Annotated in this window: 55 protein-coding genes (1 of these 55 only partly in view); 30 read left to right on the plus strand and 25 right to left on the minus strand. The window is 63.9% G+C overall.

The genetic code is table 11. The features are described 5' to 3' along the window. The 7 genes from ABDW57_RS01280 to ABDW57_RS01310 all read right to left on the minus strand — a co-directional run. A protein-coding gene (locus tag ABDW57_RS01280) for a prolyl oligopeptidase family serine peptidase (RefSeq protein ID WP_343728398.1) crosses the window boundary here: on the minus strand, window positions 1–242 show its 5' end (the start). Its footprint begins 1741 nt before the window's first position; the window shows 242 of its 1983 coding nt (coding positions 1–242); its start codon is at window positions 240–242; its stop codon lies beyond the left edge, outside the window. Continuing rightward, on the minus strand, window positions 239–2260 hold the full coding sequence (locus ABDW57_RS01285; protein WP_343728399.1) for a prolyl oligopeptidase family serine peptidase: 2022 nt from the start codon (window positions 2258–2260) through the stop codon (window positions 239–241). Before ABDW57_RS01285 ends, ABDW57_RS01280 begins: the two co-directional genes overlap by 4 nt. Then, window positions 2257–4272 (minus strand): prolyl oligopeptidase family serine peptidase, encoded by a 2016-nt coding sequence (locus tag ABDW57_RS01290; RefSeq protein ID WP_343728400.1) that lies wholly within the window; start codon window positions 4270–4272, stop codon window positions 2257–2259. Before ABDW57_RS01290 ends, ABDW57_RS01285 begins: the two co-directional genes overlap by 4 nt. Before the next feature lie 84 nt (window positions 4273–4356). Next, window positions 4357–6414: a sodium:solute symporter family protein gene (locus ABDW57_RS01295; RefSeq protein ID WP_343728401.1), complete on the minus strand. Its 2058-nt coding sequence runs from the start codon at window positions 6412–6414 to the stop codon at window positions 4357–4359. After that, window positions 6411–6743 (minus strand): sodium/substrate symporter small subunit, encoded by a 333-nt coding sequence (locus tag ABDW57_RS01300; RefSeq protein WP_343728402.1) that lies wholly within the window; start codon window positions 6741–6743, stop codon window positions 6411–6413. The genes ABDW57_RS01295 and ABDW57_RS01300 overlap by 4 nt, the downstream gene beginning before the upstream one ends. After that, window positions 6736–8256, minus strand: a complete 1521-nt coding sequence (locus ABDW57_RS01305) for a sensor histidine kinase N-terminal domain-containing protein (RefSeq protein WP_343728403.1) — start codon at window positions 8254–8256, stop codon at window positions 6736–6738. Before ABDW57_RS01305 ends, ABDW57_RS01300 begins: the two co-directional genes overlap by 8 nt. After that, the gene (locus ABDW57_RS01310) at window positions 8253–8966 is read right to left on the minus strand and encodes a response regulator transcription factor (protein WP_343728404.1); all 714 of its coding nucleotides are present in this window, start codon (window positions 8964–8966) and stop codon (window positions 8253–8255) included. The genes ABDW57_RS01305 and ABDW57_RS01310 overlap by 4 nt, the downstream gene beginning before the upstream one ends. Before the next feature lie 144 nt (window positions 8967–9110). On the opposite strand from ABDW57_RS01310, the gene recA reads away from it, so the two are divergent. The 6 genes from recA (at window position 9111) to ABDW57_RS01340 (ending at window position 14519) form a co-directional block, all read left to right on the plus strand. Then, window positions 9111–10199, plus strand: a complete 1089-nt coding sequence (recA, locus tag ABDW57_RS01315; RefSeq protein WP_176647983.1) for a recombinase RecA — start codon at window positions 9111–9113, stop codon at window positions 10197–10199. A gap of 103 nt (window positions 10200–10302) precedes the next feature. After that, window positions 10303–10755, plus strand: a complete 453-nt coding sequence (recX, locus tag ABDW57_RS01320; RefSeq protein ID WP_343728405.1) for a recombination regulator RecX — start codon at window positions 10303–10305, stop codon at window positions 10753–10755. 420 nt (window positions 10756–11175) lie between these two features. After that, complete coding sequence (gene sucC, locus ABDW57_RS01325) at window positions 11176–12342, plus strand: ADP-forming succinate--CoA ligase subunit beta (RefSeq protein WP_176647981.1); 1167 nt, start codon at window positions 11176–11178, stop codon at window positions 12340–12342. Between the two features lie 13 nt (window positions 12343–12355). After that, on the plus strand, window positions 12356–13237 hold the full coding sequence (gene sucD, locus ABDW57_RS01330; RefSeq protein ID WP_343728406.1) for a succinate--CoA ligase subunit alpha: 882 nt from the start codon (window positions 12356–12358) through the stop codon (window positions 13235–13237). Window positions 13238–13302: 65 nt separating this feature from the next. After that, window positions 13303–13881, plus strand: coding sequence for an FHA domain-containing protein (locus ABDW57_RS01335; RefSeq protein WP_343728407.1), 579 nt, complete (start codon window positions 13303–13305; stop codon window positions 13879–13881). Window positions 13882–14051: 170 nt separating this feature from the next. After that, window positions 14052–14519, plus strand: coding sequence for a pilin (locus tag ABDW57_RS01340; protein ID WP_343728408.1), 468 nt, complete (start codon window positions 14052–14054; stop codon window positions 14517–14519). A 52-nt stretch (window positions 14520–14571) separates the two neighbouring features. Here the strand turns inward: ABDW57_RS01340 and ABDW57_RS01345 are convergent, their stop codons facing one another. Continuing rightward, window positions 14572–15285, minus strand: coding sequence for a flagellar brake protein (locus ABDW57_RS01345; protein ID WP_343728409.1), 714 nt, complete (start codon window positions 15283–15285; stop codon window positions 14572–14574). 182 nt (window positions 15286–15467) lie between these two features. On the opposite strand from ABDW57_RS01345, the gene ABDW57_RS01350 reads away from it, so the two are divergent. After that, the gene (locus tag ABDW57_RS01350) at window positions 15468–15866 is read left to right on the plus strand and encodes a hypothetical protein (protein WP_343728410.1); all 399 of its coding nucleotides are present in this window, start codon (window positions 15468–15470) and stop codon (window positions 15864–15866) included. A 12-nt stretch (window positions 15867–15878) separates the two neighbouring features. Then, entirely contained in the window at window positions 15879–16238 is a 360-nt protein-coding gene (locus tag ABDW57_RS01355) for a hypothetical protein (RefSeq protein WP_343728411.1), read from the plus strand. Here the strand turns inward: ABDW57_RS01355 and moaC are convergent. Beyond that, window positions 16235–16720: a cyclic pyranopterin monophosphate synthase MoaC gene (gene moaC / locus ABDW57_RS01360; protein WP_343728412.1), complete on the minus strand. Its 486-nt coding sequence runs from the start codon at window positions 16718–16720 to the stop codon at window positions 16235–16237. The two genes, ABDW57_RS01355 and moaC, sit on opposite strands and share 4 nt — an antisense overlap. A 106-nt stretch (window positions 16721–16826) precedes the next feature. Here moaC and ABDW57_RS01365 point away from each other — a divergent pair, with 106 nt between their 5' ends. Further along, a complete protein-coding gene (locus tag ABDW57_RS01365; protein WP_343729099.1) occupies window positions 16827–18518 on the plus strand; it encodes a M48 family metalloprotease in 1692 nt (563 codons plus the stop codon). Here ABDW57_RS01365 and ABDW57_RS01370 read toward each other — a convergent pair. Genes ABDW57_RS01370 through ABDW57_RS01385 form a run of 4 tightly spaced genes read right to left on the minus strand, consistent with a single transcriptional unit; the run spans window position 18490 to window position 20662 of the window. Continuing rightward, on the minus strand, window positions 18490–19077 hold the full coding sequence (locus ABDW57_RS01370; RefSeq protein ID WP_343728413.1) for a DUF2946 family protein: 588 nt from the start codon (window positions 19075–19077) through the stop codon (window positions 18490–18492). The genes ABDW57_RS01365 and ABDW57_RS01370 overlap by 29 nt on opposite strands. Beyond that, window positions 19070–20020 (minus strand): alpha/beta fold hydrolase, encoded by a 951-nt coding sequence (locus ABDW57_RS01375; protein WP_343728414.1) that lies wholly within the window; start codon window positions 20018–20020, stop codon window positions 19070–19072. Before ABDW57_RS01375 ends, ABDW57_RS01370 begins: the two co-directional genes overlap by 8 nt. An 8-nt stretch (window positions 20021–20028) precedes the next feature. Further along, a complete protein-coding gene (locus ABDW57_RS01380; protein ID WP_343728415.1) occupies window positions 20029–20451 on the minus strand; it encodes a nuclear transport factor 2 family protein in 423 nt (140 codons plus the stop codon). 16 nt (window positions 20452–20467) lie between these two features. Continuing rightward, window positions 20468–20662, minus strand: a complete 195-nt coding sequence (locus ABDW57_RS01385; RefSeq protein WP_155462899.1) for a zinc-finger domain-containing protein — start codon at window positions 20660–20662, stop codon at window positions 20468–20470. A gap of 135 nt (window positions 20663–20797) precedes the next feature. Between ABDW57_RS01385 and ABDW57_RS01390 the strand changes: the two genes are divergently transcribed. The 13 genes from ABDW57_RS01390 (at window position 20798) to ABDW57_RS01450 (ending at window position 35415) form a co-directional block, all read left to right on the plus strand. Then, window positions 20798–21544, plus strand: a complete 747-nt coding sequence (locus ABDW57_RS01390) for an AzlC family ABC transporter permease (RefSeq protein WP_343728416.1) — start codon at window positions 20798–20800, stop codon at window positions 21542–21544. Next, on the plus strand, window positions 21537–21869 hold the full coding sequence (locus tag ABDW57_RS01395; protein WP_343728417.1) for an AzlD domain-containing protein: 333 nt from the start codon (window positions 21537–21539) through the stop codon (window positions 21867–21869). Before ABDW57_RS01390 ends, ABDW57_RS01395 begins: the two co-directional genes overlap by 8 nt. A 67-nt stretch (window positions 21870–21936) precedes the next feature. Beyond that, window positions 21937–23154: a phosphoglycerate kinase gene (locus ABDW57_RS01400; protein ID WP_343728418.1), complete on the plus strand. Its 1218-nt coding sequence runs from the start codon at window positions 21937–21939 to the stop codon at window positions 23152–23154. A gap of 182 nt (window positions 23155–23336) precedes the next feature. Continuing rightward, window positions 23337–24785, plus strand: a complete 1449-nt coding sequence (gene pyk, locus ABDW57_RS01405; protein WP_343728419.1) for a pyruvate kinase — start codon at window positions 23337–23339, stop codon at window positions 24783–24785. 124 nt (window positions 24786–24909) lie between these two features. Beyond that, window positions 24910–25974, plus strand: coding sequence for a class II fructose-bisphosphate aldolase (gene fba / locus ABDW57_RS01410; RefSeq protein ID WP_343728420.1), 1065 nt, complete (start codon window positions 24910–24912; stop codon window positions 25972–25974). A 95-nt stretch (window positions 25975–26069) separates the two neighbouring features. Continuing rightward, entirely contained in the window at window positions 26070–26963 is an 894-nt protein-coding gene (locus tag ABDW57_RS01415; RefSeq protein ID WP_343728421.1) for a phosphoribosylaminoimidazolesuccinocarboxamide synthase, read from the plus strand. A 3-nt stretch (window positions 26964–26966) separates the two neighbouring features. Next, window positions 26967–27464 carry a 5-(carboxyamino)imidazole ribonucleotide mutase gene (gene purE / locus ABDW57_RS01420; protein WP_343728422.1) on the plus strand — a complete coding sequence of 166 codons (498 nt, stop codon included), beginning with the start codon at window positions 26967–26969 and terminating at the stop codon, window positions 27462–27464. Window positions 27465–27467: 3 nt separating this feature from the next. After that, on the plus strand, window positions 27468–28664 hold the full coding sequence (locus ABDW57_RS01425) for a 5-(carboxyamino)imidazole ribonucleotide synthase (protein WP_343728423.1): 1197 nt from the start codon (window positions 27468–27470) through the stop codon (window positions 28662–28664). Next, window positions 28661–29734, plus strand: coding sequence for an L-threonylcarbamoyladenylate synthase (locus ABDW57_RS01430; RefSeq protein ID WP_343728424.1), 1074 nt, complete (start codon window positions 28661–28663; stop codon window positions 29732–29734). The genes ABDW57_RS01425 and ABDW57_RS01430 overlap by 4 nt, the downstream gene beginning before the upstream one ends. Before the next feature lie 105 nt (window positions 29735–29839). Continuing rightward, complete coding sequence (locus ABDW57_RS01435) at window positions 29840–31381, plus strand: lipase family protein (protein ID WP_343728425.1); 1542 nt, start codon at window positions 29840–29842, stop codon at window positions 31379–31381. 172 nt (window positions 31382–31553) lie between these two features. Further along, entirely contained in the window at window positions 31554–32933 is a 1380-nt protein-coding gene (locus tag ABDW57_RS01440; RefSeq protein WP_343728426.1) for an esterase, read from the plus strand. 25 nt (window positions 32934–32958) lie between these two features. Then, window positions 32959–33639: an OmpW family outer membrane protein gene (locus ABDW57_RS01445; RefSeq protein WP_343728427.1), complete on the plus strand. Its 681-nt coding sequence runs from the start codon at window positions 32959–32961 to the stop codon at window positions 33637–33639. A gap of 192 nt (window positions 33640–33831) precedes the next feature. Further along, window positions 33832–35415: a methyl-accepting chemotaxis protein gene (locus ABDW57_RS01450; protein ID WP_343728428.1), complete on the plus strand. Its 1584-nt coding sequence runs from the start codon at window positions 33832–33834 to the stop codon at window positions 35413–35415. A gap of 12 nt (window positions 35416–35427) precedes the next feature. On the opposite strand, the gene ABDW57_RS01455 is transcribed toward ABDW57_RS01450, so the two are convergent. Beyond that, window positions 35428–36612, minus strand: coding sequence for an acyl-CoA dehydrogenase (locus tag ABDW57_RS01455; protein ID WP_343728429.1), 1185 nt, complete (start codon window positions 36610–36612; stop codon window positions 35428–35430). An 89-nt stretch (window positions 36613–36701) separates the two neighbouring features. Then, window positions 36702–37205, minus strand: a complete 504-nt coding sequence (locus ABDW57_RS01460) for a flavin reductase family protein (protein ID WP_343728430.1) — start codon at window positions 37203–37205, stop codon at window positions 36702–36704. Window positions 37206–37376: 171 nt separating this feature from the next. On the opposite strand from ABDW57_RS01460, the gene msrA reads away from it, so the two are divergent. Beyond that, window positions 37377–37901 carry a peptide-methionine (S)-S-oxide reductase MsrA gene (msrA, locus tag ABDW57_RS01465; RefSeq protein WP_343728431.1) on the plus strand — a complete coding sequence of 175 codons (525 nt, stop codon included), beginning with the start codon at window positions 37377–37379 and terminating at the stop codon, window positions 37899–37901. On the opposite strand, the gene ABDW57_RS01470 is transcribed toward msrA, so the two are convergent. Beyond that, the gene (locus tag ABDW57_RS01470; RefSeq protein WP_343728432.1) at window positions 37894–39105 is read right to left on the minus strand and encodes a cyclopropane-fatty-acyl-phospholipid synthase family protein; all 1212 of its coding nucleotides are present in this window, start codon (window positions 39103–39105) and stop codon (window positions 37894–37896) included. The genes msrA and ABDW57_RS01470 overlap by 8 nt on opposite strands. 33 nt (window positions 39106–39138) lie before the next feature. Further along, window positions 39139–40374: a pyridoxamine 5'-phosphate oxidase gene (gene pdxH / locus ABDW57_RS01475; protein WP_343728433.1), complete on the minus strand. Its 1236-nt coding sequence runs from the start codon at window positions 40372–40374 to the stop codon at window positions 39139–39141. Window positions 40375–40559: 185 nt separating this feature from the next. Here pdxH and ABDW57_RS01480 point away from each other — a divergent pair, with 185 nt between their 5' ends. The 3 genes from ABDW57_RS01480 to cysK are packed head-to-tail and all read left to right on the plus strand — an operon-like array spanning window position 40560 to window position 42919. Beyond that, window positions 40560–41399, plus strand: coding sequence for a tRNA threonylcarbamoyladenosine dehydratase (locus ABDW57_RS01480; RefSeq protein ID WP_343728434.1), 840 nt, complete (start codon window positions 40560–40562; stop codon window positions 41397–41399). A gap of 48 nt (window positions 41400–41447) precedes the next feature. Further along, entirely contained in the window at window positions 41448–41945 is a 498-nt protein-coding gene (locus ABDW57_RS01485) for an FKBP-type peptidyl-prolyl cis-trans isomerase (RefSeq protein WP_343728435.1), read from the plus strand. Window positions 41946–41986: 41 nt separating this feature from the next. After that, on the plus strand, window positions 41987–42919 hold the full coding sequence (cysK, locus tag ABDW57_RS01490; RefSeq protein ID WP_343728436.1) for a cysteine synthase A: 933 nt from the start codon (window positions 41987–41989) through the stop codon (window positions 42917–42919). On the opposite strand, the gene ABDW57_RS01495 is transcribed toward cysK, so the two are convergent. Both ABDW57_RS01495 and ABDW57_RS01500 read right to left on the minus strand, forming a co-directional pair. Beyond that, complete coding sequence (locus ABDW57_RS01495; RefSeq protein ID WP_343728437.1) at window positions 42916–43905, minus strand: cation diffusion facilitator family transporter; 990 nt, start codon at window positions 43903–43905, stop codon at window positions 42916–42918. The genes cysK and ABDW57_RS01495 overlap by 4 nt on opposite strands. After that, complete coding sequence (locus ABDW57_RS01500; protein WP_161016449.1) at window positions 43902–44228, minus strand: metalloregulator ArsR/SmtB family transcription factor; 327 nt, start codon at window positions 44226–44228, stop codon at window positions 43902–43904. Before ABDW57_RS01500 ends, ABDW57_RS01495 begins: the two co-directional genes overlap by 4 nt. A gap of 146 nt (window positions 44229–44374) precedes the next feature. Here ABDW57_RS01500 and ABDW57_RS01505 point away from each other — a divergent pair, with 146 nt between their 5' ends. Continuing rightward, the gene (locus ABDW57_RS01505; protein ID WP_343728438.1) at window positions 44375–44953 is read left to right on the plus strand and encodes a diguanylate cyclase; all 579 of its coding nucleotides are present in this window, start codon (window positions 44375–44377) and stop codon (window positions 44951–44953) included. Here the strand turns inward: ABDW57_RS01505 and ABDW57_RS01510 are convergent. Then, entirely contained in the window at window positions 44950–46005 is a 1056-nt protein-coding gene (locus tag ABDW57_RS01510; RefSeq protein ID WP_343728439.1) for an aldo/keto reductase, read from the minus strand. The genes ABDW57_RS01505 and ABDW57_RS01510 overlap by 4 nt on opposite strands. Window positions 46006–46107: 102 nt before the next feature. On the opposite strand from ABDW57_RS01510, the gene ABDW57_RS01515 reads away from it, so the two are divergent. Continuing rightward, window positions 46108–46977, plus strand: coding sequence for a LysR family transcriptional regulator (locus ABDW57_RS01515; protein ID WP_343728440.1), 870 nt, complete (start codon window positions 46108–46110; stop codon window positions 46975–46977). Here ABDW57_RS01515 and ABDW57_RS01520 read toward each other — a convergent pair whose 3' ends face one another. The 3 genes from ABDW57_RS01520 to ABDW57_RS01530 form a co-directional block, all read right to left on the minus strand. Further along, complete coding sequence (locus ABDW57_RS01520) at window positions 46978–47529, minus strand: hypothetical protein (protein ID WP_343728441.1); 552 nt, start codon at window positions 47527–47529, stop codon at window positions 46978–46980. 6 nt (window positions 47530–47535) lie between these two features. Then, window positions 47536–48276, minus strand: a complete 741-nt coding sequence (locus ABDW57_RS01525; protein WP_343728442.1) for a hypothetical protein — start codon at window positions 48274–48276, stop codon at window positions 47536–47538. Window positions 48277–48341: 65 nt separating this feature from the next. After that, on the minus strand, window positions 48342–48830 hold the full coding sequence (locus ABDW57_RS01530) for a CinA family protein (protein ID WP_343728443.1): 489 nt from the start codon (window positions 48828–48830) through the stop codon (window positions 48342–48344). 179 nt (window positions 48831–49009) lie between these two features. Here ABDW57_RS01530 and ABDW57_RS01535 point away from each other — a divergent pair, with 179 nt between their 5' ends. After that, complete coding sequence (locus ABDW57_RS01535; protein WP_343728444.1) at window positions 49010–51628, plus strand: EAL domain-containing protein; 2619 nt, start codon at window positions 49010–49012, stop codon at window positions 51626–51628. On the opposite strand, the gene thiL is transcribed toward ABDW57_RS01535, so the two are convergent. Both thiL and ABDW57_RS01545 read right to left on the minus strand, forming a co-directional pair. After that, window positions 51613–52581, minus strand: a complete 969-nt coding sequence (gene thiL / locus ABDW57_RS01540; RefSeq protein WP_343728445.1) for a thiamine-phosphate kinase — start codon at window positions 52579–52581, stop codon at window positions 51613–51615. The two genes, ABDW57_RS01535 and thiL, sit on opposite strands and share 16 nt — an antisense overlap. Window positions 52582–52599: 18 nt before the next feature. Then, complete coding sequence (locus ABDW57_RS01545) at window positions 52600–52998, minus strand: hypothetical protein (RefSeq protein ID WP_343728446.1); 399 nt, start codon at window positions 52996–52998, stop codon at window positions 52600–52602. 311 nt (window positions 52999–53309) lie between these two features. Between ABDW57_RS01545 and ABDW57_RS01550 the strand changes: the two genes are divergently transcribed. After that, on the plus strand, window positions 53310–55628 hold the full coding sequence (locus ABDW57_RS01550; protein ID WP_343728447.1) for an NADP-dependent malic enzyme: 2319 nt from the start codon (window positions 53310–53312) through the stop codon (window positions 55626–55628). Window positions 55629–55675: the final 47 nt, after the last annotated feature.

Below are 55675 nucleotides of genomic sequence, written 5' to 3' on the forward strand. Positions count from 1 at the left end.
ATGTCGGTGTCGGAAAACTGCGCCACCATGGTGGCTTTCAGGGTGTCCAGCTCGACCACGGCCAGGCCGTCGCGTTTGTCGTTGGCGCCAATGAAGGCGGCCAGGTAGCGCCCGTCCGGCGACAGCATGGCGCCGTTGAAGGCGGAGTTATTGAAGAAGGCGGCAATCGGCGGCGGCGCGGCCTGGACTTGCGCTGCCGTCGCCAGCAGCAGGGCTGCCAGCAGGGTGCGGGAAATGATCAACGTGCTGCTCCAATCTGCTTGTCCAGGAATTTCTCAACACGGGTCCAGAAATCGATGCGGTTTTCCGGCAGGCGCCAGCCGTGGCCTTCTTTTTCGTACACGATCCACTCCACATTCGGGTTGACCGCCTTGACTGCGGCCAGGAATTTCTCGCCGTGGTAGAGCGGCACGCGGCGGTCGTCGCCGCCGTAGGCCATCAGCAGCGGTTGCCTGATGCGGGCCGCCTGCACCAGGGGCGAGGTGGCGTCCAGCTGGGCGGCGTCTTTTTGCAGGTCGCCCACCAGCAAGGGCATGCCCAGCGCTTTCCAGCGGTCGCTGAGGTCGGAGACGGCGCTCCAGGCGCCGGTGTACATCAGCTTGATGTCGGTGACGCCGGCCCAGTTGACGCCGCATTTGTACAGCTCGGGATCGTTCACCAGCCCCATCAGGGTGGCGTAGCCGCCATAGCTGGCGCCGGCGATGCAGACACGCTTGCCGTCGGCCAGCCCCTGGGCGATGGCCCAGCGCGCGCCGTCGGCAATGTCATCCTGCATCTTCAAGCCCCATTGCTTCCAGCCGCTGTGGAAATGCCGCCAGCCATAGCCGGTGCTGCCGCGGTAGGCCGGCTCCATCACCATGTAGCCGCGCGAGGCCAGGAACTGGGCGTCGGCGTTCCAGCCCCAGTCGCTGCCGTGTACATATGGGCCGCCGTGCACCAGCAGCACCAGCGGCAGATTCTTTTTGGCTGCGCCGCGCGGGTAGGTGATCAGCGTCGGGATGTTGAGGCCGTCGCGTGCCTTGTAGCGTACCAGCTCCTGCCGTCCCATCTGCTCGGGACGGATCGCCTGGTGGTTGCCGCCGATCTTGGCCAGCTTGCCGGTGTCGGTGTTGTAGATCAGGTAGACCAGCGGCTGCACGTCGGAATAGCTGGTCACCAGCACCCACGGCACTTCCGGCCGGCGCGGCAGGGTGATCAGGTTGACCAGGCCGGGCAGCAATTGGTCGACCTTGTCCTGCAAGGCCTTGCCCTTGGCGTCCAGCCAGGCCACGCCCTGCACGTCGGCGCTGTAGCGCACCCCGACCAGTTTGTTGTCGCGCACCACCAGGCTGTCCTCGTCGGCGCCGCCCATGTCCGGCAGGAAGTCGTAATCGTCCATGCCGACCAGCGGCTCGGCGGCGGTCTGCTGCCGAGCCAGGTCGTAGCGGTACAGCGCGGTCTTGTCGCTGTTGCGGCGGGCCGCCACGTACAACGTACCGTCCGGGCCGAAGCCGACCGGGTGGAAGCTGCTGCTGCCGTAAGCCTCGCTGTCCAGCAGTTTGTTCCAGGTGTCGCCGTTGCGCAGGTAGACTTCGTGGCGCTTGCCGAGGTCGTTGATGGCCAGACGCGGCTCGCCCTGCTGGTCCAGCAGCCAGCTGCTGGCACGGCCGGGACTGTTGGCGGTCACCGTGCGGCCGGTCACCGTGTTCAGGCGCAGCAGCACGTGGTTGGTGATCTCGGTGTAGCTGGCGTTGTACTGATCGCGGACGATGTAGACCTCGTCGCTGTCCTGCCGTCCCGGCTGGCCCAGCAGGAAGTGATTCCAGTCCAGCATGCGGTCTTTGAGCAGGCTGCCGGTGTCGGCCTGATCGCCTTCGCGGTAGCTGGTGCGGGTCAGCTGGCGGAAGCCGCTGCCGTCGCGGTTGACGGCAAACAGACCGGGCGCCAGCCGATCGTCGCTGTAGCTGATGCGGCGGTCGGTGCTGTTGAACACCAGCCGGTTATCGTTGACCCATTCGAAATACGCAATGTCGGCGTCGCCAAAGCTAGCTGCCACCTTCACGCTCATGTCGGCCAGGTTGATCACCGACAGGCGATCGCGTTCGCCCGGCATGGAAACCCGCGTGGCCAGATAGCGGCCGCTGGGTGACAGCTGGGGATCGCCGAAGCGGCTGTTTTCAAAGAAGGCGCTGGCCGGCGGCGGCTCGGCGGCGCGCGCCGCCAGCGACGTCAGGCTGGCCGCCAGCAGCAGGCCGGCAGCCCGGGAAAGGGACAATCTCATTGCGCGTTTGCTCCGATGTTCTTATCAAGGAATTTCTCCACCCGGCCCCAGAAGTCGATGCGGTTTTTCGGCAGCTTCCAGCCGTGGCCTTCTTCCTCGTATTCAATCCATTCCACGTTGGGATTGGTTTGCTTGATGGCTTTGTAGAACCTGGTGCCGTGCGGCAGCGGCACGCGCATGTCGGCGGTGCCGTAGGCCATCAGCAGCGGCTGCTTGATGCGGGCCGCCTGCAGCAGCGGCGAGGTGGCTTTCAGCTGCTCGGCGTCCTTGACCTGGTCGCCCACCAGCTGCGGCATGCCGTATTGCTTGTAGCCTTCCGGCAGATCGGAGCTGAAGTTCCAGGTGCCGTCATACATCAGGTTGATGTCGGTGACGCCGGCCCATTCCACGCCGCATTTGTACAGATCAGGATCATTGATCAGGCCCATCAGCGTGGCATAGCCGCCGTAGCTGGCGCCGGCAATGCAGATGCGCCTGGGGTCGGCATAGCCCTGGGCGATGGCCCAGCGCGTGCCGTCCGCCACATCGTCCTGCATCTTCAGGCCCCATTGCTTCCAGCCGGCCATGAAGTGCTTGGCGCCAAAGCCGGTGCTGCCGCGGAACTCCGGCTGCAGCACCACGTAGCCGCGCGAAGCCAGGAATTGCGCCTCGGCCGACCAGCCCCAGCTGTCGCCGCGCACGAACGGGCCGCCGTGCACCAGCACCACCATCGGCAGGTTTTTGCCGCCGCCCTGCGGCACGGTCAGCCAGGCCGGGATGGACAGGCCATCGCGCGCCTGGTAGCGCACCAGGGTCTGGCGCGCCATCTGGTTGGGATCGATGGCCGGGTGCGAGGCGCCCACCATGGTCAGCTTGCCGGTCTCGCTGTTGTACAGCATCACGCGGCGCGGCCAGATGTCGGCGTAAGCCGTCACCAGCACCCATGGCGACGCCGGCCGCTTCGGCAGGGTCAGCAGGTTCATGGTGTTGGGCAGCATGGCATCGACTTTTTCCTGCATGGCCTTCATGGCCGGGTCGAGCCAGGTGGTGCTCCAGGCATCGGTCAGGTGGCGCACGCCGACCAGCTTGTCCTTGCTCATGATCAGCTGGCCGCGGAAGTCGTAGCCGTCCAGCTTGACCAGGGGCTGGTCCGACAGCTGGCCGCTGGCCAGGTTATAGGTGTAGACCGCCGACACATCGCTCTTGTAGGCCGCGGTCACGTACAGCGTGCCGTCCGGGCCGAAAGCCAGCGGGCGGAAGCGCGCGCCCTTGCCGGTATAGCTGTCGTAGTCGCCCAGCTTGCGCCAATCCTTGCTGGCCGGGTCGAGGTAGTACATGCTGCTGGTGCCCTTTTCGGCGGTGATGGTCAGGCGCGGTTCGCCGTCGTAGTCCAGCAGCCAGTACTGGCTGTCGCCGGGACGCTTGACGGTGGCGGCGGTGCGCCCGGTCACCGTGTTCAGGCGCAGCAGGTCGACGTGGTTGAGCTGGCCGGGATAGCTGATGTCGCGGTCCTGCACGTAGATGTAGTCGGAATCCTGGGCGCCATCGTCGTTCAGCAGATAGGTGTGCCAGGGCAGCAGCTCGCGGCTGGACATGCTGCTGCCATTGGTGATGAAGGGTTTGCCGTTGCGCATGGCCAGCTGGCGGAAGCCGCTGCCGTCGCGGTTGATGGCGTACAGGCCGGGGGCGTAGCGCATGTCGCCCTGGGCCAGATCCTTGTCGGTGGCGGTGAACACCAGCCGGTTGTCGTTGACCCAGGCATAGCGGCCGATGTCGGCGTCGGAGAAATTGCCGACCACCTTGACGGTGTTGCTGTCCAGGTCTACCACGCCCAGCATGTCGCGCTTGCTCTTGCCGCCCAGCCGCACGGCCAGGTATTTGCCGCTGGGCGAGAGCTCGGCGTCGCTGAAGTCGGGATTATTGAAGAAGTCGGCAATCGCTGGCAGCGGCCTGGCGGCGTCGGCGGCCGGCGCCTGGCCGCTCAGGACCGCGCCGGCCAGGAGGGCGGCGCGCAGGAAGGAGGGAAAGCGCATAAGTCTTGCTTGCGAAATTGGTAACTTAGGCACAATAGCACCAAGTTATCAAATCCGCCACTTGGTGTTTGTATCCTTTGTATTCTAGTGTTGCTCCGGCGCGCGGATGTAATCGACCAGCGCGGCCGCCTGGCGCTCCGGCGCACGGGTCAGCAAACTGACGCCAATAATCGTCAGCAAGCCGGCAGGGACGCCAAAGATGCCGGCCGAGATAGGGGCGATGTGGAACCACTGGTTGGCCGCGCTGCCGCCCAGCACCGGGTTGGTGTGCAGCATGTAGTAGATGCAGACTAAAAAACCGACCGTCATGCCGGCAATCGCGCCCTGGTGGTTGGCCCGCTTCCAGAACACGCCCAATGCCAGCGCCGGGAACAGGGTCGAACCGGCCAGCGAGAAGGCCGCTCCCACCAGCGACAAAATGTCGCCCGGCTTGGTCGAGGCGGCGTAGGCGGCAATGAAGGCCACCGCCAGCAATAGCAGCTTGGAAATGGTGACCCGCTTCTGGGTCGAGGCGCCGCGGTCGACCAGCTTGTAATACACGTCGTGCGACAGCGCATTGGAGATGGCCAGCAGCAGGCCGTCAGCGGTGGACAGCGCGGCCGCCAGTCCGCCGGCCGCCACCAGCCCGGATATTACATACGGCAGCCCGGCGATTTCCGGCGTGGCCAGTACCAGCACGTCGGCGTCGATGCTGATTTCGGCCAGCTGCACCACGCCATCGCGGTTGACGTCGCTGATGCTGAACAGCGGGTTGAGCTTGTCGACATTGGTCCAGTACGACACCCAGTTGGGCAGGTGGGCATAGTCGATGCCGACCAGCGAGTTGTAGATATCGTATTTCACCAGCACCGCCAGCGCCGGGATGGTGAGGTAGATCAGCAGGATGAAGAACAGGGTCCAGAACACCGACACCCGCGTCTCGTGCACCGAGGGCGTGGTGTAGGAGCGCATCAGGATGTGCGGCAGCGCGGCCGTGCCCAGCATCAGGCAAAACACCAGCGCCAGGAAGTTGTTGCGCTTGATGTCGGAGGTGGCCTGGTCGCCGGGATAGGGCGTGGCGTGCGGCGTGATGGGCTCGGCGTGCAGCAGGTTTTGCTCGCGCGCCTCGGTCCACATGCGTTCGGCTTCGTCGGCGTTTTTCGGATAAGCCACCAGCTCGCGCTCGGCGCTGCGGATTTCCAGCAGCGAGGCGTTGCGCGCCTTGACGCTGTCCAGCTTGCGCTGGACTTCGATGCGGCCGGCTTCCCACGAGGCCGGCAGGGCCGCGAGGCGGGCGGCGTAATCGGCGGCGCGCTGGCGGTAGATGGCGCGCACCTCGGCTTCCTTTGGATCTTCCTGCAGCACGTGTTCGCGCGCGCTCAGCTTGGGCAGCAGTTTGCCGTAGGCCACCTGCGGGATCGGGTTGTCGGAATGCTTGGCCGACAGCCACATGGCCGGGATCAGGAAAGCCACCAGGATGATGATGTACTGCGCCACCTGGGTCCAGGTGATGGCGCGCATGCCGCCCAGGAAGGAGCACACCAGGATGCTGGCCAGGCCGAGGAAGATGCCGACCGAAAAATCGACGCCGGTGAAACGCGAGGCAATCAGGCCCACCGCGTAGATCTGCGCCACCACGTAGGTGAACGAGACCATGATGGTGGCGATCACGGCCAGGATGCGCACCGCGCGGCTGCCCCGTTCGGCCTGCTCGGCGCCGCCGTAGCGCTCGGCCAGGAAGTCGGGGATGGTGTACTGGGCGAACTTGCGCAGATAGGGCGCGATCAGCAGCGCCACCAGGCAGTAGCCGCCGGTCCAGCCCATGATGTAGGCCAGGCCGTCGAAGCCGTGCAGATACAGCCCGCCGGCCAGGCTGATGAAGCTGGCGGCCGAGATCCAGTCGGCGGCGGTGGCCATGCCGTTGAACATGGCCGGCACGCGCCGCCCGGCCACGTAGTATTCCAGCACATTGGAGGTGCGGCTGATGACGCCGATCAGGGCGTACAGCACGATGGTGGCAAACATGAACAGGTAGCCGATCCACACGCGCGGCATGCCTTCCTGCTCCAGCGCGGCCAGCGCGATCAGGAAGCAGCCAAAGCCGAGGGTGAACAGGCTGTAGTAATAACGCAGGCGCTGGAAAAAGGTGCGGGCCGGTTTCACGAGGCATCCTTGTCGAGCTTGCGCATGCGCCAGGCGTAGCCGCCGAGGATGGCCAGGTAGACCAGCGAGGCGCCCTGGGCCGCCAGGTAGAACGACAGCGGCCAGCCAAATACGCTCAGGCCGGCCAGCTCACGGGCGAAGAAAGCGGCGCAAAAGCCGGTGAGCAGCCACAGCGAGAGCAGCAACACGGTCAGGCGGCGCGCGCGTTGCCAGTGCTCGATGCGCGACAGGCGTGGCGGGCGCGGCGAGCCGGTGGCCGCCGGTTCGGCAGCGGGCGGCGTTGGCGCGGCAGGCGTGCTGGCGCTGGCGGACGGGGTAGGTTTATCCATAGTGCGGTGGTTCTTCCTCCGCTGCTGGCGGCGCCGGCGGCAGCGGGAAGGTCAGGCGGAACAGCGCGCCGGGCAGCCGGGGCTGGGTGGCGCGCGGGTTGCTGAAGATGTCGACCTCGGCGCCGTGCTGTTGCGCAATCTCGCGCACGATGGCCAGCCCCAGGCCGCTGCCCTCGGCGGTATTGCCGAGGATGCGGTAAAACCGCTCGAACACGCGCTCGCGCTCGGCCGGCGCAATGCCGGGGCCGGTGTCTTCCACCTCCAGGTAGGCGTGTTCCAGCTCGTCGTTGCGCACGCGCACGGTGACGCTGCCGCCGGCCGGCGTGTAGCGCAGCGCATTGTCGATCAGGTTGGACAGCAGCTCGCGCAGCATGGTGGGATTGCCGGTGATGGTCAGCGCTTCAAGCGGCGCCTCAAAGCCGAGGTCGATACGATGCGAGAACGAGGCCTGCACCCAGTCCTGCACCACATTGCGTGCCAGTTCGCCCAGATCCACCGGCTGCATGGCGCTGCCGGCCGGCTGCTGGTTCTCGGCGCGCGCCAGGGCCAGCAGCTGGTTGACCAGGCGCGTGGCCGCCTCCGAACTTTTGGCCAGCTGTTCCAGCGAGCGGTGGATTTCACCCTTGTCGGTCTGGCGCAGCGCCAGTTCGGACTGCATGCGCATGCCGGCCAGCGGGGTGCGCATCTGGTGCGCGGCATCGGCAATGAAGCGCTTTTGCATGTCGATGGTTTGCGACAGCCGCGACAGCATCTCGTTGAGCGAGCGCACCAGCGGCGTGATTTCTTCCGGCACCTGGTTGGAGGCGATCGGACTCAGGTCTTCCGAACTGCGCGCGCGGATGCGTTCCTGCAGTTGCGCCAGCGGCGACAGCCCGCGCGCCAGCGCAAACCACACCAGGGCCAGCACCACCGGCAGCACGATGAACTGCGGCAGGATCACGCCCTTGATGATGGCGTTGGCCAGCTGGGCGCGCTTTTCCAGGGTTTCCGCCACCTGCACCAGCGCCAGCTGCGGCGCGTGGCCGTCGTTGCGCTCCAGCTGCACGTAGGCAAAGGCGATGCGCACCGGCGTGCCATGCATATTGTCGTTGCGGAAGCGCACGCCGCCGGCGCTGGTCTTGTCTTCATCGTCCAGCACCGGTTGCGGCATGTCGCGGTCGCCGTCGATGTGCTCGCCGCGCGGGCCCTGGATCTGGAAATAGACGTTGTCGATATCGTCGGCGCGCAGGATGTCGCGCGCCGAGCCGGACAGGCTCTTGATGATCTTGCCGTCCACCGAGCGCACCTGTTGCGCCAGCACGGTCACGCTGTCTTCCAGCGCATGGTCGAACGGCTGGTTGGCGATCGACTTGGCCACCAGGTAGGTGATGGCGATGCTCATCGGCCACAGCAGCAGCAGCGGGGCCAGCATCCAGTCCAGGATTTCACCGAACAGCGAGTGTTGGATATCTTCGTCCGCCTCGGGCGGCGGCGGTTGATACTCCAGTTCGGCGGCTTCCTGCGTGGGGTTCACTTGTGGCTGTCTCCGGCCTCGGCACTGGCGCGCGCGGCAGCCTCATTGAATTTTTCCAGGCAGTAGCCGAGGCCGCGCACGGTGGCGATGCGCACCCCGCCCACCTCGATCTTCTTGCGCAGGCGGTGCACATAGACTTCGATGGCGTTGTTGCTGACTTCCTCGCCCCATTCGCACAGGTGGTCGACCAGCTGCTCCTTGGACACCAGGCGGCCGGTGCGGGCCAGCAGGATTTCCAGCAGGCCCAGCTCGCGCGCCGACAGGTCCAGCATCTGCTCGTTGATGTAGGCGCTGCGGCCGACCTGATCGTAGCTCAGCGGGCCGTGCCTGATGACGGTGGCGCCGCCGCCGGCGCCGCGCCGGGTCAGGGCGCGCACGCGCGCCTCCAGCTCGGACAGGGCGAAGGGCTTGGCCATGTAATCGTCGGCGCCCAGGTCGAGGCCGTTGACGCGCTGCTCGATCGAGTCGGCGGCGGTCAGGATCAGCACCGGCAGCAGCGAGCCGCGCGAGCGCAGGCGGCGCAGCACTTCCAGCCCGGACAGCTTGGGCAGGCCGAGATCAAGGATCAGCAGGTCAAACTCCTGGGTCGACAGGGCGGTATCGGCCTCCTGCCCGTTTCTGACGCAGTCGATGGCATAGCCCGACTGGCGCAGGGAGCGGGTCAGCCCGTCGGCCAGGACGCTATCGTCTTCGGCAAGTAAAATACGCATTGAAAAACACTCCGGCTACATGAGCCCCTATTTTGGCGAGTTTTTGTGCAATCTCAAAGAAATACAAAAACCCGCTTGCATTAAGCACTGTTTTTTTATACAGTGCTACCTGTATCGAACAACCCCACTGGCGGAAAGCACATTATGGACGAGAAAAAAGGCGTAGTACCTGCATCTGAAAAAGCCAAGGCGCTGGCTGCGGCGCTGGCCCAGATCGAAAAGCAATTCGGCAAAGGTTCCGTCATGCGCATGGACGCCAGTGCCCCGATTGAAGAAGTGCAAGTGGTGTCGACCGGCTCGCTGGGCCTGGACGTGGCGCTGGGCGTCGGCGGCCTGCCGCGCGGCCGCGTGGTGGAAATCTACGGCCCGGAATCGTCGGGTAAAACCACGCTGACCCTGCAAACCATCGCGGAAATGCAAAAGCTGGGCGGCACCTGCGCCTTTATCGACGCTGAACACGCGCTGGACGTGGGGTATGCGCAAAAGCTGGGCGTCAACCTGCACGAGCTGCTGATCTCGCAGCCGGACACCGGCGAACAGGCACTGGAAATCTGCGACGCGCTGGTGCGCTCCGGCTCGGTGGACCTGGTGGTGGTCGACTCGGTGGCTGCCCTGACCCCGCGCGCGGAAATCGAAGGCGACATGGGCGACGCCCTGCCAGGCCTGCAGGCTCGCCTGATGTCGCAAGCGCTGCGCAAGCTGACCGGCTCGATCAACCGCACCAACACCCTGGTCATCTTCATCAACCAGATCCGTATGAAGATCGGCGTGATGTTCGGTTCGCCGGAAACCACCACCGGCGGCAACGCGTTGAAGTTCTACGCCTCCGTGCGTCTGGACATCCGCCGCACCGGCTCGATCAAATCGGGCGACGAGGTGATCGGTAACGAAACCAAGGTCAAGGTGGTGAAGAACAAGATCGCGCCACCGTTCAAGGAAGCGCACTTCGACATCCTGTACGGCGCCGGCACCTCGCGTGAAGGCGAGATCCTGGATCTGGGCGTGGAAGCCAAGATCGTCGAGAAGTCGGGTTCGTGGTACAGCTACAACGGCGAGCGCGTCGGCCAGGGCAAGGACAATGCCCGTCTGTTCCTGCAAGAGCGTCCGGAGCTGGCGTGGGAAATTGAAAACAAGGTGCGCGAATCGCTGGGCGTGCGTGCGCTGCCTCCGCTGGCCACCGACAACACCGTGGTCAAGCTCAAGCCGGCCAAGCCGGAAGCCGACGCCGCCTGATTGTCGTTCCGGCGCAAGCCGGAACCCATGCTGAGCAAGCGTTCTATGGGCCGCTACGGCGGACCGCCCGGCCTGCGCCGGGGTGACGCGCTGCGGAGGATTTATGCCTGCACCACAACTCAGCCTGAAAGCCCGCGCCCTGCGCTTTCTGTCCCTGCGTGAGCACAGCCGTCTGGAACTGGCCCGCAAGCTGGCCAAATATGCCGAGGAGGGCGACGACGTCGACGCCCTGCTCGACCTGCTGGAACAAAACAACTGGCTGTCGCAAGACCGCTTTTCCGAATCCCTCATCCACCGCCGTGCCTCGCGCTACGGCAACAGCCGCATCGTCGCCGAGCTGCAAAGCCACGGCGTCCACGGTGACGCGCTGCAGGAACTCAAATCCCATCTGGCCGATACCGAACTGGCGCGCGCGCACGAGATCTGGCAGCGCAAGTTCGGCGCGGTCGCCAACGACCCGCAGGAGCGCAACAAACAGATCCGCTTCCTGCTGCAGCGTGGCTTTTCGCAACGTGTTGTGCAGAAAGTCATCAAAGGCGCTGAGCTCGACGAGTAATTTCCCTAAGCTTGCGGGTGTGCTACACTCTACGAGTTTTTGCAGCACCGCGGGTGCGGTGGTTGTCCGTAGAAGCTGCGGCAACGTGCGTTTTTAATAAGAGAAATGCGCCAGGCTGCTAACTAATATAAATGCCGCGAGAGCGGTATCGATCTTATGTCTTTGTTAACTCCAGTTATCCGACGTGCGCTGCGGCCCACGCGCGCAAGTGCTATCCCCAGCAAGGATGGCGCGCGGGATAATGGCGGCCCCCTCTGCATCAAGCACCCCAGATTCCATCGCTCTGTGCCCGCTCGCGGCGCAGCGGCTCAGTTTTACCCGCGCTGGGTGGACAAAGCAGCACCGGGTAGCGCGTAGCAACATCATCTGCTTAATCATTCAACCGATTTACTACACATCAGCATCAGAAGGGAAGCCAGCATGAAAATCCATGAGTATCAAGGCAAAGAAATCCTCCGAAAATTCGGAGTGACGGTACCGCGCGGTATTCCGTGCATGACCGTAGAAGAGGCAGTCAAAGCTGCTGAAACCTTGGGCGGCCCAGTCTGGGTTGTGAAAGCACAAATCCACGCCGGTGGCCGTGGTAAAGGCGGTGGCGTGAAAGTCGCCAAGTCGCTGGAGCAAGTCAAAGAATACGCTGACCAGATCATGGGCATGCAGCTGGTGACCCACCAGACCGGCCCGGAAGGCCAGAAAGTACGCCGCCTGCTGATCGAAGAAGGCGCGGACATCAAGAAAGAACTGTACGTATCGCTGGTGACCGACCGCGTGACCCAGCGCGTTGTGCTGATGGCCTCGTCGGAAGGCGGCATGGACATCGAAGAAGTTGCTGAGTCCCACCCAGAAAAAATCCACTCGATCGCTATCGACCCAGCTGTTGGCCTGACCGACGCGGAAGCCGCCGGCATCGCCGCCAAGATCGGCGTACCGGAAGGCTCGATCGCTGACGCCGTCACCAACCTGAAAGGCCTGTACCAGGCTTACTGGGAAACCGACGCCTCGCTGGCCGAAATCAACCCACTGATCCTGACCGGTTCGGGCAAAGTCATCGCCCTGGACGCCAAGTTCAACTTCGACGCCAACGCCCTGTTCCGTCACCCAGAAATCGTGGCTTACCGCGACCTGGACGAAGAAGATCCAGCCGAAGTGGAAGCGTCCAAATTCGACCTGGCGTACATCTCGCTGGACGGCAACATCGGCTGCCTGGTGAACGGCGCCGGCCTGGCCATGGCAACCATGGACACCATCAAACTGTTCGGCGGCGAGCCAGCCAACTTCCTGGACGTGGGCGGTGGCGCCACGGCTGAGAAAGTGACCGAAGCGTTCAAGATCATGCTGAAAAACCCAGGCCTGAAAGCCATCCTGGTGAACATCTTCGGCGGCATCATGCGTTGCGACGTGATCGCGGAAGGCGTGATCACCGCCTCGAAAGCGGTGTCGCTGCAGGTACCGCTGGTGGTCCGCATGAAGGGCACCAACGAAGATCTGGGCAAGAAAATGCTGGCTGACTCCGGCCTGCCGATCATCTCCGCCGACACGATGGAAGACGCAGCGAAGAGCGTTGTTGCCGCTGCTGCTGGTAAATAATTAAGGAACCGATATGTCTATTCTGATCAACAAAGACACCAAAGTCATCACCCAGGGTATCACCGGTAAAACCGGTCAGTTCCACACCCGCATGTGCCGCGAATACGCGAACGGCAAAAACGCCTTCGTCGCTGGCGTGAACCCGAAGAAAGCCGGCGAAGACTTCGAAGGCATTCCAATTTTCGGTTCGGTGAAAGAAGCCGCCTCGAACACCGGCGCCACCGTGTCGGTGATCTACGTGCCGCCAGCAGGCGCGGCCGCCGCGATCTGGGAAGCTGTGGAAGCTGAACTGGAACTGGCGATTTGCATCACCGAAGGCATCCCGGTCCGCGACATGATGGAAATCAAGGATCGCATGGCCAAAGCCGGTTCGAAGACCCTGCTGCTGGGTCCTAACTGCCCAGGCCTGATCACCCCGGACGAAATCAAGATCGGCATCATGCCTGGCCACATCCACAAGAAAGGCCGTATCGGCGTGGTGTCGCGTTCGGGCACCCTGACCTACGAAGCGGTGGGGCAGCTGACCGCCCTGGGTCTGGGCCAATCGTCGGCAGTCGGCATCGGCGGCGACCCGATCAACGGTCTGAAGCACATCGACGTGATGAAGATGTTCAACGACGATCCAGATACCGACGCGGTCATCATGATCGGTGAGATCGGCGGTCCGGACGAAGCCAATGCGGCACGTTGGGTCAAGGACAACATGAAGAAACCGGTGGTTGGCTTCATCGCCGGCGTGACCGCTCCTCCAGGCAAGCGCATGGGCCACGCCGGCGCGCTGATCTCGGGCGGCGCTGACACCGCGCAAGCCAAGCTGGACATCATGGAAGAGTGCGGCATCAAAGCCACCAAGAACCCATCGGAAATGGCACGCCTGCTGAAAGCCATGCTGTAATTTCGGTTGTGGAATAATAAAGGGGAGCCTGCGGGCTCCCCTTTTTATTTTCCGGAGACAGCAGGTTGGCCAAGCTCATCATCTCGCGCCATGGACAGGTCGAGCAGCAGATTCAACTGAGCAAGGAGCGCATGACGCTGGGCCGTCATCCGCGCAACGACATTGTCCTGCCGCACCCGGCGGTGAGCGGCGAGCACGCGGCCATCGTCACCATTCTCGACGATTCCTTTCTGGAAGACCTGCACAGCACCAATGGCACGTTTGTGAATGGCCACCGCATCGGCAAGCATTTCCTGCAGCATCAGGATGTGATCAAGATGGCCAGGTTCGAGCTGGCCTTTGTGGCCGACGGCATCCGGCCGCTGGCGGCGGCGCAGCCGGTGCTGGCTGAAATATCTATCCTGAATGGCAATAACGCCGGTAAGCATGTGGCGCTGACCAAGCCGCAGACCACGCTGGGCAGGGCTGGCGTTCAGGTCGTGGTGATTCATCGCCACCCGGACTTCTACACCATCACCCACACCGAGGGCGCGGTGGCGCCGCTGCTCAATGGCGTCGCGCTGGATCTGGGCGCCACCAAGCGCCTCAGCCACGGCGATGCCATCGATCTCAGCGGCACGACGCTGGCCTTCCGCATCGCCTGACAATAATTGTCAGTCGGGCTGGCCATGACAAATTGTGGCGGTGGCGACTGACAAAAAATGGCACTTTACCGCGTGTTTTGCTGAAATTCTGGGCAAAAATCGCCTGGCACACCAATTGCACTAAGGGAGGTGTACCACCCAACAACGTGTTTAACTGAAGGAGTCGCAAAATGAAATCGATGAAAATGATGAAGCAACAAGCCCAGGCCGGCTTTACCCTGATCGAACTGATGATCGTGGTGGCGATTATCGGCATCCTGGCCGCGGTGGCGATTCCTGCCTACAGCAACTACACCGTCAAGGCCAAGGTCGCCAACGCGCAAGGTGCGGTGGATTCGCTGAAAACCGCCGTGGCCCTGTGCGCCCAGGAAGCGGGTGGCACGCTGACCGATTGCAATATGGGTTCCAACGGCATCCCGGCTGCGTTCACCGCTACCAAGGAAGTGGCCTCGGCCAACGTCGCGGCAGGTGTGATCACCATGACCTTTGCCGCCAGCGGTGTGGGCAACGGCGTGGATGGCACCGTTGTCACCATCACCCCGACTGTGGCGGCAGGTGCGACCAACGTTCGCTGGACGGTTAATGCTGACGCGGTTACCAACACGGCCGCCAAGGAAGCCCTGGTCAAGAACAACTGATGACCTGAGCTAATGTGAAAGCCCGCCGGTCCGGCGGGCTTTTTGCGTTTACTCAGACGATCTTCTGGCGATCGGCAATCAGCGCTTCGTAGGTCAGGTTTTGCAGCATGGTGTAATGCACCGGATCGAGGTCGATGAACTGCACGCCGTAGGTGAACACCTCCGGCTTGTCGCCGGCGGCGGGCTTGACCACATTGATATTACGGATAGTGGCATTCGGATTGACGCGCACCTGGCGGTTGCCGGGCTGGGCGATCAGATAAAACGACAGCGCCACTTGCGCGTCGCCGTCGGACAACGGCTTGGGCGACTCGATCAGCGCGCCCGACACGCTCAGGTTGACCAGGAACACGGACGTGCTGGCGCCGGCAGCCGTGGTCACTTGCGCCGGAATATCGACCTTGACCCGCATTGCCGCGCGCAGACTGGTGCCCTGAATCGACACGGGGAAAGTCAGATGGGCGTAAAACAGCGGCCGCGGAAACACGCGCTGCACCACGCAGGAAAACGAACACACATTCACGCCGGAAAACACCCGGATGGTCAGCTTGTCGCCCTCGTTGAGCGCGATCGGGGCGCCGTTCTCGAACGGCACCTTGACGATCATATACTCATCCTTCACCCAGCCGATCAGGGTTGAGAAGTGCTGGATGGGCTTGATGGTGCGATGGGTAATGAACTGAATCCTGCCGCCCACCTGCAGGTTCATTTGCTCGAACTCATATTCCTGAGTCTTGGCTTCGCTCGGCGGAGGGTTGCTACTCATTCAGCTCTTTCTCGGTGAAAAAATTGTCCCTGCGCATTAATTATATACCCGCCAAGTTTGGGTAACAATCAGACAATACAACACCTTGCCGATCGGTCATGTACCAATGTTTGCGTCCTTCGTTTGACAAGCATTGATAGCGGGAATAGGCTGGTTTTGGCTGATTGCCATGGGAGGCCAAAATGAATCTGGAACCGATAAAGCAAAAGTTGATTGAAGACGGATTCCGTGTGCAGACTCGGGAGAATGGCAGTCTGGTATTTAAATTTGAAGGCATGACCTATTACATCGACACTGATATCAAGGATGAGAACTACATCCGGATCGGGCTGCCGGACTTTTGGACGTTGTCTGGTACGGATGACCGCCTGCGTGCTTTGCAAATGGCAAATGACGTCACGGAATCAATGAAAGGCGTGAAGGTTTTTTTGATCGGGGACGAGGTCTCTTGCACGATCGAGCAGTTCGTGCCCGATGCGAATGCCGTGTTGGCAGTTCTGCCGCGCTATTTAGGCGCAATCCAGAGCGCCGCCCGTACTTATGCGGAGAAATTCACCAACGTCAGCGTCATAGCCGCGTGAGGGATGCGCAGCATGGTGACCAAAAGCGAACATCGCGCGTTAGCGGTTGCCCCGCCTGTCATCGGCGGCCTCGTTGGAGTTCTCATTAGTGTGTGGGCGGCTGCGTTCCCAAATGAACCTTACACCAAAGCGCTGGTCACCGGCATCGCCCCTATCGCGATTGCGTGCGATCGGGCCTCCTCCTCGGTGATGCGTTACTACCTGGAGAAACGGGCTGATCGTCGGCTTGCTCTCGCGATAGCAGTAGCGAAAAAGTACAAGAGCGAAACCAACAACCAGGCCTACAAAAAAGGCTTTGACGCGAAGATTAACCGAATGCAGAACGAACGCCTCGATCTGCTGGCCAATCGCAATCCACCCAAGGACACCTAGCTGGTTGCACTCCAGTCGCCGGACTTGCCGCCGTGCTTTTCGGTGACACGGATGTTGGACATGACCATGCCGCGGTCGACCGCCTTGCACATGTCGTAAATGGTCAGCAGGCCGATCTGGACCGCGGTGAGGGCCTCCATTTCGACGCCGGTCTTGCCATAGGTTTCGACTTGCGCCTTGCAGTGGACGCTGGCATTGGCTTCGTCAGTCTCAAACTCGACCGCCACGCGCGTCAGGGCCAGCGGGTGGCACAGCGGGATCAGGTCGCTGGTGCGCTTGGACGCCATGATGGCGGCAATGCGGGCAATCCCCAGCACGTCGCCTTTCTTGGCGGTGCCGCTCAGGATCAGCGCCAGGGTCTCCGGTTTCATGCGGATCGAGCCGGTTGCCAGCGCGATGCGGTGGGTTTCCGCCTTGGCGCCGACGTCCACCATGTGGGCTTGTCCGGTGGCGTCAAAGTGGGTCAGGTGTTCGGTGGTCATGGTGGCAGCAGCGTAAAATGAGTCATAATCTGGCGCTAAGCTTTAGCAACCCAGTTGCGGGTATCATATCACCGTGAAAGCAAAACGCTCCTCTTACTCCGGCCGCATGCGCGCCGTTGCCGCCGCCCTGTTGCTGACCATGCCGATGGCCATGGCACAGAACCCGCTCGCCCCCGCCAAGATCCCGAACCTGCCCGCGCTCGGCGGTACGGAAAACCAGGATTTGTCGCCGCTGATGGAGCGCAAGCTGGGCGAGGAAATCATGCGCGATATCCGCCGCGACCGCGACTATCTCGATGACGGCCCCATCCTTGAATACATGAACAACTTCGGCAATGCGCTGGTGGACGCCCGTCCCGACGCGCGCGGCGAAGCCAAGTACGATTACTTTTTCTTCGTGGTGCGCGATCCGCAGTTGAACGCGTTCGCGCTGCCGGGCGGTTTCATCGCCGTGCACTCGGCGCTGCTGCTGCAGGCGCAGAATGAGTCCGAGCTGGCCTCGGTGCTGGGCCACGAGATCGGCCATGTGGTGCAGCGTCACATTGCCCGTTCGATCGGCCAGCAAAAGCAGGACGCGCTGATCCCGCTGGCGGCCATGATCCTGGCCGCGCTGGCATCGCGCCAGGGCGGCGACGCGGCCATGGGCGTGTTCCTCGGCGGCCAGGGCCTGGCCATTCAGCGCCAGTTGAACTTCGGCCGCGAAGCCGAACGCGAGGCCGACCGCATCGGTTTCCAGATCATGGGCGAGGCCGGCTTCGATACCTCGGGCATGGTGGCCTTCTTCCAGCAGATGCAGAACTCGACCCGCAATTACAGCGACCTGGTGCCGGCCTGGCTGCTGACCCACCCGCTGACCACCGAGCGCATAGCCGACATCCAGGCGCGCATCCGCGAGCAGCCGTACAAGCAGCGCGTGGACAGCCTGGACTTTTACCTGGTGCGTTCGCGCGCCCGCGTGCTGCAGGACCAGACCTCCAGCGGCTATGCCGAAAGCAGACAATTCTTCCAGGCGCAAATCCTGCAGGAGAGCTGGCAGCAGAAGGCCGCCGGCCAGTACGGCATGGCCTTCCTGAGCATGAAGCAGGGCGACACCAGCGCCGCGCAAAACTGGCTGGAGCAGGCGCAAGCCACCGTCAACCGGCCGCCGCCGGCCGGGGTGTTTGGCGCGTCGCCGCGCAGCAAGGCGGAAGCGATTTTTGCCGCCACCTCGATCGAGATCAAGCTGGCGCAGCCGGACAACAAGGCCGTGCTGGCCAAGGCCGTGGTGGAGGCGGACGCGGCACACCAGAAGTTCCCGCTGTCGCGCGGCATTGCGCATCAATACGGCGAGGCGCTGCTGGCGGCCGACAAACTGGAAGAGGCCGCCGTATATCTGCGCGATCAGGCGCAGCTGTACCGCGACGATATCGAGATTTACGACATCCTGGCGCGCGTATATTCCAGGCAGGGCAAGCTGGCGCTGCAGCACATTGCGCTGGCGGAATCGTATGCCTTGCAGGGCGGCACCTTGTCGGCGCTGGATCAGCTGGCGCTGGCGCGCAAGGCGCCGGACGCCTCGTTCTACGACCAGTCGCTGATCGATGCGCGTGAGCGCGAGTGGCAAGCCCGCCGCCGCGAAGAGATGGGCGACAAGGGCAAGAAGGATATGGCGGAATCGCGGCCCGCCTTCAAGGCCGAGTTCAAGTCGGCCACCGACAATAAAGACCGTCAGGACAACAGCTTCAATCCTTACGCCAGTCCGCTCGACCGCCTGCGCAAGCTGACCGACCCTATGCAGTCGGCGCCGACGGTACGCTGACGTAGCCGTAGCGCGCCGCCAGCCGGTCGGCGGCAATGCGCTCGACCAGCACGCCGTCCAGGCTGAGCGCGCTTTCGTCGCGGCCTTCCATCCATCCCAGCAAGACTTCATCCGCCACCGGCGCGCCGTTGATCCGCAGGCGCGGCAGCACCTGGGCGAAATCGCGGTCGTCCAGTTGCGCGACGATGTCGCCGCTGCGCAGCACCAAGGCGCCTGCCTCGGTCAGCAGCACCGCATCGACCGGACCCAGCGGGGTACCGGTATGCAGCAGCCAGCCCGCCGCCGGATCGGTGCGTACGATGTAGGGCGTCGCCTCCAGCTGCACGTACACCCGTTGCGGACCGTTCTGGAAATACCAGCAGCCGCGTTCATCCACTGCATAGTTGCGCGTGATGAAGCCGACCAGGGCGGCATTGGTCAGCTTGTCGCCCGGCAAGTCGAAGTGCTGGGCACGTTCGTCGCGCATGCGCCAGTTGCCGCGCGCGTCCAGCGCCAGCCAGCCGTAGCAGTGCGGCACATTGGGCCATTTGGCCAATGCCTGTTTGACGATGTCATCCATGTTGTTCGAGGAAGTGGATCAGCTTGTTGGGCAGCCAGTTGATGCGGCCCGGCGGCCCGCCGACGGCAAAGCCGACATGGCCGCCATGCTCAGGATAGTCCAATACCACGCGCGATGACGCACGTTGCGGCAGATGGCGGCCCGGCAGGAAGGGATCGTTCCTGGCGTTCAGCACCAGCGTCGGCACGGTGATGTCGGTCAGCACATGCTTGGCGCTGGCGCGGTGCCAGTAGTCATCGGTGTCGCGGTAGCCGTGCAGCGGGGCGGTGACGACGTTGTCGAAGGCATACAGGTCGCGCGCGGCGTGCAGGGCGTCCAGGTTGAACAGGCCGGGGAATTGCTGTAGTTTGGCTACGCATTTCGGTTTCAGCGTTTGCAGGAACATGCGCGTGTACAGCATATTGAAGCCGCTCGACAGCGAGACTCCGCCTTGCGCCAGATCCAGCGGCGCCGACACCGCGCAGGCGGCATCGACGAAATCGGCCTGGTGTTGCGATTCGCCCAGCCAGCGCAGCAGGGCGTTGCCGCCCAGCGAGACGCCGGTGGCGTAGAACTGGCCGCCGTGCGCGCCGCGCCGGGCGTGCAGGCGGCGGATGATCCAGTCGATCTCGGCGGCGTCGCCCGAGTGGTAAAAGCGCGGCGCGCGATTGGCCTCGCCCGAGCAGCCGCGAAAGTGCGGCACGGCGCCGGACCAGCCGCGTGCCTGCAGGGTCGCCATCAGCGCGCGCGCGTAATGGCTGTCGGACGAGCCTTCCAGGCCATGAAACAGCACCACGAACGGTTGGCCCGGCTGGCCATCGACAAAATCCACATCAATGAAATCGCCGTCCGGCGTATCCCAGCGTTCGCGGCGGAAGGCGACGGCCGGCTTGGCGATCGCAATTGCCGGATAAATGGTTTGCAGATGGCCGCTGGGCAGCCAGAATGGTGCGGTGTACTTCACGACAGCAATCAGTGCAGGATCTGCGCGGGCGTATCGACCGGTGCCGGGCCGGGAGCAATCGACACATGGTGCAGCACGATGCGCCAGCCGCGCGGCGTTTTCGCGTACACATTGGTGGCCAGCAGGTGCGCCGGCTCGCCGCTGGCCGCGGTGCTGCCTTCCACCACCGTGTGAACCGAGCTCATCAAGGTATGCGTTTCGTGCAGCTGCGACGGCTGGATGTGCAGCCCGCCATGCTCAAGGATGGCGGCCCACGAATTGCGGATTGCCGCGTGCCCGATCAGGCGCGGCCCGCCCGGATGCACGCAGACGATCTCGTCGTCCTCGGCCCACAGCGCCATCAGCGCCTCCAGGTCAGCACGGTTGAGGGCATCGTAGAAGGCCGCTTCGGTTTCGGCGGCGCTGCCGTTGTGCGTTTTCTTGGTGGGCATGAGGGGCGCCGGAGGATTAGTGGTGGCCGACCACGGTGCCTGGCTTCAGGCGGTAGGCGGTGCCGCAGTAAGGGCACTTGGCTTCGCCGTGGATGAATTCCAGGAACACGCGCGGGTGCGACGACCACAGCGGCATGGCTGGGTTAGGGCAGTGGGCCGGCAGATCCTTGCCATCGAGTTCTACGGCGTTGGCGGCGTTTGGGGTGGTCATTTCTTGTGGCTCCAGATGGCTGAGAGAAAAGCACGATTTTAACGGATTCGCGCAGGGAGCAAAAATCGTCGGTAAAATAGCGCCTCTACAACACCGGTCCGGCCCGCCATGTGGCAGGAATGCCACAACTCATCCATGACTGAATCGAGCAGTACAGTCGACGTCTCCCGCGTCGCCGCCCACCACGAACCCTCCTGGCGCGAGGGCGTCAAGACCGGCATGCCATCGCTGTTTGGCATCGGCGCCTGGGGGCTGGTGGTGGGCATTGCCATGGTCAAGTCCGGCCTGACCATCCCGCAGGCGCTGGGCATGACGCTGGTGGTGTTCGCCGGCTCGGCGCAGCTGGCGGCCTTGCCCCTGATCGCGGCAGATGCGCCGATTTGGGTGATTTTCGCTACCGCTTTGGTGGTGAACCTGCGCTTTGTGATCTTTTCCGCCCTGCTGGCGCCGCATTTTTCCCACCTGCCGTGGCGCCAGCGCCTGACGCTGGGCTACGTGGCCGGCGACATGACGGTGGCGCTGTTTCTGCAGAAATTCCCGTCCGAGGCGCCGCAAGTCGGCAAGTTGTCGTATCTGAAGGGATTGCTGTACCCGAACTGGGCCTCGTGGCAGGTCGGTTCGATTGCCGGCATCTTCCTCGGCAGCGCCGTGCCGCCCGAGTGGGGCCTGAGTTTTGCCGGCACCCTGGCCATCATTTGCGTGATGATCCCGCTGATGGTGGGCCGTCCGGCGCTGTGCGGCGTGCTGGTGGCGGGCGCGGTCTCGGTGCTGGCGGCTGGGCTGCCGTACAAGCTGGGTTTGCTGCTGGCAGTGCTGCTCGGCATGCTGACCGCCATGCTGATAGAAGAAACCGCTGAAAAATGGAGAAGCAAGCGTGGCTGACTGGGAAATCTGGCTGGTGATCTTGGTGCTGGCGCTGGCGACCGCCTGCACGCGCAGCTCATTCTGGCTGGTCGGCCATCACATCACCATCCCCAAACGGGTGCAGGAAATGCTGCGCTACGCGCCGGCCTGCGCCCTGGCCGCCATCGTCGCGCCGGATCTGATTCTGGCCGCCAATGGCCAGCCGGTGCTGGACGCCAGCAACCTGAAACTGGTGGCCGGGATTGTCGCCACGATCTATTATTTGCTGCGGCGCAATATGCTGGAAACCATCATCTTTGGCATGGCTTTCTTCACGGCATTACGGTTGTTTGATGTAACTTAATAACAGAAAAATCACAGCGGGCTTGCGGTAAAATAGCGTTCTTTCTACAACTCGACCTTGGGTAGCCATGTCCGCTGTTCTGAACTTCATCCGTCTGCAAGACCTTATCGATCAAAACGCCCTGCAAGGCAAGCGCGTTTTCATCCGCGCCGACCTGAACGTGCCGCAGGATGATGCCGGCAATATCACCGAAGATACCCGCATCCGCGCGTCTGTTCCCGCCATTAAGGCAGCAGTTGCCGCTGGCGCCAAGGTCATGGTCACGTCCCACCTGGGCCGTCCGACCGAAGGTGAGTTCAAACCGGAAGACAGCCTGGCGCCGGTCGCCAAGCGCCTGTCGGAACTGCTGGGCCAGCCGGTTGAGCTGAAGCAGAACTGGGTCGACGGCGCTGGCCTGGAAGGCCTGCAAGCCGGCCAGGTGGTGCTGCTGGAAAATGTCCGCGTGAACAAGGGCGAAAAGAAGAACAGCGACGAACTGGCGCAGAAAATGGCCGCTTTGTGCGACATCTACGTCAATGACGCGTTCGGCACCGCGCACCGCGCGGAAGCTTCCACGCACGGCATCGCCAAGTTCGCCGCGGTCGCCGCCGCCGGCCCGCTGCTGGCCGCCGAGCTGGACGCACTGGGCAAGGCGCTGGGCGCTCCGGCCCGTCCGCTGCTGGCCATCGTGGCCGGCTCCAAGGTCTCGACCAAGCTGTCGATCCTGGAGTCGCTGGCTGACAAGGTCGACAACCTGATCGTCGGCGGCGGCATCGCCAACACCTTCATGCTGGCTGCCGGCCTGAAGATCGGCAAATCGCTGGCCGAGCCGGATCTGGTGGGCGCTGCACAAACCATCATCGACAAGATGGCCAAGCGCGGCGCGCAAGTGCCGATTCCAGTCGACGTGGTGTGCGCCAAGGAATTCTCGCCCACCGCTGCCGCCACCGTCAAAGACGTCAAAGACGTGGCAGATGACGACATGATCCTGGATATCGGTCCTGAAACCGCCGCCCAGCTGGCGCAGCAGATCGGCGCCGCCGGCACCATCGTGTGGAACGGCCCGGTCGGCGTGTTCGAGTTCGACCAGTTCGCGGAAGGCACCAAGACCCTGGCGCTGGCCATCGCCCAGTCGAAGGCGTTCTCGATCGCCGGCGGCGGCGACACCCTGGCCGCCATCGCCAAGTACAACATCAGCGAGCAAGTCGGCTATATCTCCACCGGCGGCGGCGCCTTCCTGGAATTCCTGGAAGGCAAAACCCTGCCCGCGGTCGAGATCCTGACCCAGCGCGCGGCAGCGAAGTAAAGGGTAGTAAATAGCACGGTCGTGCTTTGTAGCAAATTAACAGTAGAATCCAGGTAATGCCTGGGAAGGGCATCAAATTTGTAGCAAATCTACAGATTTAATGCCTCAACCACAACAAAAGCAGCTTCCTGGTTTCCGCGCCGTGCGGGAACTGTTCGCATGACCTACCGCTAAGGAATACTATGTCTCGTAGCACCAAAATTGTCGCCACGATCGGCCCAGCTTCTACCGACTTCAACGTACTGGTCAAAATGATCCGTGCCGGGGTGGACGTCGTACGCCTGAACTTCTCGCACGGCAAGGCGCAGGACCACATCGACCGCGCCCGTCTGGTGCGCGAGGCGGCGGCCGAGTGCGGCCGCGAGGTGGCCATCATGGCGGACATGCAGGGCCCGAAAATCCGCGTCGGCAAATTCGAGAATGGTAAGATCGAACTGGCCAAGGGCGACAAGTTCATCCTCGACGCCAAGTGGGGCGAGAACGGCGAACTGGGCAATCAGGAACGCGTGGGCCTGGACTACAAGGCCCTGCCGCAGGACGTGCGTCCGGACGACCAGCTGCTGCTGAATGACGGCCTGATCGTGCTGGTGGTGGAAAAGGTGATCGGCCACGAGATTTACACCGTCGTCAAAATCGGCGGCGAGCTGTCCAATAACAAGGGCATCAACCGTCTGGGCGGCGGCCTGACCGCGCCGGCGCTGACCGCCAAGGACATGGAAGACATCAAGACGGCAATGAGTTTCCAGTGCGATTACCTGGCCATCTCGTTCCCGAAAAGCGCCACCGATATGGAAATGGCGCGCCAGCTGGCCAACATCGCCGGCGAGCCGTTCGGCCACAAGCCGATGATGATCGCCAAGATCGAGCGTGCCGAAGCGATCCCGCTGCTGCAGGAGATCCTCGACGCCTCCGACGGCATCATGGTCGCGCGTGGCGATCTGGCCGTGGAAGTGGGCAATGCCGCCGTGCCGGCGCTGCAGAAGCGCATGATCCGCATGGCGCGCGAGTCGAACAAGCTGGCGATCACCGCGACCCAGATGATGGAGTCGATGATCTTCAACGCCGTGCCGACCCGCGCCGAAGTATCGGACGTGGCCAACGCCGTGCTGGACGGCACCGACGCCGTGATGACGTCGGCCGAAACCGCATCGGGCCGCTACCCGATTGAAACGGTTGAAATGATGGCCGCCATTTGCGTGGAAGCCGAGCAGTCCGAGTACAACAAGCTCGACGCCGACTTCGTGAATGCGACCTTCACCCGTATCGACCAGTCGATCGCCTACGCGGCGCTGTTCACCGCGCACCACCTGGACGTGAAGGCGATTGTGGCGTTGACCGAGTCCGGCTCGACCGCGCTCTGGATGAGCCGCCACAACATCGATACGCCGATTTTCGCGCTGACGCCGTCGACCACGACGCTGCGCAAGGTGGCGCTGTACCGCAACGTCAAGGCCTACAATCTGGCGCAGGAAGGCGGCAGCGCCGCCGTGCTGCAGAAGGCCGAGGAATTGCTGGTGGCGCATGGCATCGTCAAGAAGGGCGACACCATCGTGGTCACCTGGGGCTCGCCGATGGGCCAGGTGGGCGGCACCAACGCGCTGCGGATCGTCAAGGTCGGCGAATTTAGTTAATACCGCTGTCGTTCCGGCGCAGGCCGGAACCCATGCTGCGCCTGAATGGCAGCTGAAGTATGGGCCCTGGCGTGCGCCGGGGCGGCGGTGTGACAGGTTTTTTTATTGTTATTGGAGTATCACCATGTCCCTCGTATCCATGCGTCAACTGCTGGACCATGCTGCTGAAAACGGCTATGGCATCCCTGCGTTCAACGTCAACAATCTGGAACAAGTGCAGGCCATCATGGCTGCCGCCGACGCGCTGAACGCGCCGGTCATCATGCAGGCGTCGGCCGGCGCCCGCAAATACGCCGGTGAAGCGTTCCTGCGTCACCTGATCGACGCCGCCATCGAAGCTTACCCGCACATCCCGGTCGTCATGCACCAGGACCACGGCCAGTCGCCGGCGGTCTGCATGGCCGCCATCCGCTCGGGCTTCAGCTCGGTGATGATGGATGGCTCGCTGGAAGCCGACGGCAAGTCGGTGGCGTCCTACGAGTACAACGTGGACGTGTCGCGCGAAGTGGTGAAATTCTCGCACGCCATCGGCGTGACCGTGGAGGCGGAACTGGGCGTGCTCGGTTCGCTGGAAACCATGAAGGGCGACAAGGAAGACGGCCACGGCGCCGACGGCACCATGACCCGCGAGCAGCTGCTGACCGACGTCGCGCAAGCCGCCGACTTCGTGCAGAAGACCCAGTGCGACGCGCTGGCGATCGCCATCGGCACCTCGCACGGCGCCTACAAGTTCACCCGCAAGCCCACCGGCGACATCCTGGCCATCGACCGCATCAAGGAAATCCACGCCCGCATCCCGAACACCCACCTGGTGATGCACGGCTCGTCGTCGGTGCCGCAGGAACTGCTGGCCATCATCCGCGAATTCGGCGGCGACATGAAGGAAACCTATGGCGTGCCGGTGGAAGAAATCCAGGAAGGCATCCGTCACGGCGTGCGCAAGATCAACATCGACACCGACATCCGTCTGGCCATGACCGCCGCCGTGCGTCAATTCATGTTCCAGAACCCGTCGAAATTCGACCCGCGCGACTTCCTCAAGCCAGCCCGTGCCGCTGCCGAGCAAGTGGTGCGCGCGCGCTTCCAGGCCTTCGGCTGCGAAGGCCAGGCGTCGAAAATCAAGCCAATTCCGCTGGAAAAAATGGCGGAACGCTACAAGGCCGGCGAGCTGGCCCAGATTGTGAAGTAAAATAACGGGTTAGTCCCTTTGGATTAACCTCTTTCAACCGGCGATCGAGGGCTTCCTCTTTTGCCGGTTTTTGCTTTTTCATTACATTCCTTGCTATGAACAGCCTCTACCAGTCCTCCATCAAGTCCCTGCCTCTCCTCGGCCACGGCAAAGTCCGCGACAACTACGCAGTTGGCGATGACAAGATCCTGATCGTCACCACCGACCGCCTGTCGGCTTTCGATGTTGTCATGAATGAACCGATTCCCGGCAAGGGCATGGTGCTGAACCAGATGACCGATTTCTGGTTCTCGAAGCTGGGCCACATCGTCCCCAACCACCTGACCGGCGTGGCGCCGGAGTCGGTGGTGGCTGCCGACGAAGTGGATCAGGTCAAGGGCCGTGCGGTGGTGGCCAAGCGCCTGAAGCCGATCATGGTCGAGGCGGTGGTACGCGGCTACATCATCGGCTCGGGCTGGAAAGACTACCAGGACACGGGTTCGGTCTGCGGCATCCAGCTGCCGCAGGGCCTGAAGCAGGCCGAGAAGCTGCCGCAGCCGATCTTCACGCCGGCCGCCAAGGCCGACCTGGGCGAGCACGACGAGAACATCAGCTTTGAAGAAATGGAAAGCCGCATCGGCGCTGAACTGGCCGCCAAAATGCGCGACGTCGCCATCCAGCTGTACACCGAAGCCTCGGAATACGCCGCCACCCGCGGCATCATCATTGCCGACACCAAGTTTGAATTCGGCCTGGACGAAAACGGCGTCATGCACCTGATGGATGAAGTGCTGACCGCCGACTCCTCGCGCTTCTGGCCGGCCGATTCCTACGCCACCGGCATCTCGCCGCCATCGTTCGACAAGCAGTTCGTGCGCGACTACCTGGAAACCCTGGACTGGGGCAAGACCGCGCCGGCGCCAGCGCTGCCGGCCGACGTCATCAACAAGACCCAGGCCAAGTACTTCGAAGCCATCGAACGCCTGACCGGCGAAAAGCTGAAGGCCTGAGCGATGAGCGAGCAAAACAAACCTCTGGTCGGCGTCATCATGGGCTCGTCCTCGGACTGGGACGTGATGCAGAACGCGGTCAACATCCTCAAGCAATTCGGCGTGCCGTTTGAAGCGCAGGTGATCTCGGCCCACCGCATGCCGGACGAGATGTATGCCTACGCCAAGAGCGCCCGCGCGCGCGGCCTGCGCGCCATCATCGCCGGCGCCGGCGGTGCGGCGCACCTGCCGGGCATGGTGGCCGCCATGACCATTGTGCCAGTGCTGGGCGTGCCGGTGCCGTCCAGGTACCTGCGCGGCGAAGACTCCATGCTGTCCATCCTGCAGATGCCGAAAGGCGTGCCGGTATCGACTTTCGCCATCGGTGAAGCCGGCGCCGCCAATGCAGCGCTGACCGCCGTGGCCATGATCGCATCGACCGACGACGCGCTGGCCGCCAAGCTGGAAGCCTTCCGTGTTTCGCAAACCGAGGCCGCCAAGGCCATGACCCTGCCGCTGTGAACAATGAGTGATACGAAGTTGAAACCCATCCTGCCGCAAGCCAATCCGCCAGCCTGGCTGGGCGTGATGGGCGGCGGCCAGCTGGGCCGCATGTTTGCCCAGGCCGCGCAAGCCATGGGCTATCAGGTTGCCGTGCTGGAGCCGTCGGAGGATTGCCCGGCCGGCCAGGTCGCGCAACGACTGGTCAATGCCGGCTACAGCGATGCCGCCGGCCTCGATGCGCTGGCCGCGCAATGCGCCGCTGTCACCACCGAGTTTGAAAACGTCCCGGCCGACAGCCTGTCGCGCCTGGCGCAATCGGTGTTTGTGGCGCCCAATGCGCATGGCGTGTCGGTGGCGCAGGACCGCATCGCGGAGAAAAGCTTCTTTGTCAGCTGCGCGCCCACATCGGGCGTGCTGCCGGCGCCGCACAAGGTGATCGCCGCGCAGGCGGACATCGACGCCATCGATGACAATCTGCTGCCGGGCATCCTGAAAACCGTGCGCATGGGTTACGACGGCAAGGGCCAGGTGCGCGTGAAGTCGCGCGCCGACGTGCAGGCCGCGTTTGAATCCATGGGCAAGGTCAACTGCCTGCTGGAGAAAATGCTGCCGCTGGCGTATGAAGTGTCGGTGCTGACCGCGCGCGGCCACGACGGCGAATCGGTGGTCTACCCGATCGCTGAAAACGTCCACCGCGACGGTATCCTGTTCACCACCACCGTACCCGGCCCGAACGTCTCCGACGAGAGCGCCCTGAAAGCGCAGAAGGCGGCGCAAGCCATCGTGGCCGAGCTGGGCTACGTGGGCGTGCTGTGCATCGAGTTCTTCGTGCTGACCGACGGTTCGCTGGTGGTCAACGAGATGGCGCCACGTCCGCACAACAGCGGCCACTACACCATCGACGCCTGTGTCACCAGCCAGTTCGCGCAGCAGGTGCGCGCCATGGCACGCCTGCCGCTGGGTGATGTGCGCCAGCATTCGCCGGCTGTCATGCTCAACATCCTGGGCGACGTCTGGTTCGACGGCGACAGTGACACGCCGCGCGAACCGGCATGGGATGAAGTGCTGGCGCTGCCTGGCGCCAATCTGCACCTGTACGGCAAGGACGATCCGCGCCGCGCGCGCAAGATGGGCCACCTGACCTTCATCGCGCCGACGCTGGAACAAGCGCAGCAGCAGCTCAACGCCGCTTGCGCCATCCTCGGGATTGCAGCGTGAAGCAGCCTGCTGCCACCGTTGCCGACCAGGCGGCCATCGCCAACGCGGCGGCCGTGCTGGAAGAGGGCGGCCTGGTCGCCTTCCCGACCGAGACCGTCTACGGACTGGGCGCGGATGCGGAAAACCCGGCCGCCGTGGCGCGCATCTACCAAGCCAAGGGCCGGCCGCACGACCACCCGGTGATCGTGCACGTCGCGCCCGGCGCCGAGCTGGATTACTGGACCACCGAGGTGCCGGAGCAGGCGCGCCAGCTGGTGCAGGCTTTCTGGCCCGGCCCGCTGACGCTGATCCTCAAGCGCCACCCGCAGATTCCGGACGCCGTCTCGGCCGGCCAGGATTCGGTTGGCATCCGCTGCCCGTCGCATCCGGTGGCGATCGCCTTGCTGCGCGCGTTCAAGGGCGGCAAGGGCGGCGTGGCGGCGCCGTCGGCCAACAAATTCGGCAACGTCAGCCCGACCACCGCCCAGCACGTGCGCGATGAGTTCGGCCTCGACGCCCACGACGATGGCGCCCTCAACGGCGACGCCGCCTGCTCGGCCGCCGCGCTCAGCGTGGTGCTGGAAGGCGGCCCCAGCCAGGTTGGCATCGAGTCCACCATCGTCGACATGTCGCGCCTGGCCACGCACGGCCCGGTGCTGCTGCGTCCCGGCCACATCACGGCGCAGCAGATTGCCGATGTCATCGGCATGCTGCCGGCCGCGCCCGACCAGGCCGCGCCGCGCGCCTCGGGCACGCTGGAATCGCATTACGCGCCGCGCACGCCGGTGACCATGCTGGCCGCCGAGGCGCTGCGCACCGCGCTTGGCAACCTGCAGGCCAAGGGCATCAAGGTGGCGGTGATCAGCCATGCCTTGCCGTCGCTGGTCTCGGCCCAGCGCAAGCTGCCGGCCGAGCCGGCGGGCTACGCCTACGGCCTGTACGCCGCCCTGCGCGACATGGACCAGACCGGCTCCGACCTGATCCTGGTCGAAACGCCGCCGCAAGACAGCGACTGGCTCGGCGTCAACGACCGTCTGCGCCGCTCGGTGTTTGGCTCGGCCGGCGTGGTCGCGGCGCTGCTGCAAAAATAAGCTGCCATTCTTGCCCTGCGGGATGTCGTTCGCGCATTGCTTTCCTGCTAAGATGTTTTTGTTGCCGGCCGAAAAACCCGCCCGGCCTTCTTGCAAGGACACACTATGCGTAACGCGCGACTGGCACTGATTCCCCTGGCAATGTTGTTGGCTTCCTGTGGCGGCGGTGGCAGTGCCGGCAGCCAGACCGGTGGCGTGTCGGTCACGCCGCCGGCGCCGCCGGTATCGCTGCGCGGACAGGTGATCGGCAGCGCCACGGTGGCGCCGGTCACCATCAGTCCCGGCGTGTCGGTCAGCACGGTGGAGCCGGCCGCGTTGAAAGCCCTGATCGATGCCCAGACCGACTTCGGCAGTACCGTCACCGGCACGCCCACCTGTGCCATCACGGTCTACTCGTTCAAGTACCACACCATCGATTCCATGGCCGCCGACACCCCGGCTGGTGCCGCCATCTACCTGCCGTCCGGCAGCAACGCCGCCTGTCAGGGCGGCCGTCCGGTCATGCTGTATGCGCACGGCACCTCGGTGCAGAAGAGCACCGACATGGCCAACCTGTCCTCCAACGAAGCGCGCCTGATCGCCGCCATGTTTGCGGCGCAAGGCTACATCGTGGTGGCGCCCAACTATGTGGGCTATGCCGGCTCCAGCGCCGGCTATCATCCCTATCTGGACGCCGAACAGCAGGCGGCCGACATGATTGACGCCTTGCGCGCCGCCCGCAGCGTGTTTGGCAGCATCAACGCCAGCGCTTCCGCCCGCTTGATGGTGACCGGCTACTCGCAAGGCGGCTTCGTGGCGCTGGCGACCCAGCGCGCCATGCAGACCAAATATCCGGGCGAGTTCGCGGTGACGGCGGCGGCGCCGTTGTCCGGGCCTTACGCGCTGACCTTGTTTGGCGACAGCATCTTCAACGGCGCGCCGACCACCGGCTCGGCCGGGTTCCTGCCCATGCTGATCAATGCCGGCCAGCGTGCCGGCGCCAACCTGTACGCCAGCACCAGCGAGATTTACGAAGCCAAATACGCCGGCGGCATTGAGAACCTGCTGCCCGGTACGCAAAGCCTGGGCGATCTGGTGGCGGCTGGCAAGCTGCCCAACGATGTGCTGTTTGCCTCGGACTCGTTGCCGCAGGCGGCCGGCTATGGCAGCTTCTTCGGCCCGGACCACCTGATCAAGAGCAGCTACCGCGACAGCTATCTGGCCGACCTCAAAGCCCACCCCTGCAACGGCAGCAACGCCGCGCCGCTCAGCTGCACGCCGGCGCAGTCGCTGCGCAAGTGGCTGCTGAAGAATGATTTGCGCACTTATGTGCCGAATGTGCCGCTGTTCCTGTGCGGCGGCGATGCCGACCCGCTGGTGCCATACGCGAATACGACCGCGACGGCCGCCTACTTCCGCGCGCAAAACAGCACGACCCTGCAACTGAGCGTGCTGAACGTGGACGATACCGCGCTGACCGGCCCCTACCTGACCACCCGCGCCGGCTTTGCCGCCGCCAAGGCGCTGTTGCGGCGCGCCGCGCTGGACCAGGGCGCCACACCGGCTGCCGCTGACCAGATCGTCAAGGACAGCTATCACGCCGGCCTGGTAGCGCCGTTTTGCCTGCGCGAGGCGCGCGCCTTCTTTGATTCTGCACCATCGCGGTGAGTCGCGATTTGAGGTAGATTAACAAACGCCGAGCAAGCGTTCTTTTTTGCTCACAAACCCTGGTTTTTAGTGCAATGGCTCTATACAGAAGCAGTCCAGACTGGCATATTAGTTGGGATGCGAATAGCACGGCCGTTCGTATCACAAGCTAAAAATATCTAGAGGAGACAAAATGCGTCACACCAAATTTGCACTTGCTGCAATGGCCCTGGCCGTCCTTGCGGGTTGCGGCGGCACCGATCCAGCACCGGGCAACCAGTCCGTTAAAATCAAATACAGCGCGCAGGTAACGTTTGGCGACAGCCTGTCCGACGTTGGCTCCTACGCCGTGGGTACCGTTGCCGCACTGAAGGGCGGCAAGTTCACCATCAACGGCGACAACACGTCGATCAACGCCTCCTTCACCGGTAAAAACTGGACCGAGCTGCTGGCCGCCCAACTCGGCCTGCCGGCGCCATGCGCTGCTGTGACCGGCCTGGATGGCGACGCTACCAAGGGCTTCTCGGTGCCGGCCACGGCGCACGCCGGTTGCTATGGCTACGCCATGGGTGGTTCGCGCATCACCAACCCGGTTGGCTCCGGCAACAAAGCCACCGGCAGCCCGGTCGGCGCGCTGACCTATCCGCTGGTGACCCAGGTGGCCAACCACCTGAAAGCGGTCGGCGGCAAGTTCAAGGGGGACGAGCTGGTGATCGTGTTCGGCGGCGGCGGCGAAATCCTGGCCCAGCTGGCCGAGCTGAGCACCGCTGCCACGACGGCTGGCACGACCGCCGCCGGCAAGGCTTATTTTGCCAGCCTGATCGCGCAACTGGCGGCCAAGGCCACCGACCCGGCCACTGCGGCAAGCGCCATTACCGCCGCGGTGGGGGCGGAAAGCGTGCGTGCCGGCGCCACCCAGGAAAGCATCACCCTGGCCGCGATCGGCGCCGCCGCCGTGCAGCCGGGCGCGTCCAGCGTTGCCGACCCAGCCGTCTCCGGCCCGATGACGGTCAAGGCCAAGGCTGACGCGACTGCCGCCGGCGCCAAGGCCGGCGCCGACTACGCCGCGGCCAACGGCCCGGCACTGGTGGCCAACATGGGCAAGGCCGCCGGCGAACTGGTGGCGCTGGTGAAAACCCAGATCATCGCCAACGGCGCCAACTACGTGGTGGTGAATAATCTGCCCGACGTGGCTACCACCCCGGCCGGCCGCGCCAAGGATGCCGCTACCCAGGGACTGATCAATGCCGCCGTTTCCGCCTTCAACACCGCCCTGACCTCCGGCCTGTCCGGCGAAGCGAAAGTGGTATTGGTGGACGTGTTTGCGGTCAGCCACGACCAGGCCACCAATCCGGCGCCCTACGGTCTGACCAATGTGTCTCAACCAGCCTGCATCATCACCGACACCACCAAGAATCCGCTGAGCAGCTCGCTGGTTTGCAACGGCAGCAATCTGACCTCGGGCGATGTCAGCCATTGGTCGTTCGCCGACGATGTGCACCCAACCCCGTACAACAACCTGCTGCTGGCACGCTACGTGTCGATGGCATTGGTGACCAAGGGCTGGCTGTAATCACACATCACTATTCGGAGACACTATGAAAAACTCGGTAAAACTGCTGGCGCTGGCCGCCGCAATGACGGTCTGCTCGGCGGCATCGGCACAACAAGGGGCTGGCACCTGGATCGGTACGCTGGGCGTCAACAAGATCACCCCGAAAGTGGAGTCGGGCAACGTCTCGGCGCCGGCGCTGCCGGACACCAAGACCGACGTCGGCTCGGACACCAAGCCGCGCTTCACGATTGCCTACATGCTGACCGATAACATCTCGGCCGAGCTGGACCTGGGCCTGCCCTACAAGCACGACCTGTACGGCGCCGGCTCGATCAACGGCACCGGCAAGCTGGCCACTTCGGAAGTGCTGCCGCCGACCGCCTTCATCCAGTACCGCTTCCTGAAGCCGGACGCGATGGTGCGGCCGTACCTGGGCCTGGGCATTACCTACGCCATGTTCCAGAAGGAGCGTGGTTCGGGCCAGCTGACCGCGGTGCTGAACACGGGCGGCCCGGGCGCGACCTTCAAGCTGGACGACAAAGTGGCGGCCAGCTTCCAGCTCGGCGGCACGGTGAAGATCAACGAGAAGTGGTTCCTGGACGCCTCGGTCATCAAGACCAAGCTGAAGACCACGGCCCATTACTCGACCGGCCAGGTGCAGGACGTGCGCCTGGACCCGCTGGCGGTCAACATCAGCGTGGGCTACAACTTCAAGGGCTTCTAAACCCCGCGCAAGCCGCCGCCGCAGGCGGTGTGCGTAGCGGAACCCGCCTTGCCGAAGGCGGGTTTTTTTTTGTCCCGGGCGTACGCAAAATCAAGGATTTCCCTACACGCTTATCAGAAAATGCTGGTAGGGATTCTTGCGCAAATCGGCTACGGTGATCGTTTGACGAACAAAAACGATAATCGGGACAGCATGAACAACATCAAAATCGGGGGACGTTTAGGGTTGGGGTTTGCGGTGGTGCTGGCGCTGATGCTGGCGCTGGCGGCGGCCGGCTTGTCGAGCATGGCCAAAATCGAGGACCAGTTCGAGGACATCGTGGGCGCCAACATGGTCAAGATCGCCTTGCTCACCGACATGGAGGATGCGGTGCAAACCAACTCCATCGCGGTGCGCAATGTGATCCTGTTTTCCGACGACCTCCAGCGCGCGCCGGAAGTCAGGCGGATTGCCGAGCAGCGCGAGCGGTATGAACAAGGCTATCAAAAGCTGAAACCGCTGGTGACGCGCGCCCAAGGCAAGGACATGCTGGCCAATATCGACGCCATGCGCGCTGAAACCACGGTCCTGATGGACCGGGCCATCGTGCTGGCCCAGGCCGACAAGGACGCCGAGGCCACCAGCCTGCTGCTGGCGCAAGTGCGTCCAGCGCAAGACCGCTGGTACGCGGCGCTGGATGCGCTGACGCAGTTTCAGAACGACAATACCGCCGCATCGGTGGCGGAGGCCCGCGCGATTTACCGCCGCACCCGTCTGCAGGTGGGCGTGTTTGCCTTGTCGGCAGTGGTGCTGGGCGCGCTGATCGCGTGGCTGATCACCCGCTCGATCGTGCGGCCGGTGGGCGCGGCCGTCAGGGTGGCGCAGACGGTGGCGGCCGGCGACCTGACCAGCCAGATTGAAGTCACCAGCCGCGACGAGACCGGCCAGCTGCTGCAAGCGCTGAAGGACATGAATGCCGGCCTGGTGGTGATGGTGGGCGAGGTGCGCGGCGGCACCGACCTGATCGCCTCGGCGTCGCAGCAGATCGCGGTGGGCGCGGCCGACCTGTCGGCGCGCACCGAGGAGCAGGCCAGTTCACTGGAGGAAACCGCCTCGTCGATGGAACAGCTGACGGCAACCGTGCGGCAGAACGCCGACCATGCGCGACAGGCCAACCAGCTGGCGCTGGCGGCCGCCGAGGTGGCGGTCAAGGGCGGCAGCGTGGTGGCGGAAGTGGTGGGAACAATGGGCTCGATCAACGAGTCGGCCAGGCAGATTGTCGACATCATCAGCGTGATCGATGGCATCGCGTTCCAGACCAATATCCTGGCCTTGAACGCGGCGGTGGAAGCCGCGCGGGCCGGCGAGCAGGGGCGCGGTTTCGCGGTGGTGGCGTCGGAAGTGCGCACCCTGGCGCAGCGCAGCGCGGCCGCGGCCAGGCAAATCAAGGCCCTGATCGACAACTCGGTGCAGCAGGCCGATGCCGGCAGCCGGCTGGTGGAGCAGGCCGGCAGCACCATGCGCGAGGTGGTGGCCAGCATCCGCCAGGTGACCGACATGATGGAGGAGATCACCAACGCCAGCCGGGAGCAGAGCGCCGGCATCGAACAGATCAACCAGGCGGTGACCGAGATGGATCAGGTGACGCAGCAGAATGCGGCGCTGGTGGAAGAATCCGCCGCCGCCTCGGAAGCGATGAAACAGCAGGCCGGCAGGCTGGCGCAAATGGTCTCGGTGTTCAAGCTCAGCGGCATGCCCGGCGCGCTGGCCTACCCCAGCGCGATCGCCCTGCGCTAAGCTGACTGAAACTTACTGAAACGCCTGGATGCCGGTCTGCGCGCGTCCCAGGATCAGGGCGTGGATGTCGTGCGTGCCTTCATAGGTGTTCACGACTTCCAGGTTCACCATGTGGCGGATGATGCCAAACTCGTCCGAAATGCCATTGCCGCCCAACATGTCGCGCGCCATGCGCGCCACGTCCAGCGACTTGCCGCATGAATTGCGCTTCATCATCGAGGTGATTTCCACTGCGGCCGTGCCCTCATCCTTCATGCGGCCCAAACGCAGGCAGCCCTGCAGGCCCATGGTGATCTCGGTCTGCATGTCGGCCAGCTTCTTCTGGATCAGCTGATTGGCCGCCAGCGGACGGCCGAACTGCACCCGGTCCATCACATACTGGCGCGCGGTGTGCCAGCACGACTCGGCCGCGCCCAGCGCGCCCCAGGCGATGCCGTAGCGTGCCGAGTTCAGGCAGGTGAACGGCCCCTTCAGGCCGCGCACCTCGGGGAAGGCATTCTCTTCCGGCACGAACACATTATCCATGACGATTTCGCCGGTGATCGAGGCGCGCAGGCCGAACTTGCCGTGGATGGCAGGCGCGCTCAGGCCGGCCATGCCTTTTTCCAGCACGAAGCCGCGGATCGCGCCCTCATCATCCTTGGCCCACACCACGAACACATCGGCCACCGGCGAATTGGTGATCCACATCTTGGACCCGCTCAGCGCGTAGCCGCCCGCCACCTTTTTGGCGCGGGTGATCATCGAACCCGGATCGGAACCGTGGTTCGGCTCGGTCAGGCCGAAGCAGCCGATCCACTCGCCGGTGGCCAGCTTGGGCAGGTATTTCTGTTTTTGCGCCTCGGTGCCGAACTCGTAGATCGGCACCATCACCAGCGACGATTGCACGCTCATCATCGAGCGGTAGCCGGAATCGACGCGCTCGACTTCGCGCGCGATCAGGCCGTAGGCCACGTAATTCAGGCCGGGACCGCCGTATTGCTCGGGAATGGTCGGGCCCAGCAGGCCCAGCTCGCCCATCTCGCGGAAGATGGCGGTGTCCATCTGCTCGTGGCGGAAGGCTTCCAGAATGCGCGGCTGCAGCTTGTCCTGGCAGTAGGCGGCAGCGGCGTCGCGCACCATGCGCTCGTCGTCGGTCAGTTGCTGGTCCAGCAGCAGGGGATCATCCCAGTGGAATTGGGCGCGGGCTTGGCTCATAGATAGTCTCTCATTATGATGAATGCTGCCAGCATTCTATGCCGCCGCCCCGGTGCCGGCTTTTCAAAGAGCGACACCAATTTCCGTTTTTAGCCCAGGCCGGCGAACTGGCCGCTATGGAAAATCAGGGGCGGGGACGGCGAAAACTCGCAGAATTCCACTTCGCCAACGAAAATCACATGGTCGCCCTCGGGGTAGCGGCTACGGTTATGACACTCAAACCAGGCCGACACGCCCTTGATGATGGGCTGGCCGGTGCGCGACAGCTCGTATTCCAGCCCCTGCCACGGATCGATGCCGCGGGTGGCGAATTGCTTGGCCAGATGGGCCTGCTCGGCGTTGAGCACATTGATCACATAATGCGAGTTGCCGGTAAAGATAGGCATGCTGTTGGCGCCATTGGACAGGCTCCACAACACCAGCGGCGGCTCCAGCGACACCGAATTGAAGGAACTCGCGGTCAGGCCGCGGAAGGTGCCGTCGGCCAGGCGGGTGGTGATAATCGTCACGCCCGTGGCGAACTGGCCCAGCGCCTGGCGGAAGTGGGCGGTGTCGAAGCTGCGCGCGTCGGCGCGTGGTGAAGTGGTGTTCATGGTCTGTCATTATGCCAAAGTTTGCGCTGCCATAGCGAATTGCCCACGTTTGCGTTACAGTGACAGCATGGTTCGTCATGCCGGCGCAGGCCGGAATCCATGGAACCTGAGCGGCAAAGCACATTCAGTGTGGATTCCGGCGTGCGCCGGAATCACGGGAAGGAGTGGATCATGACGGAAACGGCAATACTGGGCGGCGGCTGCTTCTGGTGCACCGAGGCGGTGTACATGGAGGTGAAAGGCGTCACGGCGGTCGTTTCCGGCTATACGGGCGGTCACGTCGAGCACCCGACCTACGAGCAGGTGTGCGCCGGCGACACCGGCCACGCCGAAGTGGTGCGGCTGGAGTTCGACCCGGCGGTGATCAGCTACCGTGACCTGCTGGAAATCTTTTTCACCATCCACGACCCCACCACCCTCAACCGCCAGGGCAATGACGTCGGCACCCAGTACCGTTCCGTCATCTACTACCTGACGCCGCAGCAGGAAGCCATGGCGCGCCAGGTGGTGGCCGAGATGGCCCACGTGTGGGATGCGCCGATCGTCACCGAACTGGCGCCGGCCCAGACCTTCTACCAGGCCGAGGACTACCACCAGGACTACTTCCGCCAGCATCCGCTGCAGGGCTACTGCGCCTTCGTGGTGGCGCCCAAGCTGGAGAAATTCCGCAAGACCTACGCCAGCCGCATCAGGTAGCAGCCGGATACATATGCTTGCGTGACCACGGCAGCGCCGCCGAGCGCTGGCCGGCCTTGCGGCCGACGATCTGGTACAGGCTGATCCAGTCCTGCTCAAACGCATAGGCGCAGCCGGCCAGATACACATGCCAGATGCGGTAGCGCTTGTCGCCGGCCAGCGCGCGCACCTGATCGGTGTGCGCTTCAAAATTATCGGTCCAGATGGCGCAGGTGCGGGCGTAATGGCGGCGCAGGTTTTCCACGTCGCTCACCTCCAGCGCGCCCTGCTGCATGGCGCGCAGCACATGGCCGATGTGGGCCAGCTCGCCGTGCGGGAACACATATTTCTCGATGAACTCGCCGCCGCCGTAGGGCGTTTCACCGTTGTCGGGATCGGTGGTGGTGATGCCGTGGTTCATCACCACGCCGTCCGGCGCCAGCAGGCTGTGGATGGCGGTGAAATACTCCGGCAAATGGCGCAGGCCGACGTGCTCGAACATGCCGACGCTGGTAATGCGGTCGAACTGGCCGCGCACATCGCGGTAATCCTGCAGGCGGATCTCGACCAGATGCTCCAGCCCGGCCTCGCGCACGCGCTGCTGCGCCAGCGCGTACTGGTTTTCGGACAGCGTGACGCCGACGCAGCGGGCGTTGTACTGCTGCGCCGCGCGGATCACCAGCGCGCCCCAGCCGCAGCCGATGTCGAGCAGGGTCTGGTTGGGCTGCAGCTCAATCTTGCGCAAAATGTGGTCGATCTTTTTGAGCTGGGCGGTGGCCAGATCCTCGTCGCCGTTTTCAAAGTAAGCGCAGGAATACACCATGCGCGGATCGAGGAACTGCTGATAGAACGCGTTGGACACGTCGTAGTGATAGCGGATCGCCGCGGCGTCCTTCTGCTTGCTGTGGTGGAAAGTGCGTGCCAGCCGCGCGAACTTGCCCTCGGCCTTGAGCGAAGTGCGGGCCAGCGCATTGACCACCGCAATCATATCGCGCGCCTTGCCCTTGACCTCGATGGCGCCCTCCACATAGGCGGCGCCGAGATTGGACAGCGACGGCGTGAGCAGATAGCGCGCGGCCGCCACATTGGGCAGCTTGATGGTCACGCGCGGCGCCTCGCTGGACAGGTCGACCTGCTGGCCGTTCCACAATTCAATGCGCAGCGGCAGCGTCAGCTGCGCGCGCATGCCATCGATCCAGTTGCTGAGTTGATTCCGTACGAACAAGATACACCTCCTTAAAAAAAGGAGGCGGCTTGCTTACGGCTGCAAACGCTCCTTTATCCAGTTGCCATCTGCCTGCTTGACATACACAATCCGATCATGGAAGCGCGAGCGGCGGCCCTGCCAGAACTCGATGCGTTGCGGATCGAGACGATAACCGCCCCAGTGCGCCGGCCGCACCGGCTGCGCGCCGCTGGCGGCGGCCGCCGCATCGTAATTGGCTTCCATCTGTTCCCGGCTGGCGATGGGCGCGCTCTGCTGCGAAGCGATGGCAGCGATCTGGCTCTTCACCGGCCGGCTGTAAAAATAGGTGTCGCTTTCCTCGGCGGAGGTCTGCACCACCTTACCTTCGATCCGCACCTGGCGTTCAAGTTCACTCCAAAAGAACAGCAGCGCGGCATGCGGATTGGCGCGCAGCTGCTGGCCTTTCTGGCTCTCGTAATTGGTGTACCACGTGAAGCCGCGCTGGTCATATTGCTTGATCAGGACAATGCGCGAACTGGGCTTGCCGTCGGCGTCGACGGTGGCCACGCTCATCGCGTTCGGCTCATTGACCTTGGCGTGCAGGGCTTCCTCAAACCACTTGCCGAACTGGGCGATTGGATCGTCCAGCACATCATGTTCCGTCAGGCTGGCGCGGCCGTAGTCGAGGCGCAGATCAGCCAGTACCACGCCGTCGGCCACCGTATTATTGAGCGGCACGGCTTGTTGTTCGGGCACCTGGCTGACTGGCAGGGCGGGGGGGATCCCGCGCCGCACCTGCATCGCGCTGCCCAGTTGCGCCATTTGCTCGGCGCTGAACAGGCGCTTGGCCATCGGCGCGATATGGGATTCCTCCACCACCATGTGGGCCGCGTAAGTGTCGCAGAAACGGGCGACATCGCTGGCCGAGAGGGAAGCACCGGCGCCATTGGCAATCTGCTCAAGTTGCGATTTGATTATAGACCAGTCTCTATCCATCTGCTGGTGACCGGCCAAAATGCCGGGCGTCAACTCCGCCAACAGGACGGCATCGGCGTCGCGGGCGGTGGCGTGCAGCATGGGCAGCAGGTTTTGCTCCTCATCTTCGTGGTGCAGATGGGCGGCATTGTTAAAGTATTTCAACACCGCTTGCGCGGCCTTCTGGGCCTCGGCATCGGCGCCATGCTTGGGCAGGTGGGCCAGCAGATTCTGCAGCGTGGTCAGCTGCTTGCGGATGCGGTCGTGGCAATGCTTCAGCACAGCGATCGGCTGGCTGAAATCGGGGGCGGTGTCATACAAGGAATTGCTCATGGCGTGGGGGGCTCTGGCTGGTAATCCCCCTATTCTAAAATAACTCACCCGCAAGTCGGGGTCAGCTCTGACATTCGGACACGCACGAACGGTATTTGAGAAATATCAAAACGATTTTTATTTGTCCGAATGACAGAGCTGACCCCGAATTCGTGGGGTGGGCCGCAGTCCGTTAAAATGGCGGCATGAACAGCATTTCTCCCCCTGATGTCGACGATGTCGACTTTGAGCGCCGCTTTGGCGGCATCGCCCGCCTGTATGGCGCGCATGCGCTGGAGCGTTTCCGCACCGCGCACATCTGCGTGGTCGGCGTCGGCGGCGTCGGCTCGTGGATCGTCGAGGCGCTGGCGCGCAGCGCCATCGGCCAGCTGACGCTGATCGATCTCGACAACGTGGCCGAATCGAATATCAACCGCCAGATCCAGGCCCTCAGCAGCACCGTCGGCATGGCCAAGATTACCGCCTTGGCCGAGCGCATCGCCCAGATCAACCCGTTCTGCCAGGTCAACCAGATCGAGGAATTTGTCGATCCGGACAACATCGAACAGATGATCGGCATCGGCAAGTACGATTACCTGATCGACGCCACCGATTCCGTCAAGGCCAAGGCCGCCATGCTGGCCTGGGCGCGCCGGCATGATCTGCCGGTGATCACCATCGGCAGCGCCGGCGGCAAGACCGACGCCGCGCAAATCTCGGTGCGCGACCTGGCCAAGACCGAGCAGGAACCGCTGTTGAAAAAAGTGCGCAAGATCATGCGCGCCCAGTACGGCTTCCCGCGCGGCGAGAAAACCAAGTTCCACATCGATGCCGTGTTTTCCACCGAGCCGCTGAAATTCCCGGAAACCGGCGAGGTCTGCACGGTGGATGGCGACGACCGCAGCGGCGGCGTCACCGGCCTGAATTGCGCCGGCTTCGGCTCGGCGATGGTGGTGACCGCCACCTTCGGCATGGTGTGCGCCGGCCACGCGCTGCGCAAGCTGGCCGATGGCGCCTTGCCAACATCGTCCCCGGACGCCGCCTAGTTTGCTATCATTCCAAGCTGTCTACAGAACTCATCGAAAGAACACCACATGAAGCGTAGTTCCGTTTTCGCCGCCATGCTGTTGGCTGCTGCCGTCGCCCAGGCGCAAGCGCCGCAATCCGAAGCCGCCCCGGCCGCCCCGGCTGCCGCGCCAGCCGAACCGGTCGTGGTCGGCTCCGCCACCCCCGGCCCGGCCGCCGAACAGCTGATCATCACCGACACCAAGATCGGCACCGGCAAGGAAGCCACCGTGGGCGCCACCGTGTTCATGCATTACTCCGGCTGGCTGTACCGCCCGCTGGCCAAGAATATGCACGGCAAGCTGTTCGACTCCTCCATCCCGCGCGGCGAGCCGCTGGACTTCGTGCTGGGCGCCGGCCGCGTGATCAAGGGCTGGGACCAGGGCATCCGCGGCATGAAGGTGGGCGGCAAGCGCACCCTGATCATTCCGTCCGAGCTGGCCTACGGCTCGCGTCCTTCGCCGGGCAGCAACATTCCGCCAAATTCGGCCCTGATCTTCGACGTCGAACTGGTGGACGTCAAATAAAGGCGTAGACTGGAACCTCCGTCCCCATTCGGAGGTTCTTCATGAAGATTGCCAACGATGTTACTGAGCTGATCGGCCACACCCCGCTGGTGCGGCTGAAGCGCCTGACCAAGGGCAGCAGCGCCCAGATCCTGGTCAAGCTGGAATATTACAACCCGGCCCACAGCGTGAAAGACCGCATCGGCCTGGCCATGATCGAAGCGGCCGAAGCGGCCGGGCAAATCCGTCCCGACACCATCATCCTTGAACCGACCAGCGGCAACACCGGCATCGCGCTGGCCATGGTGTGCGCGGCGCGCGGCTACCGCTGCACGCTGGTGATGCCGGACACCATGAGCCGCGAACGGCGCATGCTGCTGCGCGCTTACGGCGCCGAGCTGATCCTGACGCCCGGCAGCGAGGGCATGCTGGGCGCCATCCGCCGCGCCGACGCCCTGGCGGCGTCCGATGCGCGCTATCTGATGCCGCAGCAGTTCAACAATCCCGCCAATCCCGAGGTGCACCGCCGCACCACCGCCGAGGAAATCTGGCACGATACCGATGGCCGGGTCGACATGCTGGTGGCCGGCATCGGCACCGGCGGCACCATCACCGGCGTGGGCGAGGTGATCAAGGCGCGCAAGCCAGACTTCCGCGTGGTGGCGATGGAGCCGGAAGCCTCGCCGATCCTGTCCAGGGGCAGCAAGGGATCGCACCCGATCCAGGGCATCGGCGCCGGCTTTGTGCCGGCCGTGCTCAACACTAAAATCTACGATGAGATCGTCTGCGTGGCAAACGAGGACGCGTTTGCCACCGCGCGCCGCGCGGCCAGCGAGGAGGGACTGCTGGTGGGGATATCCTCCGGCGCCGCCTTGTGGGCGGCGTTGCAGGTGGCGCAGCGGCCGGAGAGTGCCGACAAGATCATCGTCACCGTGATCCCGTCGTATGGCGAGCGCTATCTGAGTACCGCCCTGTACGCCAATCTGGCGGATTAGTGGGCGGGCGCCACGTCCTTTAAGCAGCACTCCTGCTCGCTGGCGCTGGTGCGCACTTGCAGGGTGCTGTGCTTGATCGAGAATTCTTCGCGCAGCTCCTTGCTGATGGCATCCATCACGCTGTCGCCCGGATAGCCGGCCGGCGTGACCAGCTGCGCGGTCAAGGCGTTCTCGGTGGTGCTCATGGCCCAGATGTGCAGGTCGCACACCTTGGCCACGCCTGGCTGCTTGCGCAGGAATTGTTCAACCTCGGCGCGGTCCACATTGTCCGGCACCGCCGCCAGCATCATGCGCAGCGACTGCTTGAGCAGCGACCAGGTGCTGGCCACGATGAAGGCGACGATGATCATGCTCACCAGCGGGTCCAGCCAGTTCCAGGCCGTGTAGCGCACGATCACGCCGGCCACCAGCACGCCCAGCGAGATGGCCGCATCGGCCGCCATGTGCAGGTAGGCGCCGCGGATGTTGATGTCATCCTTGCTGCCGGCCATGAACAGCCAGGCCGAGAAGCCGTTCACCAGAATGCCGACCCCGGCCACCACCGACACCGTCAGGCCGGCCACCGGATCGGGATGCAGCAGTTGCTGCACCGCTTCAAACGCGATGCCGCCGCACGCGGCCATGAGCAGCATGGCGTTGAACAGCGCGGCCAGCATGGAAGTGCTGCGCAGGCCATAGGTATAGCGGTTGTTGGGCGCGCGTCTGGCCAGGATGGCGGCGCCCCAGGCCAGCATCAGGCCCAGCACGTCGGACAGGTTGTGGCCGGCATCGGCCATCAGCGCGGTGGAGTTGGCCAGGAAGCCGTAGAAGAATTCGATCGCCACAAATGCCGTGTTGAGCACGATGGCGATGGCGAAGGCGCGGCCCATGGTGTTGGGGTCGCCGTGATGGTGGTGATGGCCGTGGGCATGGCTGTGATCATGTCCGTGGTGATGGTCATGATGGTGGTCGTGATCATGGTGGTGGTGATCGTGGTGCTTGCTCATGCTTCGGTCCCGGTGGAAGGTTCGGCGATATGTTCCAGCATATCGTTGAGTACGCCGCTGATATGGGCGTCGGCGGCGGAATAGAAAACTTGCTTGCCCTGGCGCTCGGACTTGACGATGCGCGCCGCGCGCAGCAGGCGCAGGTGGTGGCTCACCAGCGAGCCGCTCAATTCCAGTGTAGCGGCGATCTCGCTGACGGCAATCGGCGCCGGCATGCAGGCCAGCACTATCCGCAGGCGCGTCGGGTCACCGAGCAGATGGAACAGGTCGGCCAGCTGCGCGATCTGCGGATCGCAGTTGGAATAGTCGTGTTGGCAGCTCATGATGCTAACAAATGAATAGGTGTTCATATGTTAGCAGAGATTTGCCCTGACGGCATAGTCCGACGCCGCAGCAGCCCACAGTCCTATGGCTAACTGCAACAGTGCGCCCTAGCATGGCAACAGGTCAACTTGACGGGAGAACAGTCATGCCTACCGATTTAAGTCAACTGAGCGAACAATATCTGATGTATTTCATCGTGCCGCTGTGGCTGGCGGCCGGGGTGGCGGACTGGGTGATGCACCGCCGTGCCGGCATCGAACACAACAGCGGGCCGAAGGAATCGATGATCCACCTGCTGATGCTGGCCGAGATGGGCCTGCCGGTGCTGGCCGCCCTGTTTCTGCAAGTGAATGCGCTGGTGCTGCTGTTCATGATCGCCGCCTTTTTCGTGCATGAGGCCACGGCCATGTGGGATGTCAGCTATGCCGTCACGCGGCGCGTGGTGACGCCGCTGGAGCAGCACATCCACAGCTTCCTGGAAATGCTGCCGCTGATGGCGGTGTCGATGGTGGCGCTGCTGCACTGGCCGCAGTTCACGGCGCTGCTGGGCATCGGCCCGGAGGCGGCCGACTTCAGCCTGCGCTGGAAAGAGTCGCCGCTGCCGCGCCACTATGTGGTGTGGCTGATGGTTGCCATCGTGCTGTTTGAACTGTTGCCGTACGGCGAAGAATTCCTGCGCACCTTGCGCGGCCGTTACCAGCGCAAGGTGCAACGGACTGCTTAGGCGTTGACCGCCTTGCTCCACAGGTCGACCGGGCCGAGGCGGTCGGCGCCCTGGGTGGCCAGCATCCAGCCCGGATATTCCGGCGGCAGGGCGCTGACTGCATCCAGCAGGCGCAGCTCGTCGGCGCTGAGCTTGAGCCCGGCGGCGGCCAGATTGTCCTGCAACTGGTCGACGCGCTTGGCGCCCATGATCACCGAGGTCACCACCGGCTTGGACAGCAGCCACGCCAGCGCCACGCGCGCCGGGCTGCACTGGTGCGCTGCCGCGATCGGCGCCAGCACGTCGATGATATTCCAGGCGCGTTCCTTGTCGACAATCGGGAAGTCGAAGTCCGAGCGGCGCGAGTCGCCCGGCTTCTGGTTGTGGCGCGTGAATTTGCCCGACATCAGACCGCCCGCCAGCGGACTCCATACCAGCAGGCCCATTTTTTCTGCTTCCAGCAGCGGCACGATTTCACGCTCGACATCGCGGCCGGCGATGGAGTAATAAGCCTGCACGGTTTCAAAGCGCGCCAGATCCTTCTGCGCCGACACACCCAGCGAGCGGGCGATTTTCCACGCCTGCCAGTTGGACACGCCCACATAGCGCACCTTGCCTTGGGTGACCAGATCGTCCAGCGCGCGCAGCGTTTCATCGACCGGCGTCACGGTGTCGTTGGCGTGGATCTGGTACAGGTCGATATGGTCGGTCTGCAGACGGCGCAGGCTGGCCTCGACCGCATCCATGATGTGGCCGCGCGAAGCGCCGACGTCATTGCGGCCCTGGCCCATGCGGCTGTAGACCTTGGTGGCCAGCACCACGTCCGAACGGGCGATGCCGAGATTCTTGAACGACTGGCCCAGCGTCTCCTCGCTGGCGCCGCCCGAGTACACGTCCGCGGTGTCGAAGAAATTCACGCCGGCGTCAAACGCGGCGCGCACCAGCTGGTCCGCCTCTTGCTGGCCGACATTGCCGATGTGCTTGTAGATGCCGGCGCCATTGCTGAAGGTCATGGTGCCGAGGCACAGTTGCGAAACCAGCAGGCCGGTATTGCCGAGAGTTTTGTATTGCATGATGTGCTCCTGTCGAGGTGATCAGCCTCCAATATAGGCATTGATTTTTGCTATAAAAATGCAAATAATCGGGGGATCATTTTCTAAAAATAGAAAACGCTCATGGACTGGAACGACCTCAAATTCTTCCTCGCGGTGGCGCGCACGGGCAGCCTGACGCGCGCTTCAGCCAGCTTGCGCACCAGTCAGTCGACAGTGGCGCGGCGCATCAGCGAACTGGAGACCAGCCTGCGGGCGCGGCTGTTCGAGCGGCACCAGACCGGCTATCTGCTGACCGACGAGGGACAGGAAATCCTCAAGCGGGCCGAGGCGGTGGAAGAGGGCATGCTGGCGGTGGAGCGCGGCGCCGCAGCGCTGGATGCCAATGTCAGCGGCACGGTGCGCGTGGCCACCTCGGAAAACCTGGCGTGCGATCTGGTGATTCCAGCCTTGCCAGCCTTCATGCAGCGCCATCCCAAGCTGCAGCTGGAGATCGTCACCACCACCACCACGGTCGAGCTGGGGCGGCGCGAGGCGGATCTGGCCTTGCGCGTGGTGCGGCCGACCAGCGGCAACCTCAAGGTGCGCGGCCTGGGCAGCATGAGCTACAGCGTGTACGCCAGCCGCGCTTATCTGGAACACCATCCGCAGACCGGCAGCGATCCGCTGGCCGGACGGGCGGTGATCACCTGGGATGAGGCGCGCAGCCACTTGCCGGCAGCGCGCTGGTGGGCCGCCAAGGTGGCGCCGGAGCAAGTGGTGCTGGCGACGTCCAGCCTGCCGACGCAGATTGCGGCCGTGTGCGCCGGCCTGGGCCTGGCCATCGTGCCGGATTTTCTGGCGACGGCGCCGCAGCTGGTGCGTGTGGTGCCGCCGGAGGACGTGTTCAGCAATGGTATCTGGCTGGTCACGCATGCCGACCTGAGCGCATCGGCGCGGGTGCGCGCGGTGTCCGGCTTTCTGGCCGGCATAGTCGCGCCCCGCTTCAGCTGATTATTTCTGTAGTTCGGGCGGCAGTTGGGCGCGCAGCTTGGGGTCGAGGTTTTGCAGGGCCTGTTCCAACCTGGCCGCGCGCTCCAGGGCCCGGGTTTGCTCGGCGCTGAGGCCGGATTTGTGGAACGCCGTCTGGCCGCCCAGCACGATCAGCGCGGTCAGGATGGCGATGCCGGCCGCGGCCCCCAGCAGCCGCAGTTCGCGCGGCGTCACCGACGGCGACTGGGTGGCGATCGGCCGCACCGGTCCGGAGGAAGGCGTCGGCACATAGCCCGGCGGCTGGCCGCCGGCGTGTGCTGGGTGGGCCGGCCCCTCGTGTGCGTGTTCATGCGCGCCCTCGTGCCGGCCGTGCGGCGCAGCGGCCAGGCCGCCGGCCGCGCGCGCCTGCTGCGCCAGCTCCTGCGAGGCGGCGTCGATGCGCGCCACATGGCGCTCCACCGCTTCTTCCAGCACCGCCTCGTTCAAGGCCACCAGCGCGAACACGGGATCGTCGACGTCGATCTTGACGCCGGTTTTTTCAAACACCAGGGACCGCAGCTTTTGCTGATCCATGGCCGCTTACCACTGCACTTTGTCGAGTTGCTCGAACAGGTCGCGGAACACGACCTTGATGCGCTGCTTTTCCATCACATTGAATTTATCGCTTTCCTTGACCTCGTTGGCGGTCAGGCGCGCGGTGTTCATCTTCTTGATGTCGGCGCCAAAGGTATCGGCATTGCGCGCCGACAGCACCACCCGGCCCACCACGCGCGAGGCGTTGTCGGCATAGGTCTGCGACTCGATGAATTGCTTGCCGGCCGCCGATTGCAGCAGGCCGAAGTGTTCGTTCTCCCACAGCACCAGCGGCACATTGGTGGCCTTGGCGGTGGAGACGAAACCCATGGCGGTGTCGTGCAGGGTGTCGCCGCCGCCCACGATGGTGTGGATGTAGACCTTGCGGCCGGAATCCTGCAGCAGCGCAAAGCAATCGTTCTCGATCAGGTAACCCATCAGCGGCGAGAAGGTGTTGGCGCCGTTGTCGATCACGCAGTTGCCTTCTTGTTCCAGGATATCGATCATCAGCGCGTCAAAGCGCTTGTTGTCGATGCTGCGGCTGTCGGTCATCACCGGCACATGCTTGACGTTCATCGCCTTGTAGCGCGAGAAGGTCGCATTCTCCTGGTCGGTGTCGTAGCAGCGCAGCGGCTGCTGGCCTTCGGCCACGTCCTTGCTGGCGATCCACTGCGCAAGGATGGTCGAGACCAGCGTCTTGCCGATGCCGCCTTTACCCTGGAGAATAAAATGTACCGTGTTTTGCATCAACCACTCCCGAAACGCATGTGAATGCGTCGAGAGTAATTGTTTTGCCGCACGAAGGCAACTTCCTAGTTGATGAAGCGTAGCAGCCCTTGCAACGCATGAATCACGGTCTGCTCGCGCACTGCGCGGCGGTCGCCGCTGAACACCAGGCGCTCGGTGTGCACGGTGTCCGCATTGGCCCAGCCGAAGCACACCGTGCCCACCGGCTTGCCCGGCACGGCGCCGGTGGGGCCGGCGATGCCGGTGGTGGAGACCGCGATGTGCGCATTGCTGGAACCCAGCGCGCCGGTGGCCATGGCGCCGGCCACTTCTTCCGACACGCTGCCCATCTGCGCGATCAGCGCGGCGGACACGTCCAGCATCTCGGTCTTGGAGGCGTTCGAATAGGTGATGAAGCCGCAATCGAACCAGCCGGTCGAGCCGGCGATTTCGGTGATGGCCTGGGCCACGCCGCCGCCGGTGCACGATTCCGCGGTGGCCAGTATCAGCCCTTTGTCTTGTAACGCTTTGCCGACTTGCGCGGCGAGATCGAGGATGGTGTCGCTGTTGCTCATGGCTTCTCCTTCTCTGACTGGCTGGGGCTTGCTATCACTGTACCATGCACTTCCGGCCCGATGCCAGCGCTGCACGAAAATTTGTTATAGTGGCAATGTGTTGCAAAAATGCCCAGTCGTGCGCCACCATTTGTACAGACTGTTAATCTACTGTCGAGCACGTTGCCACCGGAGGCGCCATGATCAGTCAAAACGACATTTCCCACGCTCGCATCCTGATCGTGGACGATCAGCCGGTGAATGTGGAATTGTTGGAATACCTGCTCAACGCCACGGGTTACAAGGCCGTCAGCTCCACCACCGACCCGCGCGTGGTGGCCGGCTGGCACGCCGAACACCGCTACGACCTCATCATCCTTGACCTGCAAATGCCCGGCATGAGCGGCTTCGAGGTGATGGAAGCGCTCAAGCCGCTGGAGCCGGACGGCTGGCTGCCGATCCTGGTGGTGACCGCCCAGCCCGATCACAAGATGCGCGCCTTCGAAAGCGGCGCGCGCGACTTCATCAGCAAACCATTCGATCCGATCGAGACCCTGATGCGCATCCGCAATATGCTGGAGATGCGCCTGCTGCATGCGCGCGAGCGCAGCTACAACGCCCGCCTGGAACAGACCGTGCGCGACCGGACCGCCGAACTGCAGCGCTTCCGCAGCGCCATGGATGCCACCGCGGACGCCATCTTCCTGCTGGACACCGAGAGCGCGGAAGTGGTGGACGTCAACGAGGGCGCCTGCCGCATGCTGGCCTATCCGCGCGCCGAGATGCTGGGCCAGAGCGCCAGCCGGCTCGGCCTGGGCACGCCGGACGCTCTGCGCAAGCAGGCCGAGCGCATGGCCGACTACGCCGCCGCCGTTGGCCCGGCGCGTGCCCCGGAGCTGGCCGAGCTGGAGCTGATGCGGCGCGACCTGATCGCCGTGCCGGTCGAGCTGTACTGGCAATTGCTGCAGCGCCCCGGCCAGCCGTCGGTGATGCTGGGCGTGGCGCGCGATATCAGCGAACGCCGCCAGGCCGAAGAACTGCTGCAGCGCATGGCCCACTACGACAGCCTGACCGGCCTGCCGAACCGCACGCTGTTCTTCAAGACCCTGGGCGACGTCATCGCGCTGGCGCAGGACAAGGCCTGGCGCATTGCCGTGCTGGTGGTCGGGCTGGACCGCTTCAAGAGCATCAATGACTCGCTCGGCACCGGGCGCGGCGACGATTTGCTGCGCCAGTTCAGCAACCGCCTGGTGCAGTGCGTGCGCATCCGCGACACCGCCGGCCGCCTGGGCGGCGACGAGTTCGCCCTGATCCTGACCATGAACCGCGACCAGCAGGACGCCGTCAACGCCGCCAACGAAGTGCGCGACGCGCTGCGCCAGCCGTTTGAGCTGGACGGCCAGCAGGCCGTGCTCAGCGCCAGCATCGGCATCGCCATGTACCCGGACGACGCCACCGATCCGGAAACGCTGGTCAAGTACGCCGACACCGCCATGTCGCGCGCCAAGCAGGCCGGGCGCGACGGCTACCGTTTCTTCACCGCCGGCATGAACGTGCAAGTGCTGGCGCGGCTGGACATGGAACTGGCGCTGCGGCGCGCCTTCGACAACGACGAGCTGCGCCTGCACTACCAGCCCAAGGTCAACCTGCATACCGGCGCGATTGCCGGCGTCGAATCGCTGCTGCGCTGGCAGCGGCCGGGCTTTGGCCTGATCTACCCGGCCGAGTTCGTGCCGGTGCTGGAAGATACCGGACTGGTGGTGCGGGTCGGCAACTGGATCATCGATGCCGCCTGCAAGCAGATCGCCGCCTGGCTGGGCGACGGCACCGGCCCGGTGCGGGTGGCGGTCAACGTCGCCAGCCGCCAGTTCGTGGAAGGCGATCTGGAGCAGGAGGTGCGCGACGCCCTGGCGCGCCATCAGGTGCCGCCCGAATTGCTGGAGCTGGAGCTGACCGAAACCGCGCTGATGTCGAACGCCGACCGCACCATCACGGTGCTGAAGAACCTGAAGGCGATCGGCGTCAAGGCAGCGATCGATGACTTCGGCACCGGCTACTCGTCGCTGGCGTATTTGCAGCGCTTCCCGATCGACAAGCTGAAAATCGACATCGCCTTCGTGCGCGAAATTACCACCAATCCCAACGATGCGGCGATTGCGCTGGCCATCATCAGCATGGCGCACAGCCTCAAGCTGCAAGTGATAGCCGAAGGCGTGGAGTCGCGCGCCCAGCTGGAATATTTACGGCGCAGCCGCTGCGACGAGATTCAGGGCTATTTCTTCAGCCGGCCGCTGCCGCCGGAGGAACTGGGGCAGCTGGTGCGGTCGGCGCGCAGCCTGCCGCCGGCGCCGGGCGAGGCCAGCCAGGCGGCGCAGACCCTGCTGATTGTCGATGAAGATGTGAACGTGCTGTCCTCGCTGCATCGCCTGTTCCGGCGCGACGGTTACCAGATCCTCACCGCCGCCACGCCGACCGAGGCGTTCGAGTTGCTGGCGCTGCATCCGGTGCAGGTCATCGTATGCGACCAGCGCCTGCCGGTGATGAGCGGCACCGAATTTCTCAGCAAGGTCAAGGAAATCTATCCGGAAACCATCCGCATCATCCTGTCCGGCTACACCGGGCTGGAGGCGGTGCTGGATTCGATCAACCGCGGCGCCATCTACCGCTTCTACACCAAGCCGTGGGATGACACCCAGCTGCGCGACAATATCCGCCTGGCCTTCCACCATTACTGGCTGATGCATGGCAGCGGCAAGCTGGCCGGCGAGCCCGGCGAGGATGCCACCGCGCTGCAGCCGGCGGTTCAGGAAGTGAAGTGATCGAAGCCGGCCAGCTGTAAGTCCAGCGCCGCGCCGCCGGCGTCCACCAGCCGCAAGCCGGCTTGCGCCTCGATGCTGCCGACCCGCGTGACCGGCGTGGCCACGCTGCCGGCCGCCGTCAGGATGGCCGCGCGCGCCGCCGCCGGCGCCGTGAAGCACAGCTCGTAATCATCGCCGCCAGCGGCGCTGTAGGCGCGGCGCAGGGCGGTGTCGCGCGTGGCCAGAATGTCGCCGGCCGGCAGCGCATCCAGATCCAGCGTGGCGCCCACCTGCGACAGCTTGAGAATATGGCCCAGGTCGCCAATCAGGCCGTCTGAAATATCGATCGCCGCGTGGGCGATGCCCTGTTCGGCCAGCAGCACGCCCAGTTCCACGCGCGGCACCGGCATGTGCAGGCGCACGGCCGCCGTTTCCAGCGCGGAGCGCTCCAGCGTGAGTTCCTGGCGGTATGCGGCCAGCGCCAAGCGGGCGTCGCCCAGCGTGCCGGAAATCCAGATATCGTCGCCGGGCCGGGCGGCGCTGCGGCGCAGGGCGCGGCCCGGCGCCACTTCGCCAAACACGGTGATGCAGATGTTGAGCGGGCCCTTGGTGGTGTCGCCGCCGATCAGCTCGATGTTGAAGGCGTCGGCCAGCGCAAACAGGCCTTGCGCAAACCCCTGCAGCCAGGCGCGGTCGGCGGCGGGCAGGGCCAGCGCCAGGGTAAACCCGACCGGGCGCGCACCCATCGCCGCCAGATCGGACAGGTTGACCGCCAGCGCCTTGTGGCCCAGCCGCAGCGCCTCTTCACCGGCAAAGAAATGGCGGCCTTCCACCAGCATGTCGGACGAAATGGCGGTCTGCATGCCGGGGGTGGGCGCGATCAGGGCGCAATCGTCGCCGATGCCGAGCGCGGCGCGCGTGGCATGCTGGGGACGCTGGAAGTATTCCTTGATGAGGTCGAATTCGGAGAGCATGGCGGTATTGTACCGCCGCTATTCAATCCGCTTTTGCAGGTTTTCCATGCCGATGGCCGGCAGCGACTCGTCTGACAGGAACAGCCAGTCGTGATTGGCCAGCCGCAGCGCCACGCCGTTGACATGGAAGCGGCTCAGCATATTCGGCGTGAAAAACAGCTGCGGCCCGGCTTCGTAACTGGCGCCGGCCAGCACGATGTACAGCTTGCTGGCGCCGGCCTCGATGGTGGCCGCGTCCAGCGTCAGCTGGTCCAGCTTGCCCTGGCCGGTGTGGATCAGCCCGCCCAGCGAGCGGGTATAGACAAATGCCAGCGGCTGGGCATTTTCCTGCCAGCGCAGCAATTGTTGCCAGGCGGCGCCCTGCGGCGATGCCCCGGCCGGTTCAGGAAGTCGTTTGGAAACAATCAAGGCGGACATGGGATTCTCCTGATGAACGGTTGACAGCTTTAGCTTAGCCGAATTACGCGCCAGCACGCTCCGCATGGTGAAATATCGACAATATCAATCAAATTTCATCGGTTGATAGCTAAACATAATGATTCCGGAAAATGGATTATATTGAGCTTATCCATAGTTTATTGTGGCAAAAATTCGGCTAACCGCCGCGATGTTCAGGAAAAATGCCGCCAACGCCGATGCCAGTTGGTGAAAATACCTACTTAAATGAAAGAATTGGTCTGATAAAATCATAGGCCTTCGATCGCACAAATATGGGAAGGCAGTAAAGCATGGATTCGTCACCTGAGAAAAAAGAAGCAATTCGTCAACAATTACGCGCTTCGGCGCTGGAATACCACGAGTTTCCGACCCCAGGCAAAATCAGCGTTACGCCCACCAAGCAACTGACCAACCAGCGCGACCTGGCGCTGGCCTACTCCCCGGGCGTGGCCGCGCCCTGCGAAGAAATCGTCATCGACCCGGCCAATGCTTATAAATACACCGCCCGCGGCAACCTGGTGGCGGTGATCACCAACGGCACCGCCGTGCTGGGCCTGGGCAACATCGGGCCGCTGGCCGCCAAGCCGGTGATGGAAGGCAAGGGCGTGCTGTTCAAGAAATTCGCCGGCATCGATGTGTTCGACATCGAAATCAATGAATCGGACCCGGACAAGCTGGTGGACGTGATCGCCGCGCTGGAACCGACCTTCGGCGGCATCAACCTGGAAGACATCAAGGCGCCGGAATGCTTCACCATCGAGCGCAAGCTGCGCGAGCGCATGAAGATTCCGGTGTTCCACGACGACCAGCACGGCACCGCCATCATTGTCGGCGCCGCCATCCTGAACGGCATCTCGCTGGTCGGCAAAGACATCAAGAAGTGCAAGCTGGTGGTGTCCGGCGCCGGCGCGGCCGCGCTGGCCTGCCTGGACCTGATCGTCGACCTCGGCTTCCCGATTGAAAACATCTTCGTCACCGACCTGGCTGGCGTGGTCTACCAGGGCCGTACCGAGCTGATGGACCCGGACAAGGAACGCTTCGCCCGTGACACCCCGGCCCGCACCCTGGCCGAAGTGATCCCGGACGCCGACATCTTCCTCGGCCTGTCGGCCGGCGGCGTGCTGAAGCAGGACATGGTCAAGGCCATGGCGCCGAATCCGCTGATCCTGGCGCTGGCCAATCCGAATCCGGAAATCCTGCCGGAAGACGTGAAAGCCGTGCGCGGCGACGCCGTCATGTGCACTGGCCGTTCGGACTACCCGAACCAGGTCAACAACGTGCTGTGCTTCCCGTACATCTTCCGCGGTGCGCTGGACTGCGGCGCCACCACCATCACCCGCGAAATGGAAATCGCCGTGGTGCACGCGATTGCCGAGCTGGCGCACGCCGAGCAGTCGGACATCGTTGCCACCACCTACGGCTTCAGCAACCTGTCGTTCGGGCCGGACTACCTGATCCCGATGCCGTTCGACCCGCGCCTGCTGACCAAGATCGCCCCGGCGGTGGCCAAGGCGGCCGAGGATTCGGGCGTGGCCACCCGTCCGATCAAAGACCTGCAAGCCTACGAAGAAAGCCTGCAGCAATTCGTCTACCGTTCGGGCACCTTCATGAAGCCGCTGTTCGCGGTGGCCAAGAAAGCGCCGCTGGACGCCAAGCGCATCGTCTACGCCGAAGGCGAGGAAGAGCGCGTGCTGCGTGCGGTGCAGGTGGTGGTCGATGAAAAACTGGCGCGTCCCATCCTGGTGGGCCGTCCGGCCGTGCTGGAAGCGCGCATCACCAAATTCGGCCTGCGCCTGAAGCAGGGCGTGGACTTCGACGTCATCAACCCCGACCACGACGAGCGCTACCGCGACTACTGGCAGGACTACTACGAGCTGACCGCCCGCAAAGGCGTGACGCAGGAGTACGCCAAGCTGGAAATGCGCCGCCGCCACACCCTGATCGGCGCCATGATGATCAAGAAGGGCGACGCTGACGGCATGATCTGCGGCACCTTCGGCACCACCCAGCTGCACCTGCACTACATCGACCAGGTGCTGGGCCGCCGCGAAGGCGCTTGCGTGTACGCCGCCATGAACGTGCTGGTGCTGCCGCAGCGCCAGCTGGTGATGGTCGACACCCACGTCAACGAAAATCCGGACCCGAACGAACTGGCCGCCATCACCTGCATGGCTGCGGATGAAATGCGCCGCTTTGGCCTGTCGCCGCGCGCCGCGCTGCTGTCGCACTCCAACTTTGGCTCGTCCAACAACGCCTCGGCGCAGAAAATGCGTGCGGCGCTGGAACTGGTCAAGCAGCGCGATCCGTCGCTGGAAGTGGATGGCGAAATGCACGGCGACACCGCGCTGGACTCCAAGCTGCGCAACCAGATCATGCCGGGCTCGACCCTGACCGGTGATGCCAACCTGCTGGTGATGCCGAACATCGAATCGGCCAACATCGCCTACAACCTGGTGAAAACGGCGGCTGGCAACGGCATTGCGGTCGGTCCCATCCTGCTGGGCTGTGCCAAGCCGGTGCACATCCTGACGCCATCGGCCACCGTGCGCCGCATCGTCAACATGACCGCGCTGTGCGTGGTGGACGCCGTCGCCCACCGCAACGCCTAAACAACCCCAACTCCGGGGTCAGGTCCGCCATTTCTACACGAACCCAG

It is taken from the genome of Duganella sp., from assembly GCF_039595735.1.
GTDB lineage: Bacteria > Pseudomonadota > Gammaproteobacteria > Burkholderiales > Burkholderiaceae_D > Rugamonas.

What these genes read in the sequence shown, in the direction of transcription:
- ABDW57_RS01520 (WP_343728441.1), bottom strand. Translation starts at nt 47,529, where the DNA reads ATGGATCAGCAAAAGCTGCGGTCCCTGGTGTTTGAAAAAACCGGCGTC.
- ABDW57_RS01370 (WP_343728413.1), bottom strand. Translation starts at nt 19,077, where the DNA reads ATGGATGACATCGTCAAACAGGCATTGGCCAAATGGCCCAATGTGCCG.
- ABDW57_RS01415 (WP_343728421.1), top strand. Translation starts at nt 26,070, where the DNA reads ATGAACAGCCTCTACCAGTCCTCCATCAAGTCCCTGCCTCTCCTCGGC.
- recA (WP_176647983.1), top strand. Translation starts at nt 9,111, where the DNA reads ATGGACGAGAAAAAAGGCGTAGTACCTGCATCTGAAAAAGCCAAGGCG.
- sucD (WP_343728406.1), top strand. Translation starts at nt 12,356, where the DNA reads ATGTCTATTCTGATCAACAAAGACACCAAAGTCATCACCCAGGGTATC.
- ABDW57_RS01525 (WP_343728442.1), bottom strand. Translation starts at nt 48,276, where the DNA reads ATGCAAAACACGGTACATTTTATTCTCCAGGGTAAAGGCGGCATCGGC.
- ABDW57_RS01365 (WP_343729099.1), top strand. Translation starts at nt 16,827, where the DNA reads ATGCGCGCCGTTGCCGCCGCCCTGTTGCTGACCATGCCGATGGCCATG.
- ABDW57_RS01425 (WP_343728423.1), top strand. Translation starts at nt 27,468, where the DNA reads ATGAGTGATACGAAGTTGAAACCCATCCTGCCGCAAGCCAATCCGCCA.
- ABDW57_RS01385 (WP_155462899.1), bottom strand. Translation starts at nt 20,662, where the DNA reads ATGACCACCCCAAACGCCGCCAACGCCGTAGAACTCGATGGCAAGGAT.
- ABDW57_RS01350 (WP_343728410.1), top strand. Translation starts at nt 15,468, where the DNA reads ATGAATCTGGAACCGATAAAGCAAAAGTTGATTGAAGACGGATTCCGT.
- ABDW57_RS01445 (WP_343728427.1), top strand. Translation starts at nt 32,959, where the DNA reads ATGAAAAACTCGGTAAAACTGCTGGCGCTGGCCGCCGCAATGACGGTC.
- sucC (WP_176647981.1), top strand. Translation starts at nt 11,176, where the DNA reads ATGAAAATCCATGAGTATCAAGGCAAAGAAATCCTCCGAAAATTCGGA.
- moaC (WP_343728412.1), bottom strand. Translation starts at nt 16,720, where the DNA reads ATGACCACCGAACACCTGACCCACTTTGACGCCACCGGACAAGCCCAC.
- ABDW57_RS01550 (WP_343728447.1), top strand. Translation starts at nt 53,310, where the DNA reads ATGGATTCGTCACCTGAGAAAAAAGAAGCAATTCGTCAACAATTACGC.
- ABDW57_RS01505 (WP_343728438.1), top strand. Translation starts at nt 44,375, where the DNA reads ATGCCTACCGATTTAAGTCAACTGAGCGAACAATATCTGATGTATTTC.
- ABDW57_RS01545 (WP_343728446.1), bottom strand. Translation starts at nt 52,998, where the DNA reads ATGTCCGCCTTGATTGTTTCCAAACGACTTCCTGAACCGGCCGGGGCA.
- ABDW57_RS01300 (WP_343728402.1), bottom strand. Translation starts at nt 6,743, where the DNA reads ATGGATAAACCTACCCCGTCCGCCAGCGCCAGCACGCCTGCCGCGCCA.
- ABDW57_RS01340 (WP_343728408.1), top strand. Translation starts at nt 14,052, where the DNA reads ATGAAATCGATGAAAATGATGAAGCAACAAGCCCAGGCCGGCTTTACC.
- recX (WP_343728405.1), top strand. Translation starts at nt 10,303, where the DNA reads ATGCCTGCACCACAACTCAGCCTGAAAGCCCGCGCCCTGCGCTTTCTG.
- ABDW57_RS01495 (WP_343728437.1), bottom strand. Translation starts at nt 43,905, where the DNA reads ATGAGCAAGCACCACGATCACCACCACCATGATCACGACCACCATCAT.
- msrA (WP_343728431.1), top strand. Translation starts at nt 37,377, where the DNA reads ATGACGGAAACGGCAATACTGGGCGGCGGCTGCTTCTGGTGCACCGAG.
- ABDW57_RS01390 (WP_343728416.1), top strand. Translation starts at nt 20,798, where the DNA reads ATGACTGAATCGAGCAGTACAGTCGACGTCTCCCGCGTCGCCGCCCAC.
- ABDW57_RS01480 (WP_343728434.1), top strand. Translation starts at nt 40,560, where the DNA reads ATGAACAGCATTTCTCCCCCTGATGTCGACGATGTCGACTTTGAGCGC.
- ABDW57_RS01435 (WP_343728425.1), top strand. Translation starts at nt 29,840, where the DNA reads ATGCGTAACGCGCGACTGGCACTGATTCCCCTGGCAATGTTGTTGGCT.
- ABDW57_RS01450 (WP_343728428.1), top strand. Translation starts at nt 33,832, where the DNA reads ATGAACAACATCAAAATCGGGGGACGTTTAGGGTTGGGGTTTGCGGTG.
- ABDW57_RS01455 (WP_343728429.1), bottom strand. Translation starts at nt 36,612, where the DNA reads ATGAGCCAAGCCCGCGCCCAATTCCACTGGGATGATCCCCTGCTGCTG.
- ABDW57_RS01515 (WP_343728440.1), top strand. Translation starts at nt 46,108, where the DNA reads ATGGACTGGAACGACCTCAAATTCTTCCTCGCGGTGGCGCGCACGGGC.
- ABDW57_RS01440 (WP_343728426.1), top strand. Translation starts at nt 31,554, where the DNA reads ATGCGTCACACCAAATTTGCACTTGCTGCAATGGCCCTGGCCGTCCTT.
- ABDW57_RS01535 (WP_343728444.1), top strand. Translation starts at nt 49,010, where the DNA reads ATGATCAGTCAAAACGACATTTCCCACGCTCGCATCCTGATCGTGGAC.
- ABDW57_RS01285 (WP_343728399.1), bottom strand. Translation starts at nt 2,260, where the DNA reads ATGAGATTGTCCCTTTCCCGGGCTGCCGGCCTGCTGCTGGCGGCCAGC.
- ABDW57_RS01530 (WP_343728443.1), bottom strand. Translation starts at nt 48,830, where the DNA reads ATGAGCAACAGCGACACCATCCTCGATCTCGCCGCGCAAGTCGGCAAA.
- fba (WP_343728420.1), top strand. Translation starts at nt 24,910, where the DNA reads ATGTCCCTCGTATCCATGCGTCAACTGCTGGACCATGCTGCTGAAAAC.
- ABDW57_RS01400 (WP_343728418.1), top strand. Translation starts at nt 21,937, where the DNA reads ATGTCCGCTGTTCTGAACTTCATCCGTCTGCAAGACCTTATCGATCAA.
- ABDW57_RS01380 (WP_343728415.1), bottom strand. Translation starts at nt 20,451, where the DNA reads ATGCCCACCAAGAAAACGCACAACGGCAGCGCCGCCGAAACCGAAGCG.
- thiL (WP_343728445.1), bottom strand. Translation starts at nt 52,581, where the DNA reads ATGCTCTCCGAATTCGACCTCATCAAGGAATACTTCCAGCGTCCCCAG.
- cysK (WP_343728436.1), top strand. Translation starts at nt 41,987, where the DNA reads ATGAAGATTGCCAACGATGTTACTGAGCTGATCGGCCACACCCCGCTG.
- ABDW57_RS01460 (WP_343728430.1), bottom strand. Translation starts at nt 37,205, where the DNA reads ATGAACACCACTTCACCACGCGCCGACGCGCGCAGCTTCGACACCGCC.
- pyk (WP_343728419.1), top strand. Translation starts at nt 23,337, where the DNA reads ATGTCTCGTAGCACCAAAATTGTCGCCACGATCGGCCCAGCTTCTACC.
- purE (WP_343728422.1), top strand. Translation starts at nt 26,967, where the DNA reads ATGAGCGAGCAAAACAAACCTCTGGTCGGCGTCATCATGGGCTCGTCC.
- ABDW57_RS01510 (WP_343728439.1), bottom strand. Translation starts at nt 46,005, where the DNA reads ATGCAATACAAAACTCTCGGCAATACCGGCCTGCTGGTTTCGCAACTG.
- pdxH (WP_343728433.1), bottom strand. Translation starts at nt 40,374, where the DNA reads ATGAGCAATTCCTTGTATGACACCGCCCCCGATTTCAGCCAGCCGATC.
- ABDW57_RS01500 (WP_161016449.1), bottom strand. Translation starts at nt 44,228, where the DNA reads ATGAGCTGCCAACACGACTATTCCAACTGCGATCCGCAGATCGCGCAG.
- ABDW57_RS01345 (WP_343728409.1), bottom strand. Translation starts at nt 15,285, where the DNA reads ATGAGTAGCAACCCTCCGCCGAGCGAAGCCAAGACTCAGGAATATGAG.
- ABDW57_RS01310 (WP_343728404.1), bottom strand. Translation starts at nt 8,966, where the DNA reads ATGCGTATTTTACTTGCCGAAGACGATAGCGTCCTGGCCGACGGGCTG.
- ABDW57_RS01485 (WP_343728435.1), top strand. Translation starts at nt 41,448, where the DNA reads ATGAAGCGTAGTTCCGTTTTCGCCGCCATGCTGTTGGCTGCTGCCGTC.
- ABDW57_RS01355 (WP_343728411.1), top strand. Translation starts at nt 15,879, where the DNA reads ATGGTGACCAAAAGCGAACATCGCGCGTTAGCGGTTGCCCCGCCTGTC.
- ABDW57_RS01290 (WP_343728400.1), bottom strand. Translation starts at nt 4,272, where the DNA reads ATGCGCTTTCCCTCCTTCCTGCGCGCCGCCCTCCTGGCCGGCGCGGTC.